The following is a 57,671-nucleotide window of genomic DNA, read 5'->3' as shown; positions in this document are numbered from 1 at the left end:
TACCAGGACGCGGTCGAGGAGCAGGCGGATGGGAAGGCCGGCGTCGGCCTGACTTGCTGAGCTCACAGCGCCAAACGCTACCCGCTGCGGCGGCGTACGCGCGTCGCACCTCGGTCTTCCCCGGCGCCCCGGTCGATCATGTCCGACCCACGTCGGCGTACCGTCGGTGCCTGGGCGGCCCGGGCGGCCGGGCCGAGTGCCCGGCGGGTACGGGCCGAACGAGCGAGCCGTATCGGAGCGCCTCTCGATTTACGTGGGCGTCGGGGGCGTGCCCCGGTTAACGTGATACGGCTGGCGGGTACCGGAGGTCGACGGCGGAGGTGCGCATTGGGACGGTTCGACCGGGCGAAGGCCAACATCCGGCGTGCGTACGAGGCCGGCCGCGCGTCGGTACGGGCGCGGCGCAACGAGGTGGAGCCGTTCGTCGAGGAGCCGCCGCCAGCGGATCCGGGCCCCGAGCCGGTGCATGTCGTCGAGCACGCGAGCACCTCGAGCCGCGATGATCTGGAGGTGCCCACCGGTCTGCGGATCGCCGCGGCGTGGGGCTGGCGCCTGCTCATCCTCGGCGCCATCGCGTTCTACGCCCTGAAGATCGTCAACATCCTGTCCAACGTGATCATCCCGCTGACGATCGCGCTGCTGCTCTCCGCGCTGCTGGGGCCGCTGGTCGGCGTACTCGTGCGGGCGCACTTCCCGCGGTCGCTGGCCACGGCGATCGTGGTCCTCTTCGGCATCGGCGCGGTCGTCGGCATCCTGACGATCGTGATCAACCAGTTCGTCGCCGGCCTGCCCCAGGTCAGCGACAACGCGGCGCAGGGTGTCCAGGACGTGCGCGACTGGCTGAAGAACGGCCCGTTCCACGTCACCAACGCCCAGCTGGAAGCCCTCGGCAACCAGGTGCAGACCTGGTTCACCTCGAACAAGGGCAAGCTGACCAGCAGCGCGCTGTCCACCGCGGCCGCGACCGCCGAGGCCTTGACCGGCTTCTTCCTGGTGCTCTTCTCGCTGTTCTTCTTCCTCCGCGACGGCCGGAAGATCTGGAACTTCTTCGTCGGGATCATGCCCCCCGCGACCCGCGAGGCGGTCGACTACTCGGCCAACGCCGCGTGGCATTCGCTCGGCTCCTACGTGCGGGCGACCGTCCTCGTCGCGTTCATCGACGCGTTCGGCATCGGCATCGCGCTGTGGATCCTCAAGGTCCCGTTCGTCTTCCCGCTGGCCGCGCTGGTCTTCCTGTTCGCCTTCATCCCCATCATCGGCGCGACGGTCTCCGGCGCGGTGGCGGTCCTCGTCGCGGGCGTGACCGTGAACTGGGTGACGGCACTGCTCGTCCTGGCTGCCGTGATCGCCGTGCAGCAGCTCGAAGGCCACGTCCTGCAGCCGCTCATCATGGGCAAGGCCGTCGCGATCCATCCGCTCGCGGTGATCGCGGCCATCGCGGGCGGCCTGGTGCTCGCCGGCATCATCGGCGCGCTGGTGGCGGTTCCGCTCGTCGCGATGTTCAACACGGGGATCCGCGCTCTGAACAGCCGCCGCCGCGAGATCGCCGCGCGCCTCCAAGCCGAGTCCAGCGCGTGATTCAGCTCGAAATCCTCAAATCAAGATCTTTTCAAAGATTTGTCCCGGGTTCGTCGATCTCACCTCCGCTCCTCGCGCGGGAGACCGTTCCGCCCCTATCGCTGCGCTCCGGGGACTCCACTGCCAGGTGAGTGGGGCGACGCATCGTCCACCGTCGCCCGGTCACTGTTTCGCCCCAACCCCCCGACCGACCTTTGTCGCGACTGTCCGAGATGACGGTTGGGCGGGTCGGCTTGTCGGTGATTGTTGACGGCTGAGGTGTGATTCCGGCCCCATCTGCATGATCGTTTACGTGTCAGGTGCAGCGGACGTCGGTCAACGCGTTCCGGAACCGTAAACGATCATGCATTGGGCGGCCTTTTCTACACCTCAGCCGTCATCGATCACCCCAGCGACCGTCGACTGGGCGCACAAGTCTTGATATTCATCTTGAGGTGGGCCAGTGGGGGGTGGGGGGCGGCGCGTAGGTCCAGACCGGACGGGGCGGGATCACCACGGGCATCGGAACCACCGGCTCGGGCGGTGCGCTCACGCGCCGCGTCTGTCCGTCGGGGAACAGCATCTCGTACGCGTCCCCCGTCCACTGGGCCGGCGGCGTCTGCGGATCGCGCCCGACGTAGACGGCCCGGGCCTCCGAGATCTCCCGCAGCAGCGAGGTCTCCTCGTCCCGGGCCCGTTCGACCTGGACGGGCGTGCGGTAGAGGCCGCGCTCGATGCCGTCGCGTACCAGGGCGAGCCGGGTGGCCGCGAACTGGAACGTGCTCATCGACTTCTTGCCCGCGTCCCCGGCGACCCGCTTCGCCCAGGTACGCGCCGCGTGGCGCCGGCTCAGGGAGGCCAGCGAAGCCACCTCGGGCGGGGTGAGCCAGCCCGCCCGGACATAGCCCGGCAGGGCCCGGACGGTGATCCGCCCCTCGTGCGCGCGCAGCCAGAGGGCGAAGGCCACCATGCCGAGGAAGATCGGCATCTCCAGCGCGAAGTAGCCGTACAGCACCAGGATCGTCTTGCCGGTGCTCGCGGCGAGGGTCGGGATCAGGTTCCACGTGCCGTGCATCATCATCGCGACGAGCAGGCCGCAGACCGGCGCGAGTACGCGTACCGCGCGGTTGCCCGACCGGGCCGCGATGCCGATGCCGATGCCGGTCATCGAGGTGAACAGCGGATGGGCGAAGGCCGAGAAGATGACGCGGACCAGGAACGTCGCGAACAGCAGCTGCAGGCCGGTGCTGACGCCGTACTCCTTGGCGCCCGCGGCGTACCCGTGGCCGCCGAGGTAGAGGATGTTCTCGGTCATCGCGAACCCGGTCGCCGACATTCCGCAGTAGACGATGCCGTCGACGATGCCCGAGATCTCCTTGCGCAGGAAGACCAGGATCAGGATCGGGCCGAGCGCCTTGGAGGATTCCTCGATGAACGGGGCGATGACCACCGCCACCAGGTCGTCGGAGAGTCCATTGTGCTCGAACAACGAGGCCGAGAAGGTGTTCACGAACAGGGCGATGCCGGTGGCGACGAACGCGCCCCAGCCGAAGCAGCAGACCAGCGCCCAGGTCGGCTCCGGTTCGTAGCGGTCGAGCCAGAGGAAGCAGGCGACCAGCACCGGCACCGGCAGGATCGCGGCGGCGAGGCCGACCAGCAGGGCGGTGACGCCCATGTTGACGCCGAGGTAGACGAGCATCGCGACGGCGGCGCCCGCGATGAGGAAGATGACGAGTCCCAGCACCAGTGGCCGGACCCATTTGGCGGGTTTCTTGGGCGGCGGCGGGTACGCCACGGGAACCGGCGGGAGGCCGGGTGTGACGGACGTCTCGGGTAGCCAACTCGGCGTCAGATCGGCCATGACACGGAGCTTACCTATCGCTAGAGTGTTCAACAGGTCACGAGTGACAGTGCGAAGCCCCGGCTGGCTGTCCGGCAACCCTCGTTCGCGGTGGGGTGCCCCGGGTGATGACCGGGCCTCGCCCGATGAGTGTGCGAGGCAAGCGCGGACCCCGTCCCAGGCTGCCACGGCTCCCGGGGTCCCTGGACCCGGGAGGGTTTCACCATGACCGCTGTCCTCGACACGCCCTGTAGCGCCTTCGAGAAGCCCGCCGACACCACCGCCGACCTCGCTTCGGTCGACTTCACCTCCGCCGACTTCGCTTCGGTCGAGTCCCCCGAGTTCGGGTTCGGCTGGCCGGACCAGATCGCTGTGCACGGCGTACCCGGGCAGGTGAACCTGGACTACGCGGCGACCGCGCCGTGCGCGCGGGCCGCGAGCGACGCGGTGAACGCGATCCTGCCCTGGTACGCGAGTGTCCACCGTGGCGCCGGCGCCTTGTCGCAGCGCTGCACGCTGGCCTATGAGCGGGCGCGGCAGACGGTGGGCGACTTCGTGGGGGCCCGGGCCGACGATCATGTGATCTTCACGCGCAACACCACCGACGCGCTGAACCTGCTCGCCCACGTGGTGCCGGCGGACGCGACGGTCGTGACCTTCGCCGGTGAGCACCACGCGAACCTGCTGCCCTGGCCCCGCTCGGTACGCCTGCCGGTGCCGGACTCCGCCGGCGCGGCGGTCCGGGCGCTGGCCGCGGCGCTGCGCGAGGTACGCCGGCTCGCGCCCGACAGCCCGATCCTGGTCAGCGTGACCGGGGCGACGAACGTGACCGGCGAGCTGTGGCCGGTGCGCAAGCTGGCGCAGGTGGCCCGGCGGCACGGGGCGCGGATCGCGCTGGACGCGGCGCAGCTGGCCCCGCACGTGCCGGTGGACCTCGACGACCTGGGCGTGGACTACCTGGCGCTCTCCGGGCACAAGCTGTACGCCCCGTTCGGCGCCGGTGTCCTCGTGGGACGGTCGGATTGGCTGGACGCGGCCGACCCGTACCTGGCCGGCGGGGGTGCGAGTGCCCGGGTGGGCGACGCCACGCATGACATCCAGTGGGCCTCCGGCCCGGCCCGCCACGAGGCCGGTACGCCGAACCTGCTCGGCGCGGTCGCCCTGGCGGCCGTCTGCGAGGCGATCGAGGCGGCCGACCGGACCGCGCTGGAGGCGACCGAGCAGGCGCTGCTCGCCCACCTGCGGTACGGCATCGCGGAGATCCCGGGCGTCGCCGAGCTGCGGATCTTCGACGAGGCCGCGCCCCGGGTGGGGATCGTGGCGTTCGCCGTGGCCGGGCGGGAGTCGGCGGAGATCGCGGCCGGGCTGGCCCGGCACGACATCGGCGTACGCGACGGGCTGTTCTGCGCGCATCCGCTGGCCCGGCGTCTGCTGAAGGAGACCGCGCAGCGGGAGGGCTGGGCGAGCGCGCCGGCCACCGCGGTACGCGCCTCGATCGGCCTCGGCACGACCGTCGCCGACGTGGACGCGTTCCTGACGGCCCTGCGCTCGGTGGTCCTCGCAGCTCCGTCGGCCGCCCCCGTCACCCCCGGCTGCGCCGTCTGACCGCCGCCCTCGCGCCGGGCGTCGGCTTGATCCGGTTTGGATCAGGGAAACGCACGTAATCTTGGACCAAGATTCGGGTGATTTCCCTGATCCAAACGTGATCATGGTTGGGCCGCACAGAATCATAGGGATGAACCAGATCGTGCGGACCGAGCTGACCGCGAGGTCGAGGCGCGTCCGCGCGAGTCTCGCCCTCGCCGCTCAGGCCGCGCTGGCCGCCGGCCTCGCCTGGTTCATCGCGTTCAACCTGCTCGGCCATCACCAGCCCTACTTCGCGCCGATCTCGGCCGTCTCGGTGCTGGCCGTGAGCGTCGGGCAGCGGCTGCGCCGGGCGGTCGAGATCGTGGCCGGCAACGCGGTCGGCATCGCGCTCGGCGAGGCGTTCATCGTGGTGGTCGGGCGCGGGTCGTGGCAGGTCTCGCTCGTCGTCTTCATCGCGATCCTGGTCGCCGTGTTCGCGGGCGGCTCCCCCGCGCTGCTGATGCAGTCGGCCTCGGCCGGCATCCTGGTCGCCACGATCATTCCGAGCAGCGGCGACTACCTGTTCAGCCGGTTCGTGGACGCGGTGGTCGGCGGGTCGGTCGGCCTCGGCGTGATGGCGCTGCTGCTGCCGCTCAACCCGCTGACCGTCGTCTCCAACGCGGCCGGGCCGCTGCTCGCCGAGATGTCGACCGGGCTGAGCAAGGTCGCCGAGGCGCTCGACCTGCGCGACGCGGACCTGGCCCAGGCCGGCCTCGACGACCTCAAGGACGCCGAGCAGCACCTGACCGCCATGAAGGACGCGATCGTCGCCGCCCGCGAGATCTCCACCCTCGCCCCGCTGCGCTGGGGCAAACGCGGCCCGCTCGCCGCGTACGTAGACGGCTACGACCACCTCGTCCCGAGCATCCGCAACGCCCGCGTCCTGGCTCGGCGTACGAAGTCGATGATCCTGGACGAGGAGGACGCCCCCGAGAGCCTGATCGCCGCCGTCCGCTCCCTCGCCGACGCCACCGGATGGCTGCCCCGGGAGTACGCCGACGAGCAGGATCCCGAGGCCACCCGAGCCGCTGCGGTACGCGCCGTCAGCAGCGCGTCGGAGGCGTACCGCACGGGGCTCGGGTTCTCGGGGAGCGTCGTGGTGGCCCAGGTCAGATCGATGGCCACCGACCTGCTCCGGGCGGCCGGAGTCGACCAGCGCGACGCCGAACGCCTGGTACGCCGCGCGGTCGCGAAGGCCGAACCCGCCCCGAACGCTCAGGGCCCATAGCGGACGATCCCCGCGCCGGCCGCCTGGCGTACGTTCGCGCAGTCGGTGCCGATCGCGTCGGTGGTGTCGGTGCCGGTCACGGGGACGGCCGTCGCGGCGAGCCGCCGCCGGGTGCCGTCGAGGTCGCCGATGAGCGCCGGGTCCTTCGACCACAGCAGCGCGATCAGCCCCGCCACGTGCGGCGTCGCCATCGAGGTGCCGTCCAGCTCGGCGTACGTGTCGCCGGGGAAGGCGGAGACGACGCCCTCCCCGGGCGCGGCGACGTCCGGTTTCCCGGAGCCGGCCGCGCCACGACTGGAGAAGCTCGCGACCTTCTTGTCCCGGTTGACCGCCGCCACCGTGATCGCCGACCGGTACGGAGCGGGCGGGTCGGTGATGCTGTCACAGCGCGGGCCGCTGTTCCCGGCCGCCACGACGACCGCGATCCCGGCCGCGGCCAGCGCGTCGATCGCCGGTTCCAGCGAGCGGGCGTCGCAGCCCTCCAGCTCGGGGCAGCCCCACGAGTTGGTCAGAATGTTCGGCGCCCGGTCGGGCCGGCCGTCGGTGAACGCGTCGCCGCCATGGGGGAAAGGCGCCAGCATGAACTGGAGGCAGTCGAGGTAGTAGCTGGGACTGCCCATGTTCCGGTCGAGGTTGACACAGCCGACCCACTGGGCGCCGGGAGCCACCCCGATCCCGCCGCGGCCGACCGCCGTGGCGATCGTGTGCGTACCGTGGCCGTTGTGGTCCTGGGGGAAGGTCGAGTCCTCCCACGGGTCGTACCAGGAGTCGTCGCCGCCGCGGAAACCGGACGCCAGGGCCTCGTGCCGGCCGTCCACACCGGAGTCCGAGGTGCCGACCGTGATGCCCTGCCCGGTCACCCCGTCCTGCCAGGCCTGCGGGGCGCCGACCATGGCGATGTTCCACTGCGTACCGGTGGGCCTGGGCAGGTCGCCGTGGTCCACCGGGAGCGGCGCCGGCAGCGGGCGCAGGACGGGATCCAGCAGTACGCGGTCCACGTCGTCGCGGCGGGACAGCCACGCGCGGATCTCCGGGCCGCCGTCCACGGCGATGCCGTTGACCAGGTAGTAGGGCGTGTAGGTCAGGTGGAACCGGTCCAGCTGCTTGCGCAGATCGGCCTGGGTGCTGTTCGCGAAGTCGACCAGCCGGTGGTAGACCGCCGACACCCGCTCGGTACGCCCGGGCCCGGACCCCGTCGTCAGCGGCAGCCCGCTCAGCGGCGCCTGCTGCTTCATCACCACGAACAGCCGCTCGCCGTGGAATCCGGGCTGGCCGGCCAGGGCGTACGCGGTGCCGCCGCCGGCCAGCGCGACGAGGGCGAGCGCCGCTGCCAGACCCCGTCGGGCGGGCCGGAACCCCACATCGGGTACGCCGATGCCGCCCGCAACGAGCTTCGCGGGGAGCGTGAACACGTACACGAGAGAAATGATCAAAGCCAGGACCAGCGCGGACACGGCGGCGATGGTCAGCCAGTAGGGAATGTCGCCGCCGAGCAGGAACAGCGAGATCTCGTCGGGATCGCTGAAGGCGAGCGGGCCGAGGACCGCGAGGCCGGTCAGCCAGCCGACGGCCGCGCGCGAACCCGGGGCCAGCGCGGCGGCCGCGAAGCCGAGCGGCGGCACGGCGGCGAACGCGAGCAGCTGCGTGCCCGAGGCGCCGGTCCCCGACGCGACCAGAGCGAGCGCGATCCCGGCCACCAGGCCGCCGAGCAGGACCAGCCGCGTGCGGCCGCCCACGGCGAAGGGCAGCCAGAAGCGGCCGTCCAGGATCGACGAGGCGAGCCAGCCGACGGCGGCGGCCGCGAGGACGGCGAGGACCGTCTCCAGGACGCCGCCCAGCGCGCCGAGCACCAGCCACGGCACGAGGACGACCGCACCGGCCAGCACGGCGAGCGGCACCGCGGCCGGCGACCGGCGTTGCGGGAAGTCCGGCTGCGTACGCCGCAGCAGCACGGCCAGCACGGCGGCCACGGCCGCGGTGCCGCCGAGATAGGCCTCGTTGAACTCGATCGGGATCGCGCGCAGCAGGCAGGCCAGGATCGCGAAGACCGACGCGAAGAACCAGGCCCGCCCGGCTTCGCGCACGGCGTACGCGCGGGGGATCAGCATCAGCAGCAGCGCGGGCAGGGCGCCGAAGAGGGCGACGCCGACCGCGTACAGCGGCCACACCCACGGCGGCTGGGGCAGATCGAGCTCCAGCAGGGTCTGCCCGGTCAGCCAGCCGGCCGCCTGCACGAAGGCCCCGCCGCAGACCAGGACCAGCAGACCGACGACGATCGCGCCGAAGATCGCCGGGCCGCCCGGGCGGAAGGTGCCGTCCCGGCCGCCGACGACGTGGCTCGGGGCGGCGGGAAGACCGGGCGGATGCCACAGGGGGGAGGAAGGAGGTGGCGCGGACCACGGCTCGGAAGGCGACTGATCGGCCATGATCGCACGTTACTCTTTCAAGGGTGCGCGACCGTGGTGTCTCCCGTAACGACGCCGGCGCCCTGACACCCGGGCGCCGCGCCGACGACCTGCGCCGGCTGGCCTCGGAAGAGTTCGACGTGCTGGTCATCGGCGGTGGTGTGACCGGTGCGGGGGCCGCGCTGGACGCCGCCGCGCGCGGCCTGTCCGTCGCCTTGATCGAGGCCCGTGATCTGGCCAGCGGCACCTCCTCCCGGTCCAGCAAGCTTGTCCACGGTGGCCTGCGCTACCTGGAGCAGCTGGAGTTCCACCTGGTCCACGAGGCCTTGCGGGAGCGCGGCCTGCTCGCGACCCGGCTGGCGCCCCATCTCGTCCGCCCGGTTCCGTTCCTGGTCCCCCTGCCGGGTGACTCCGGCTGGAAGCGCGCCTGGAACCGGGTCTACTACGGCGCCGGGGTGGCGCTCTACGACGCCTTCGCCTCGACCGTCCAAGGGGGACCGTCGGGCCGCGGCATGCCCGCCCATCGTCATCTGACGCAGCGCGGCGCCCACCAGCTGTTCCCGTCGCTGCGGCCGGACGCCGCGGTCGGTGCCATCCGGTACTACGACGGCCAGGTCGATGACGCCCGGCTCGTGGTGTCGCTCGTGCGTACGGCGGCGAGTCTGGGGGCGGCCGTCGGCACCGGCGTACGCGCGACGGGACTCACCCGCCAGGCGCGGCAGGTCACCGGCGTCACCGCGATCGCGGAGGACTTCGGCGAGCTGACGATCCGGGCGAAGACCGTCATCGCGGCCACCGGCGTGTGGAGCAACGACATCACCGGCCTGCTCCCGGACGCCCGGCCCGGTCTGCGCGTACGCGCGTCGAAGGGCATCCACCTCGTCGTGCCCCGGTCGGCGATGACGGGTGACGTCGGGTTGATCCTGCGTACGGCGTCCAGTGTGCTCTTCGTGATCCCGTGGGGCGGGCACTGGCTCATCGGCACCACCGACACGGACTGGATGCTCGACCGGGCGCATCCGGCCGCGAGCGCGCGCGACATCGACTACCTGCTGTCCGAGGTCAACAAGGTGCTGGACCGGCCGCTGACCAGGTCCGACATCGAAGGCGTGTACGCCGGCCTGCGCCCCCTGCTCTCCGGCGAGGAGGAGTCGACCTCCGCCCTGAGCCGGGAGCACGCCGTCGTCGAGCCGATGCTCGGCCTGTTCCTGGTGGCCGGGGGCAAGCTGACGACCTACCGGGTGATGGCCGCGGACGTGGTCGACCGGGCCGCCCGCCGGCTCGGTTCCGTCCGCCGGTCGAGCACGGACCGGCTGCCGCTCCTGGGCGCCGACGGGTACGCGGCCATGTGGCGCCGACGCGCTGAACTGGCCCGGCGTCCCGGCGGCCGGCTGTCGGTCGGTGCCGTCGAGCATCTCCTGGAGCGCTACGGCACCCTCACGACCGACGTCCTGCACCTCATCGACCAGGATCCGGCGCTGGGCCGCCAGCTGGACGGCGCCCCCGAGTACCTGGCGGCCGAAGTCGCGTACGCGGCCGCGGCCGAGGGCGTGCTGCACCTCGACGACGTGCTGACCCGGCGTACGCGGATCTCGATCGAGACGGCGCACCGGGGTGCGGAGTCCGCCCGGCACGCCGCGGAGATCATGGCAGCCGTCCTCGGCTGGGACCCGGTACGCGTCGCCCGCGAGATCGAGGGCTACGAGCATCGGGTCGCCGCGGAGCGGCTGTCGCAGACGATGCCCGACGACATCACGGCCGAGGCCGCCCGCCTCGCCTAGCCCCATGGCCCGTCGTTCCAAGATCTGGTTCGGATCACGGTTGTCACCCGAATCTTGGCCCATGATTCGGATGATTTCCCTGATCCAAACCAGATCTTGAAGGCGACGCCGGCGGCAAGCCGGCGCGGGCGGGCGGGAGCGGGGGCGAGGGCGGGTTAGAGGACCTTGCCCGGGTTGAGCAGGCCGGTCGGGTCGAGCGCGGCCTTGATCGCGCGCTGCACCCGCATCCCCACCGGCCCGGCCTCGGTCTCCAGCCAGCCGCGCTTGAGCAGGCCGACCCCGTGCTCGCCGGTGCAGGTGCCGCCGAGCGAGAGCCCCAACTCCATGATCTCGTCGAAGACCAGGTGTCCCTTGCGGACGCTCTCCGGGTCGGCGCGGTCCACGACGATGTTGGGGTGCAGGTTGCCGTCGCCGGCGTGGCCCACGACCCCGACGACCACGCCGTGCTTCGCCGCCGTCGCCGCGATGCCGTCCAGCAGTTCGGCCAGGGCCGACCTCGGTACCGCGATGTCGTCGAGGATCAGGCCGCCCTGCGCGTACAGGCCGTGGGCCAGGTGCTCCATCGCCGGGTGGGCCAGCCGCCGCGCCGCCAGCAGCGCCGCGGCCTCCTCCGCGTCGGTCGCCGTGTAGACCTCGGTCGCGCCGCTGGCCCGGGCCAGTTCCTCGATCGCCGCCAGGTCCGCGGCCGCGCGGGCACCGGTGTCGGCCGCGGCGAGCAGGATCGCGGCCGCGTTCGTGTCCAGACCCATCGGCCGGTACGCCTCGATCGCCCGCAGATGCACGTCGTCCAGCAGTTCGAGCAGGCTGGGCGCGGCGCCGCTCGCCATGATCTCGTTCACCGCCGCGCCGGCCGTCGCCGTCGTCGGGAACACGGCGACCAGGCTCAGCGCCGGTTCGGGTGCCGGCCGCAGGGCCACGGTGATCTCCGTGATGATCCCGAGGGTTCCCTCCGAGCCGACGAACAGGCTGGTCAGGTCGTATCCGGCGACCCCCTTGGGCGTACGCCGGCCGGTCCGCAGCACCTCGCCGTCGGCCAGCACGACCTCCAGGCCGATGACGTAACCGGTGGTCACGCCGTACTTGACGCAGCACATGCCGCCCGCGTTGGTGGCCGTGTTGCCGCCGATCGTCGAGGTCTCGAACGAGCCAGGGTCCGGCGGATAGAAGAGGCCGTGCTCGCGTACCGCCCGGCCGAGGTCGGCGTTGACGACACCGGGCTGCACGACGGCGATCCGGTTGACCGGGTCGATCTTCAGGATCCGGTCCATCCGCTGCAGGCTGAGCACCAGGCAGCCGTCGACCGCGTTGGCACCGCCCGCCAGCCCCGTACGCGCACCCTGCGGCACCACCGGTACGCCGTGTTCGGCCGCTACGCGTACGGCCGTGGCGACCTCGGCGGTGCTGCGCGGCCGCACGAGCACGAGCGGCAACCCGTCCGCCACCAGGTCCGCTTCGTCGCGGCGATGGTTCTCCAGCAGGTCGGGATCGGTGATGACCCGATCCGCGGGCAGCTGCGCCCGCAAATGATCTACGACGCCCACACCGCCGAATCTACTGTCCACGCGAAGTTGTGACATCTCACAGCGGGGCGTATGCCCGTAACGGCTTCACATCATCGAGCTAGTGTCTGGCTCATGGAGCGGTTCGCGATCGATCATCACCCCGCCGTCGTCGACCTGCTGCGGCGCAGCCTGCTGCCCGAGGACGCCGTCGAGGCCGACGCCATCGCCGAGATCCTGCGGCCGAACGAGGACGGCTCTCGGCGTACGGCCGGATTCGTGGAGTGGGACGGCGCGGCCGTGACGGGCGTGGTGTTCGTGGCCGTGGACAACGCGGACCCGCAGGTGGGGCACCTGGACCTGGTCGTGGTGGACCCGGAGTGCCGCGGGCGCGGCCTCGGCTCGCGCCTGATCGCGGCGGGTGAGCAGGCGTTGCGCGAGTTCGGCTGCACCCGCGTGCGGATCGCCGGCAACCCCCCGCAGTACGCGTTCCCCGGCATCGACGTCCGCTACACGCCCGCCGTCTGCGCCGTCACCAAGCTCGGGTACGCGCATGAGCAGACAGCCTGGAACATGTCGGTCGACCTGACGCCGGGCTCCCTGGCGCTCACCGACACCGCGGACGCCGAGGCGGCCCTGGCCGAGCAGGGTGTGCACATCAAGGCCGCCGACGCCGACGACATCGCCCGGCTGCGCCCGATCGTGGCGCAGGAGTGGGGCGGCCACTGGGCCGACGAGATCACCACCGCCGAGCAGGTGCACATCGCGCTGCGGGACGGGTCCCCCATCGCCTTCGCCGCCTGGGGCTGTACGCGTCCCAGCTGGTTCGGCCCGATGGGTACGAAGGCGGAGGGCAAGGGCCTCGGGCTCGGCACGGTTCTGCTCCGGCGCTGCCTGCGCGACCAGGCCAAGGCCGGGTTCACGAAGGGCCAGATAGGCTGGGTCGGACCGGTCCCGTTCTACGCGCGGGCGGCCGGGGCGTTCATCGAGCGGGTCTTCTTCCTGTACACGAAGGTGCTCTGAACACGTTAAAACCGCGAAAGCGGACATCTTGCCCATTCACCTCGGGCACGATGATGGAATGACACAACCCACCAGCGCGTCGACGCAGGTCGCCCACCGAGGCCAGGTGCTTCTCGTCGCTGCGGCCGCGGCGCTGGGCGGGTTCCTGTTCGGCTACGACACGGCCGTCATCAACGGCACGGTCGACGCCCTGAAGAGCGACTTCAACCTGAGTTCCGGCGTACTCGGGTTCGTCGTCTCCTCGGCCCTGCTCGGCTGCGCCGTCGGCGCCTGGTACGCCGGCCCGCTGGCCGATCGCTACGGCCGCCTCCGCGTCATGATCATCGCGGCGATCGTCTTCGCCATCGGGTCGATCGGCTCGGCGGTCGCGGTCGGGCCGATCGACCTCACCGCCTGGCGCGTCCTCGGCGGCCTGGCCGTCGGCGCGGCGAGCGTCATCGCGCCGGCGTACATCGCCGAGATCGCGCCCGCCGAGATCCGCGGCCGCCTCGGCTCGCTGCAGCAGCTCGCGATCGTGACCGGCATCTTCGCGTCCCAGATCATCAACTACGCCATCGCCCAGCACGCCGGCGGCGCGAGCAACCCGGTCGCCTGGGGCGGCGACGCCTGGCGCTGGATGTTCGCCGTCGAGACCATCCCGGCGCTCGTCTACCTGGTCTTCGCGCTCATGATCCCGGAGTCCCCCCGCTACCTGATCCGCCGCGGCCGGGTCGACGAGGCGCGCAAGGTGCTCGACCGGATCGTCGGCGGCGACACCGGCCGGCACATCCGCGAGATCCAGGACAGCCTGCGCGGCGTCAAGGAGAAGGTGGAACTGTCCGACCTCAAGGGGCCGCGCTTCGGGCTGCTCCCGATCGTCTGGGTCGGCATCCTGCTCTCGGTGTTCCAGCAGTTCGTCGGCATCAACGTGATCTTCTACTACTCCACGACGCTCTGGCAGGCCGTCGGCTTCACCGAGGACGACTCGTTCCTCATCTCCGTGATCACCAGCATCACGAACGTCGTCGTCACCCTGGTCGCGATCGCCCTCGTCGACAAGGTCGGCCGCAAGCCGCTGCTGCTCATCGGCGCGGCCGGCATGGCCCTGACCCTGGGCACGATGGCGCTCGCGTTCAGCACCGCCACCGGCAGCGGCGACGACGTGACCCTCGGCCCGGTCTGGAGCAAGGTCGCCCTGGTCGCGGCCAACCTCTACGTGGTCGCCTTCGGCGTCAGCTGGGGTCCGGTCGTCTGGGTCCTGCTCGGCGAGATGTTCAACAACAAGATCCGCGTCACGGCCCTGGCGGTCGCGGCGGCGGCGCAATGGCTCGCGAACTGGGTCATCTCGTCGACCTTCCCGGCGCTCTCGGACCTCGGCCTGGGCCTGGCGTACCTGGTGTACACGGTGTTCGCGGCGCTGGCGTTCGTCTTCGTCCTCAAGGCGGTCCGCGAGACCAAGGGCAGAACCCTGGAATCCATGTAATCCCTGGCTCTTGCTCGCGGCTCCCGTTCGCCGTAAACGATCAAGAACGCGGCGGCTGGGGTCCACCTGCCGGAAGATCCTTCTCACATCACGGACGACGGGCGGCGACGGAGCGGCTTGGGCGTGATCCACAGCGGCTGAGATGTAAAAATCCAGCCATCACCCAAGATCCAAAGCGCTCCAGATGTAGAAAATCGGCCCCTTCCTACATCCCAGCCGCAAATGATCGAGGGAACAGGCCCGAAACTACTCCCACCCGCCGGCGATCACCGACCCGGCCGGCCCCCATATCGGGCGATCATTGATCAGTACGCAGTGGTGATGAGGGATTTCCAGTGGGCGACGAGGGTCGGCGAGACCGGCTCGGTCCACGATCCACCCAGTCGCGCGGAGCGTCCGATGTGGACCGATGTCACGCCCGCCGCCCGCAGGACCGGGAGGTGCGACGGCTGGAGGCCCCCTCCGACCAGCATGCGGTCCGGCGACGGCCGGTTGACCAGGGCGGACAGCCCAGTGGACACCCCTGCCGGCGATCCGGCGGTGAGGATCGCGTCGACGCCGGGCAGGCGCGTCGCGATCGACCACGCCGCTTCCGGATCGGCCGCGTGATCCACCGCTCGGTGAAAGGTCCACCGGACTCCCGCCAGCCGTTCGGCCGCAACGAGATCCACTTCTCCCGCGTCGTCGAGGAACCCCGCCACCAGGCCGTCGACCCCGGTGGCCAGCAGATCGTCGGCCAGACCTGGCAGGTCGGGAGTCCACCGGAAGCTGGGTTCGGAGCGGAGCATGACGCGTACGGGCAGGTCGGTGGCGACGACGACGGCAGCCGCGACAGCGGCCGAGGGACTCAGCCCGTCCGCGGACATCCCGGCGCACAGCTCCACCCGGTCCGCGCCGCCCGCCTGCGCGGCTTCCGCATCCGCCGGGCTGAGCGCGATGACCTCGAGCAACACACCATGATCATCGCATGGGCCTACGCTGGGCCCGTGACCAGCTTCGCCGACGCCGTCGCGCGTACCGGGGGCAGGGCACCCGCCTGGGTCGAGGCCGAACTGCTCGCCCGCTGGTCGGAGCCCCAGCGCCACTATCACACCGTCGCCCACCTGCGCGCCGTTCTGGAGATCACCGATCACTTCTCCGCGTACGTGCAGAGCCCCGATCTCGTCCGCCTCGCCCTCTGGTTCCACGACGCGATCTACGACCCGACGGCGTACGCGGACGCGAACGAGCAGGCCAGCGCGATCCTGGCGGCCCGGCATCTGAGCCGATGCGGCGTACCGGTCGCGGGGATCGCCGAAGTCGCCCGGCTGGTACGCCTGACCGCCGGCCACGCGGTCGACCCCGACGACCGCAACGGCAGCCTGCTCGCCGACGCCGACCTGGCGGTGCTGGCCCGCCCCTGGCCGTCCTATGTGGAATACACAACCCAGATCCGCGCCGAGTACGCCCACGTGCCCGACGAGCTCTTCCGGGCCGGCCGGGCCCGGGTACTGCGGGGGCTGCTCGGCTTACCGTCGCTCTACCGCATCCCGGAGCTGCGCGAACGCTGGGAGGAGCCGGCGCGTACCAACCTCCACCGGGAACTCGAACAGCTCACCGAGTGAGGTGCTTGGGGCGCCGAAGTCCGGCCGCGCGCAGCCTTGCCGCGATCTCCCGCGAGCTGACCGGTCGCGCCCCCAACCAGATCGCCCACGGTACGCGTACCGAAGGAATGTCGTAGTGGTCGCGGTCGAAGCCGCGGCGGGGAGCGCCGATCAGCTCGGCGAAGGCGTGGAGTTCGGCGAAGGAGACGTCGCTGACCAGGTGTGCCCAGACGCGGCCGTGCGCGGGCCAACGGGGCTGGTCGACGTAGATCACGCCTTTCACCGTAGCGGGCGGGCGCACGAAGAAGCGGCCGGAGCCCGAAGGCTCCGGCCGCTCGTGAAGCGAACCCTAAGCGCGAGGCTTAGAAGTCCATGTCACCGCCGCCCGGAGCGGCCGGCGCGGCCGACTTCTCCGGCTTGTCGGCCACGACGGCCTCGGTGGTGAGGAACAGGGCCGCGATCGACGACGCGTTCTGCAGCGCCGAACGGGTCACCTTGGCCGGGTCGATGATGCCGGCCTTGAGCATGTCCACGTACTCGCCGGTCGCGGCGTTGAGGCCGTGGCCGATCTCGAGGTTGCGGACCTTCTCCGACACGACGCCGCCTTCGAGGCCGGCGTTCACGGCGATCTGACGCAGCGGGGCGTCCAGCGCGACCTTGACGATGTTCGCGCCGGTGGCCTCGTCGCCGACCAGGTCGAGCTTCTCGAACGCGGTCTTGCCGGCCTGCACGAGCGCGACGCCACCACCGGGGACGATGCCCTCCTCGACGGCCGCCTTCGCGTTGCGAACGGCGTCCTCGATGCGGTGCTTGCGCTCCTTGAGCTCGACCTCGGTGGCCGCGCCGACCTTGATCACCGCGACACCGCCGGCGAGCTTCGCCAGGCGCTCCTGCAGCTTCTCACGGTCGTAGTCGGAGTCCGACTTCTCGATCTCGGCACGGATCTGGTTCACCCGGCCGTTGATCTGGTCGACGTCGCCGGCGCCCTCGACGATCGTGGTCTCGTCCTTCGTCACCACGATCTTGCGAGCGCGGCCGAGCATGTCGAGCGCCACGGCGTCGAGCTTGAGGCCGACCTCTTCGGAGATGACCTGGCCGCCGGTCAGGATCGCGATGTCCTGCAGCATGGCCTTGCGGCGGTCACCGAAGCCCGGGGCCTTGACGGCGACGGACTTGAAGGTGCCACGGATCTTGTTCACGATGAGCGTGGCCAGGGCCTCGCCCTCGACGTCCTCAGCGATGATCGCCAGCGGCTTGCCCGACTGCATGACCTTCTCGAGGATCGGCAGCAGGTCCTTGACGTTGGAGATCTTGCTGTTCGCGATGAGGAGGTAGGCGTCCTCCAGGACGGCCTCCATGCGCTCCGCGTCGGTCGCGAAGTACGCCGAGTTGAAGCCCTTGTCGAAGCGCATACCCTCGGTGAGCTCGAGCTCCAGCCCGAAGGTGTTGCTCTCCTCGACGGTGATGACGCCTTCCTTGCCGACCTTGTCCATCGCCTCGGCGATGATCTCGCCCACGGTGGCGTCGCCGGCGGAGATGGACGCGGTGGAGGCGATCTGCTCCTTGGTCTCGACGTCCTTGGCGATCTTGGCCAGCTCGTCGGCCACGGACGCGACGGCCGCCTCGATGCCCCGCTTCAGGGCCATCGGGTTGGCGCCGGCCGCGACGTTGCGCAGGCCCTCGCGGACCAGTGCCTGGGCCAGGACGGTCGCCGTCGTCGTGCCGTCGCCGGCAACGTCGTCGGTCTTCTTCGCGACCTCCTTGACCAGCTCAGCGCCGATCTTCTCGTACGGGTCTTCGAGCTCGATCTCCTTGGCGATGCTCACACCATCGTTGGTGATGGTGGGAGCGCCCCACTTCTTCTCGAGCACGACGTTGCGGCCCTTCGGCCCCAGCGTCACCTTCACGGCGTCGGCGAGGGTGTTCATGCCCCGCTCAAGGCCGCGGCGCGCCTCTTCGTCGAACGCGATCATCTTGGCCATAACGGCGATGTCCTCCTGGACAATCCCGGCAATCCGCGCCTTTATGGGCGCGATGTACCGCCTGTCTGACACACCTTCGCCGGGCGGATAAGCCCGCGACGACTGGTCCTCCGACGGCCCGGTCGGGCCGGCGGTGGACCACACCGCTCCGACTGTCGGTCTCTTTCGTTGGCACTCAGCGACGCCGAGTGCCAACTCCTGTTTAGCACTCAGGGCAGTCGAGTGCAAGCGACAGTGGCCCTTTCCGGCTCGTTCGCCACGCCGAAGGTGATCCGGACCGCCTTCCGCCGGCTGGTCAGGCGTCCAGTTCGGCGGCCAGCTGGCCGACCCGGACCGGTGCCTCGTAGCCGCGCTGCTCGGCGTACGTGCTGAGGATGGCGGCGAACTGGAAGATCGTCGCCGGCAGCGTCAGCACCGCCCCGGCCCCGGCCACGATCAGCTGCGGGACGAGGATCGCCGGGTTGTCCGCGTTCAGGGTGTCCGCGGAGCCGAGCGCCGCGTTGGCGATGTTCTCCAGGATGTTCACGACGAACGAGAAGCCGATGCCGACCAGGGCGGTCATCGCCAGGCGGCCGAGGATGCGGCCGAGGAACGTGTTGAAGATCGAGAACGAGCGGCCGATCGGGCGCCGGCGCTCGAACAGGTAGATCGGGCCGACCAGGGCCGTGGCCGCGTACACGTAGATGCTGGGCAGGATGCAGGCGGCGAAGCCGAGCAGGATGAGCAGCGCGCTGACGAAGTTCCAGCCGAACAGGCCGAGCCCGTGCCGGAACCCGTAGCCGAGGGCGGTGCCGAGCGGGACCGGAGTGCCCGCCGCCGCCTTGGTCGCCGAGTAGGTGGCGGCCGCGTAACCGACCGACTGCAGGAACAACAGCACCAGGACGACCACGAGCGCTATGAGGATGAAGCCGAGGGCGAAGGCCGGCAGGGTGAAGTCGCCGGACTGCGCGTCGGTCTGCCCGGAGGAGGACGCGAGCGCGTCCCGCTCCATCGGAGCGACGATCAGGGCGGCCAGCAGGACTCCGCCGACCGCGAGAGCGGCGGTCGGCAGCAGGTTGGTGATGGCGAAGATCGCGGCCAGCGACTTCCAGCTGCGCCCGATGGTTCCCCATACCCGCGCGAACCACGCGCCGATGCCGGCGTTGGGCGGCGCGATCAGCGGATCGTTCGGGTCCGGGTAGCCGGCCGGCACGAGCGGCTGGTACGCCGACGCCGGCACCTCGTACCCCGTCGGTACGCCGTACCCGGCAGCCGGATACCCCGGCACTGGATACCCCGGCGCCGCATATCCCGGCGCTGGATGAGCGGGCGGCGACGGGTACGCGGGCAGCGGCGGCGGGGACCCCGGCACGGGGGCCGGTGTGGACGATCCGGATTCGGGCGCGGGTTCGGCCCCGGGCTGCTCGGTCACTGTGTACTCCCCGTGTTCTCCGTCGGCGACGGCCGCTCCGCGTACCGGGCGGCGCGCTCATTGTGCGGAGGGTCCGCAACCGCGGCAACGCCCGAAAGGAGGACCCGCTCTGGCCGGAACCGGTGCGACCCGGCCCGGCCGGACGGCCGAAAACCTATGGGAGACAACGGAAAGGCGCCGGCTTCCCTGGGTGACAGGGGCCGGCGCCGCGCATGGTGATGCCTCGCTCAGGCGATGATGCGAACCTTCTCCGCCTGAGGGCCCTTCTGGCCCTGCGCGATTTCGAACTCGACGCGCTGACCGTCATCGAGCGCCTTGTAGCCGTCCATCTCGATCGCCGAGAAGTGGACGAAGACGTCCTGTCCCCCGTCGACGGCGATGAAGCCGTAGCCCTTCTCGCTGTTGAACCACTTGACCGTGCCCTGTGCCACTGTGACACTTCCTCACTTCGATGGTGCTGGGCCGTTCAGGCCCCCGGCTGGCACTCGCCCGCCGGAGCAGTGACATCGACGATCCGGCGGGGGTCAAGCGATGTCATCAGCCAGATCCGCACGCTACACGAGGGTCGCCGCTCACGCACTACCCGAATTCGGACAGGTGACGGGCGTGAACGGACCACTAAAGTCGGGTTGCCGACCGCCGGGCGTCACCCCTCGCTCCCGGCGCAGGTTGTGCGGTGCGTGACCATCAGATGGCGCCGCGTCGAAGCGCAGGTCTCAGTTTTGTTATGCACTCTCGGTCTGCTGGGCGGGGCGGCGCTGCTCGCTCTGCACGACTCGGTGCGGCCCGCCGATCCTCCGTCGGCCGCGGCGATGGACTCCACCTCGCCGTCGCCGGCCGCCTCGTTCGCGCCGCTCGCGGATCCTTCCCGCGTACGCGTCTCCGTGCCGGGCTTCTTCTCGTGGGCGATGCTGGACCGGCGTACCGGCGCGATCGTCGGCTCGAGGAACCTGACCGCGACCAGCGACACGATGTCGATGGTGAAGGTGTGGCTGGCCTCGGACTACCTGACGCACACGAATCCGCGGCCGGACCAGGCGATGCTGGCCGACCTGCGCCGCATGATCGTCGACAGTGACAACGACGTGGCGACGCGGGTCTTCGGGCTCAACGGCGGGATCTCGACGATCGAGCGGATGGTCTCGGTCTGCCACCTCACCGAGAGCGCTCCCAACTACAAGGAGAACCGCTGGAGCCCGACGATCGTCTCCGCCCGCGACGTCGTGCGCCTCGGCCAGTGCATCGCGACGGGCGTCGCCGCCGGGCCGCAGTGGACGCCGTGGCTGCTGACCCAGATGCGCCAGGTACGCGGTGAGGGCGACTTCGGCCCCCGGCTGGCGTTCCCGGCCGCACAGCGTACGCAGATCGCGATCAAGAACGGCTGGTTCCTGCGGCCCGAGGATCGGCAGTGGCACATGGCCTGCCTGGCGGTCGCGCCGCGCTGGGTGATGAGCGTGCTGCTGCGCTACCCGCAGAACCTGGGCGTCGGCTATGGCGAGAAGGCGTGCCGCCAGGTGGCGACCCAGCTCTTCGGCACGACGGCGTCGGCGTCGCCGGCTCCGTAGAACCGGCGGCGCCGACGGTGACGATCAGGCCGGGCGGCGGGACTGGACGATCCGGAACCGCCCCGCCACGTACGCGCCGTCGGTGAGCGACGCGTTCGCGGCCGGGTTCGCGCCGCTGGCGTGGAAGTCGGAGAAGGCCGCCGACTGGTTCACGAAGACGTTGCCGAACAGGTTCTCCGACAGATGTACGCCGACCTCCAGCGCCGCTTCCTCGACGGCCGCCAGCACGTCCTCGGAGGTGGAGTAGACGGCCGCCGTGATGGCGCCGTGCTCGCCGACAACCTTCCGGAAGATCGCGATGGAGTCGTCCGTGGACTCGGTGGCGATGGCGAACGCCACCGGCCCGAAGCATTCTTGCTGGTACCCGTGCTTCGCTTCCACGATCATCGGCGTACGCACGACGGCACCGGGGTAGGTCGGGTGGGCCAGGGTGTTGCTGTCGAGGACGACCTCGCCGAGCGACCGCGCGCCGTCGATCCGGTCCAGCACGCCGGGGTTCACGATGGCGCCGGTCAGCTCGACCGCCTTGGCGGGGTCGGCCGTCAGCGCGGCGACCGCGCCCGCGATCCCGCCGACGACCTCCTCGAACGGCTTGTGCCCGGTGTCGGTCTCGATGCCGCCGGCCGGGATGAGCAGGTTCTGCGGAGTCGTGCACATCTGTCCGCTGTAGAGGGTCAGCGAGAAGCCCAGGTTCCGGCACATCCCGGCGAAGTCGGCCACCGAGTCGATGATGACCGTGTTCACGCCGGCCTTCTCCGTGTACACCTGCGCCTGTCGGGCGTTGTCCTCCAGCCACCGCCCGTACGCCGTCGAGCCGGTGAAGTCGATGATCTTCACCTCGGGGCGTACCGCGAGGTCGGAGGCGATCGGCGCGTCGGCGGTGTCGACCGCGAGCTGCACCACGTCCGGGTTCAGGCCGGCGTCGGCCAGCACCTCGCGGGCCACCTGCACGGTGATGGCCAGCGGCAGCACGGCGCGCGGGTGCGGCTTGACGATCACCGGGTTGCCGGTGACCAGCGACGCGAACAGGCCCGGCCACGAGTTCCAGGTCGGGAACGTGTTGCAGCCGATCACCAGGGCCACGCCGCGCGGCACGACCGTGAACTTCTTGCTGAAGACCTCGCCCTTCTTGTCCCACGTCGCCGCGGGCACCTGGCGGGTCATCTCGGCGTACGCGTACGCGATGGCCTCCAGAGCGCGGTCGAGCGCGTGCGGGCCGCCGGCCTGGAACGCCATGACGAAGGGCTGGCCGGTGGTCGCGTGCACGGCGTTGGCCAGCTCGAAGACGCGGGCCTTGAGCCGGTCGAGGATCTCCAGGCCCACCCCCGTACGCGTGTCGACCCCGGCGTCGCGCCAGCCGGGCAGGGCGGCGGCAGCGGTGGCGACCAGGGTGTCCGGGTCGGCCCGGGGGTAGCGGACGTTCAGCTCGATGCCGAACGGCGACTGCTCGGGCGCCACGGTCGCACCCGTTGCCGGAAGGGGGAAATCGTTCCCGAGGAGAGCCTCGAAGGCCGCCTTGCCGGCGGGCGCGGCTGCCTCACCCCAGACCTTGGGGCTGGGCGACTCCGGGTACGCCGACCAGTACGTCCGCTCGGCGATCGCCTTCAGCGCCTGGTGCAGCAGCTCTTCATGGGTCGTGAAGAAAGACATGCCCTCATCATGCCGCACCCTGCCCCCACGGACTCCGAGCAAGGACTACTAACGTTGTGCGAATGACCGAGCAGGGGCGCGGCGAGCAGACCCGCCGCCAGATCGTGGAGACCGCGATCCGCCTGTTCGGCGAACTCGGCTACGAGAAGACGACCATGCGCGCGATCGCCTCGGCGGCCGGCGTCTCGGTCGGCAACACGTACTACCACTTCGCGAGCAAGGAAGCCCTGCTCCGAGAGTTCTACCTCCAACTGGTACGCGAGCACGCCGCCGCGGCCGAAGCGGTCCTCGACGCCGGGGGCGGCTTCGCCGAGCAGCTGATCGGCGTACTGGACGCGGGGCTGACGGTGTGGGGGCCGTACCACGAGTTCGCCGGACGGTTCATCGGCCTCGCGGCGGTGCCCCGGTCGCCGGTGAGCCCGTTCGGCGAGGAGTCGGCGGAGTCCCGGGAGATCTCGCTCGACCTGTTCACCCGCCTGGTCGCGAACACGCCGACGAAAATGGACGACGGCCTGCGCTCCGAGCTGCCCGAACTGCTCTGGCTGCTGCAGCTGGGCGTCGTCGTCTACTGGGTGCACGACGAGACCCCCGGCCAGACGCGTACCCGGAAGATCATCGCGAAGGGCGCACCCTACCTGGAGAACATCGTCGGGCTGTCGCGGCTCAAGCTCTTCCGCCCGGTCATCACGCAGGGGTTGGGGATTCTCAAGCTCATCCGCTGACCAAGATCAAAATAAAGGTCTATGTCCCGGGTCCGTCGATCTCACCTCCGCTCCTCGCGCGGGAGACCGCTCCGGCCCCGCCAAACCCGGGCGGGTCCTCCACTGCCAGCACAGTGGGGCGAAGCATCCTTCACCGCGGCCCGGTCACGGTTTCACTCCAACCCTTTCCAGCCGCTCGCCGGCCCGGGTCTTTGTCGCGACTGTTCGATATGGCCGCCGCCGGACTGCCGAGGGAATGATCATTTACGGCTCACGTGTAAAAACGGGCGCCAACCGCATGATCATTTACGGTTTTTGAGCGCGAATCAGTGCCCTCTGCGCACAAGAGGCGTAAACGATCATGCGGGCGAGCGGTAAACCACACGTAAGCCGTAAACGATCAAGCGATCCGCGCCCGCGTCCGCGTCCGCGTCCGGAAGTGAGGTCGACGAACCCGGGACACAATGCGCATAAGGATCTTAAGGATCAAAGGCACTGGGGTGCCGAGAAGCTTGACGCGGTGGCGACGAAGGCATGCGAGACGTACATGCCTGGCGCAACGCGGCTCCAGAGGTTCGTCGATCGCGCGTTGCCGCTGACTTGTTCACCGGTCACCTGGCAGGAGATCGGGAGCTGGGCGGAGGCGGCGGCGAGGCCGACGATGCGGCCCCTGGTCGTGGGGGCGTCGCGGACGAGTAGCGGGCTGCCGTCGGTGGCGACCGTGCCGCGCGGTCCGGCGCCCGTCCACAGGAAGGTCACCGTGACCCAGCTGTTGGTGGTCAGTCCCAGCCCGTCCCAGAACGCGCGGTCGGCGAGGTCGATCCCGGCCGGGTTGGCCACCGTACGCCCGAACTCGTCCCTGCCCCGGTTGTACCCGTCGATGTACGCGGCTTCGGCGGCCGGCCGTCCGCGGGGCAGGTCGGCGAACATCTGCCGGGCGGCATTCCAGTAATCATCGTGAATGTTCCACGGCCCGACGTCCCAGACCGGCACGAAGACGCAGCGGGCCGCCGTGCACACCTGGACGGTGTGGCCGCCCTGGCTCGCCGCGGCCAGCCCGAGCCGCGAGGGCAGGGCGGCGAACAGGTCCTGGCCGTCGATGACGTGCCCGTTGGCGGTGGTCTCGCCGGTGAGCCCCTCCCGGGTGGCGAAGACGCGCGTGGAGAAGGGGCCCGGCGGGGGTGGCGCCGCCCTCGCCCCGTCCGGGGCGAGGGCGAAGCCGAGCAGGGCCGCGAGGGTCACCAGGCAACGAGTGATCATTCAGTTACTAATAGTCACTTTTGCCCGCTATGCCGCGTTTCGCGCTGATCATGGCGTGTCGGGCGAACCCGACGGGATCACTCCGCCGGATTCCCGAGCAGGTCCCGCCGCCAGTTCTGGAAGGAGTACTGCGGGCGGAAGCCCATCTGCTCGTTGATGCTGATCATGTAGCCGTTCTCGTGCGCGTTGAACGTGTCCACGGTCGTCACCTGGGGCTCGTGCTGACGCAGGTAGCGCAGGTTCTCGACCTTCACGAGCGCGCCGAGGCGGTGCCCGCGGTGGTCGGGGTCGACGATCGTGATCTGCTGCCACGAGTGCCACTGGTGGTCGGCTTCGAGGCTCAGCGTCGTCCACGCGACGACGCGGTCCGACTTCTCGTGCACCATGACGCTGTTGTAGAGCTGCCGGCCCCGCGCGGCCATGACAGCCTCGGTACGCCGGATCCGGTCGGCGTCCACCTCGAACGGCTCCCAGGCGGTGTCACCCATGGGGGCGTCCTGCAAGAGCCGGCCGTCCAGGTACGCGATGTCGTCGATCAGCTCTTCCGGGGTCTGCCCGATCCACTGCACGAGCTGGTAGCCGTCGGCCTTGGCCCGGGCGTGGTCGAGGATCTCCTGCAGCACGTCCTCGTCGACCTTGGCGAGGTCGAGGACCCGGTTGACCTCGGGCAGCGTGTCCCGGTAGCCCATCGCCCGGGCGAAGGCGGGCGCGGCCTCGTCCGGCGCGGTCAGCCCGAGTTCGGGCAGCGTCCACATGGAGCTGGCCATGACGGTCTCGCGGCCGTTGGCCCGGGCCTGTTCCTCGGCGAACGCGAGCAGTTCACGGCCGAAGCCCCGGCGCCGGTACGCCGGCAGCACGGCCAGGTCGACCGACATGTTCTTCAGGTTGTCCCTGGTCGGGAACTGCAGCACGAGCCGCCCCACGGGTACGCCGTCGGCGGTCGCGAGGTACGGCTGGGAGCGCTGCCACGGCCAGGGATGGGCACGGTAGCTGTCGAACTCGCGGCGGGTTGTCGGTGGAAACGCGGGCATCTCGTAGACGCGTAACGCTTCCATGACCTCGACGTACGCCTCGACGGTGGCGTTGTCGGAGTCGGGCAGGACGGGGGTGATCTGCAAACTCATGCCCACAGGGTGACCCACGCCCGGCCGCGGCGCACTCCGATTACGACAGCAGCCCCGCCTCGCGGGCCGACTTCAGCGACGGCTTGACCCGGTGGGTCGGCCCGACCAGGTCGGCCACGGCGTCCAGCGTCTTCAGGCCCTCGCCGGTGTTGTAGACGACCGTCTCCTTGGCCGGGTCGAGCTTGCCGCTCTTGACCAGCTTCACCAGGCAGGCCGTGGTCACGCCGCCGGCGGTCTCGGCGAAGACGCCGGTCGTGCGGGCCAGCAGCCGGATACCGTCGCGGATCTCGTCGTCGTCGGCGTACTCCATCCAGCCGCCCGTACGCTTCACGGACTCGATCGCGTACAGGCCGGCGGCGGGGTCGCCGATGTTCAGGGACTTGGCGATGCCGGTCGGCTTCTGCGGGGTGATCTCGTCGGCGTCGCCGTGCAGGGCCAGCGCGATCGGGTTGCACCCGGCCGACTGCGCGCCGAAGACCGTCCAGCCGCCCTCGGGCGCCTCGCACAGGCCGATCTCGACGAGCTCCTCGAACGCCTTGTCGATCTTCGTCAGCAGCTCGCCCGAGGCCATCGGGATCACGACCTGCGCCGGGATACGCCAGCCGAGCTGCTCGGCCACCTCGTACCCGAGGGTCTTCGAGCCCTCGGCGTAGAAGGGGCGGACGTTGACGTTGACGAACGCGGTGTCCTCGAACTCCTCCGTCTCGACCAGTTCGGAGCAGAGCCGGTTCACGTCGTCGTAGGAGCCGTCGATCGCGACCAGGTCGCCGTCGTACACGGCGGTCGTAATGATCTTGCCGGGCTCCAGGTCGCTCGGGACGAACACGACCGACCGCACGCCCGCCCGCGCCGCGTGCGCCGCGACCGAGTTGGCCAGGTTGCCGGTCGAGGCGCAGGCGTACCGGGTGAAACCGAGGGCCTTCGCGGCCGTCAGGGCCACCGACACGACCCGGTCCTTGAACGAGTGCGTCGGGTTGCCGGAGTCGTCCTTCACCCACAGGCCGCCGGTCAGGCCCAGCTCCGCGGCCAGGGCGTCCGCGCGTACCAGCGGGGTGAGACCGGGGTTCAGCGTCACCCGGTCGGCCTCCTGCTGGCCGGCGGGCAGCAGGCCCGCGTACCGCCAGATGTTCTGCGGGCCGGCCTCGATCTGCTCGCGGGTCACGGTCTTCAAAGCTTCGATGTCGTACGCGACTTCCAGCGGGCCGAAGCACTCGAAGCAGGCATGCTGGGCGGCGAGGGGGAAGGTGGCACCGCAGGCGCGACAGGCGAGGTTGCGGGCGGGCGACGACGAACCGAGCACGGTCATGAGGTTTCCTCTCATCTTTCCGGCGTGAAATCCGGACGGAGTTGGCACCTACCGCTCAGCGGCGACGCTGACGCAGGGGTTGCCGGAGCTTCATCGGGCCGTATCCCTCAGCTCCTCTGGATGAGGTATTCAGTTGTGCTCTCAGTAAAACAGAATCCGCACCGCCTCGGCGATACGGATTCTGAGGGGTGAGACGGGAGTCACTCCTTACTTCTTCAGCAGGTCCCTGATCGCCTTGGCGTCGGCCACTCCCGCCTTGAGATGCGTACGCGCGTCGCGCAGCTTCCCGCGGGCGGTGTCCTTGGCGCTCTTGATGGCCGCCGCGTCCGGTCCGGGCTGCACGGCCAGGAAGGCGTCGGCGGCTCCGGCATAGGAGGCGGCCGCCGCGTCGATCTGCGTACGCAGGTCGGCCAGCTTCGCCTCGGCCGCCGAGGTGTCGGTGCCCTTGGCCTTCGCCGCGTCGATCGCCTGCTGGAGCTTGTCCGCCACGGTCTTCAGGCGCGCGTCGGTGGCGGCCTCGACATCGGCGGCGGCGGTCAGGCGTACCTGGGGGCCGAACAGGATGTAGACGCGGTAGTCGTTCACCATGCTCTGGGCGTCGGCCTTGAGCGCGTCGGCGGCCGTCTCCCCGGCGACCTTCGCCTTCAGCGCGGTCAGCCCGGCGGTGTCCTTGTCGAGCTGCGCCTGCAACGTCGACTTGTGCGCGGCGGTGAGGTGCGCGGCGTCCCGGATGAGGGCACCGTCCGCCCTGAGTGTGGCGAGCCGGCCGTCGATCCGGGCCGTCACCAGCTTCTTCGCGGCGTCCAGCCCGGCCGGGGCGTCGGCGTACGCGGGTGCGGCGGCCGAACCGACGAGCGCGACGGCGGCGACGACGAGGGCAAGTTTCTTGATCATTGTCAGTCTCCGTCGGCCGGGGCCTGGTCGGCCTTGTTCAGCTGGTTGTCGAGGTCCTTGAGCAGCGCGTCGACGTCGGACACGTCGACGTCCGCGGTGGAGCCGCCCGGATTCGCGGCGGTGGATGCGGCGGGGGCGGCGGACTGGACTGCCGCGGGCGGCTGAGCGGGGGCCTGGCGGCCGGCGGCACCGCGGTCGGCCGCCCGGCAGCCCGCCAGGGCCAGCCCGGCCGCCAGCACGGCGGTGGCCACGAGAAGGGCTCTCTTCATACGGAGAAGGGTCCGGTACGCGCGTAAGGCGTACCGGACCCGGAATGTAAGCGGACCGTCAGGACGTGACGTCCTTGCGGAGGAATCGGAACCAGGCCAGCGACCAGAAGACGGCCGCGTACGCGAGCGCCGCGATCGCCCCCTTGACGACCCCGTCCCATTGGATCGGCGTGGTCAGCAGACCCAGGTACGCCTGCCCGTAGTGGGTCGGCAGGAAGTTGCGGATGTTGCCGAGAGCGGTGATCTGGTCGAGGATGCTGGACACGATGTACAGCAGGACGGCCCCGCCGACCGCGCCGAGCGGGGCGTCGGTCAGCGTCGACAGCAGGAACGCCAGGCCGGCCACCACCAGCAGGTTCATCGCCAGGTAGCCGGTGACGGCGAGCAGGCGTACCACGCCGGGGCCGGGGGCCAGGTCGGCCGACAGCCCGGACTGCAGCGGATGCCACCCGTAGCGCAGCGTGCCGACGGCCAGCGCGGTCGCGACGAGCACCACCATCGCCAGCGCGCTGTACGCCAGCGCCACCACCAGCTTCACGCCGAGCAGCCGGGCGCGGGGCACCGGCACGGCCAGCAGGTATCGCAGGCTGCCCCAGCTGGCCTCGCTGGCGACGGTGTCCCCGTTGAACAAGGCGACCACGACGACCAGCAGGAAGCCGGCGCTGACGAACAGCGTGAACAGCGCGAAGTTCAGCCCGCCGGCCGTCGCCACGTCCACGAGCTGGGAGAACTGGCCGCGGCCGTTGCGCCCGCCGTCGCTGCTGTCGTCGCCGCCGAGCTGGAAGGCGACGAGGATGACCAGCGGCAGCAGCACCATGAACCCCAGTGCCAGCTGCGTACGCCGGCGGCGCCACTGACGCATCCACTCCGCCCGCAGGCCGAGCGTCCGGCCGGGCCGGTAGCCGGCGACGCCGGTTTCAGTCACGGCAACCTCGCTCATCGGTCCCCACTCCCTGCGGTCGACTCGCCGACCAGGGCGAGGAAGGCATCTTCGAGTCGTCGGCGCGGTGCCACCCGGTCCACGCCGACGCCGGCCCGCACGAGCGCGGCGACGACGGCCGACCGGGGTGCCTCGCCCAGTTCGACGATGAGCGTGCGGGTGCCGTCGACGGCGTACCCGGCGAGGCCCTCGGTCCGGTCCAGGGTCTTCTGGGCCAGGTCGATGTCGCTCACCTCGAAGATGGTCGTCGGCGTGTCCCCGACGATCTCCTCGACTCGGCCGGCGGCCACCACCCGGCCCTTGTTGACCACGACGGCGTGCGTACAGGTCTGCTCGACCTCGGCCAGCAGGTGGCTGGAGACCAGTACCGCCCGGCCGTCGACGGCGTACTTCTGCAGCACCCGGCGCATCTCGGCGATCTGGGGCGGGTCGAGCCCGTCCGTCGGCTCGTCGAGCACGAGCAGCTCCGGCAGGCCGAGCATGGCCTGGGCGACCGCGAGCCGCTGCTTCATGCCGTGCGAGTAGTTCTTCACCCGGCGCTTGACGGCGTCACCGAGACCGGCGATCTCCAGCGCCTCGGCGAACCTCGCGTCCGCCCACGGCCGGCCCGTCGCCCGCCAGTACGCGTACAGGTTCTGCTCGCCGGTCAGGTGCGGCAGGAAGCCGGGACCCTCGACAAGAGCACCGATCCGGGAGAGCACCGGCGCGCCCGGGGCCAGCCGGTGGCCGAAGATCAGCACCTCGCCCGCGGTCGCCTGGGTGAGTCCCATGAGGACGCGCAGGCTCGTCGTCTTGCCCGCCCCGTTGGGACCGAGCAGGCCGACGACCTGCCCCCGCTCGACCGTGAAGTCGACGTTCTCGACGGCCACGAACGACCCGTAGGTCTTGCGCAGTCCGCGGACGTGCAGGGGCGTGTCGGCGTACGCGGAGATGACGGTGCGGACCTTGCGCCGGCCGCGGAGGCGGGCGATGACGACGGCCGCGACCACACCGATGATCAGGAGGGCGACCAGCCCGACCAGGACCCAGATCCAGAGGGCGGCGGAGGTGACGATCGGCGTGCCGTTCACCGCGGGGAGCGTGAGGCTGCCGTCGGTGAGCGCGATGGTGTAGGTGGCCGGTGCGATCGGCCCCAGGTACGCCTGGTCCGCGCTCGCGACGACGACGCTGAGCCGGTGCCCCGACTCGACCTGCCGCACGATCGCGGGCAGCCTGACCTCGACCGGCGCGGCCTCGTCGATCGTCTTCGCCAGGCCGGTCAGGTGCAGCGGTGCGACCAGGCCGTTGGCGAGGGTGGCCCCGCCCTTCGGATCGACGTCGTAGAGCTTGACGAAGAGGGTCGCCTCGCCGGTGGCCGAGGCCGCCTTGATGCTGATCGTCGGCGCTCCGACGATCGAGACCCCGTCGGCGAGCGGCTGCGACAGGAACCGCGCGTACTGGCCGGGCACATCGGTCGAGGCCCCGCTGACCAGCGACGACGCCAGGCCCGCGCCGGGGATCGAGGAGAGGGCGGCCGGGGTGCCGTTCGGCGGGCTCGCGATCTGCTGGGCCGGCCCGGCGACGGTCTGCGTACCCGTCGAGTCCCCGCCCAGCCCCGGGTACGCGTCCACGGAGTACCCCGTCGCCAGGGTGCCCCGCTCGATCGCGTCCAGCCCGGTGATCCGCGAGTACGTGAAGCTGTTCGCCGGAACGTCGCCCTTGCCGCGTACGTAGTGGTCGAGCCATTGCAGCGTCAGGAACTTGTTGCGGTCCTGGTCCGACTGCGGCCCCGCGCCCCCGTCGTGGCCGCCGGTGAACCAGGCGACGCGTACCGGGGCGTTGGTGATCGCCTTCGCGTTGGCGTCGGCTTCGCTCAGCGGGAAGAGCGTGTCCGCCTCACCCTGGATGAGCAGGGTCGGCGCGGTGATCTGCGACGCGTACGTGGCGGGGCTGCGGTCGGCCAGCATCTTCGCCGTCTCGTCGTCGAGCTTGCCGGTCGTCGCGATCCGCAGGTAGGCCGCGCACATGTCGGCGGCCCAGCGGCCGCACTCGGGGCTCCCGCTCGTGCCCGCGCCGCCGCCGGCCCCGGACCGCGATCCGCCCGACAGGCCGCTGGAGAAGAAGACACCCGCCCACGCCTGCTTGAACACCCCGCCCGGGAACAGCGCCGTCGCCAGGTTGTTCCAGGTGATCATCGGGACGATCGCGTCGACCCGCTTGTCCTTGGCCGCGAGCAGCAGCGCCAGGCCGCCGCCGTACGAGCCGCCGGCGACGCCCACCTTCGGGTCGCCCGGCCCGTTCAACGCGATGTCCGGCCGCGCGGCGAGCCAGTCGAGCAGCTTGCTCGCGTCGGCCACCTCGTACTCCGGGGCGTTGAGGTGGATGTGTCCCGTACTGCGGCCGAAGCCGCGCGCGGTCCACGTCAGCACGGCGTACCCGTGCTCGGAGAGCTGCTTCGCGTCGTCCGCGACGGACTCCTTCGTACCCCCGAAACCGTGCGGCATCAGCACCGCGGGATGCTGCGCGGCACCGTCACGCGGCAGGTAGAGCGTCGCGTCCAGGGTCGCGGGATCGTCGCCCTGCGCGCCCGGGATCATGGCGTCCACCGACGAGAACGCCGCCCGCGCCGGCCAGGCCGCGAAGATCACCACCCCGAGGAGTACGCAGAGAGCGAGCGCCCCGCCGATAAGACGCGGCCTGGTAAGACTCGGCATGAGGCCACCGTAGGACGGGCATGTTTCGGCGGCATCGGGGGGATCCCCGATGCCGCCGTTTCCTCAGCACCCTCTCAGCAAATCCCGCTCACACGAGGGCGGGTTCGCCGGCGCGGGCCACTTCGGGCTGGGGGGCGTGACCGGCCGAGCGGGCCCGCTTCGGGAGCAGGAAGCCGAGGCCGAACGCCACGACGGTGAGGCCGAGCGCGACCAGCGCGATGACGCCGGAGGCGTGGACGAACGAGGCGGGCGTGAACTGGACGCCGACGGTGGTGAAGAAGATCGTGCCGAGCACCGCCACGCCCAGCGAGGAACCGAGCTGCTGCAGTGATTCGAGCATCGCGGACGCCGATCCGACCTCGTGGTCGGCGACCCGGCCCATGATGATGTCGAACAGCGGCACGAAGATCATTCCCATCCCCAGCCCGTACGCGAGCAGCGGCCCGAACAGGCTGCCGGTGTGCACGGCCGCGCCCTGGGTGTGGAAGACGAGGTAGAGCCAGACGAGCCCGCCCGCCATCCCGGCCAGCCCGATGTGCAGCAGGTTGCGGCCGAGCTTCGCCATCGTGGTCGCGGCGAACGCGCTGCCGAGGAAGGCGCCGAGCGCCCAGCCGACCATCGTGAGGCTGGCGTGCATCGGGCTGAACCCGAGTCCGAGCTGCAGCACGAGGCCGACGGAGAGGCTGAAGCCGACGATCGCGCCGAAGAACACGAGGACGAACAGCACACCCGAGGTGTAGGACCGCTGCCGGAAGACGCTCAGCTCGACCAGCGGCGTACGCCCGGACCGCTTCCGGCGTACCTGGTAGGCGACGAAGACGGCGAGCACCGCGACCGCACCGGCGAGCATCGCGTACGCCCAGGCGGGCCAGCCCAGCTCACGGGCCTGGACCAGCGGGTAGACGATCATCACGAGACCGGTCCCGGCCAGCAGCGCGCCCGCGACGTCGAGGCTGAGGGTACGCGTACCGCGCCCCTCGGGGAGCGCCCGCAGGCCGCCGATCAGGGCGAACAGCCCGAGCGGCAGGTTGATGAGGAAGACCATCCGCCATCCCGTGCCGAACAGGTCGGCGTCGACCAGGGCGCCCGCGACGACCGGGCCGAGGATCGTCGACAGGCCGATCGTCGGGCCGAAGGCGCCGAACGCCTTGCCCATCTGGTGCGGCGGGAACAGGTCGCGGATCAGGCCGAAGGTCTGCGGGATCATCACCGCTCCGAACAGGCCCTGCAGCACCCGGAAGCCGATGAGCGCGGCCGGCGACCAGGCCAGCCCGCACAGCAGCGAGGCGGTGAGGAAGCCGGCGACACCGATGATCAGCATCCGCTTGCGGCCGAACAGGTCGCCGAGACGGCCGCCGGTGAGCAGCCCGACCGCCAGCGCCAGCGTGTACGCGGCCGCGATCCACTGCAGGCTCGCCAGGGAGCCGCCGAGGTTGGCGCGGATCGACGGGCCGGCCACGTTGACCACCGTCGCGTCGAGCAGGTTCATGATCGTCGCCGCGAGGATGGCGAAGAGCCCCAGCCAGGGGCGCGTCTTGGTGCTCGTCTCGTTCGTCATGCGGATCACTCTTCCAGGCCATTAGGAACACTCCATTCCTAATGCCGGGGCAGAATGAAAAACATGTTGGAGACCTCGGCACGCCTGCTGCGACTGCTGTCCCTGTTGCAGACCCCCCGCGAGTGGACCGGCAACGAACTGGCCGGCCGCCTCGACGTCAGTACGCGTACCGTCCGCAACGACGTCGAACGGCTGCGGGCGCTCGGCTATCCCGTGCACGCCACCCGGGGCGCGGTCGGCGGCTACCGGTTGGGCGCTGGAGCGGCCCTTCCGCCGCTGCTGCTCGACGACGAGGAAGCGGTCGCGGTGGCCGTCGGACTGCGTACGGCTGCGGCGGGCTCGGTCAGCGGGATCGAGGAGACGTCCCTGCGGGCGCTGGCCAAACTGGAGCAGGTCCTGCCGAACCGGCTGCGGCGGCGGGTCAACACCCTGCAGACCTATACGGTCGCGGTGCCGAACGAGTCGCCGATCCCCCGCATCGACGCCGACCTGCTCAGCCTGATCGCCGCCGCCTGCCGGGACCGGGAGCGGCTGCGTTTCGACTACGCGTCCCACGACCAGACCGCCAGCCGCCGCGACGTCGAGCCGTACCGGCTCGTGAACTGGGGTCGCCGCTGGTACCTGGTCGCCTGGGACGTCGAGCGGGCGGACTGGCGTACCTTCCGGGTCGACCGCGTCACCCCGCGTACGCCGACCGGCCCCCGGTTCGCGCCGCGGGATCTGCCGGCGGAGGATCTCGCGGACTACGTGGCCCGCCGGGTGTCCACCGCGACCTGGCGGTACCGGGCGAAGGTCGTCATCCACGCCCCGGCCGAGGTCGTCGCCGAACGGCTGCCGTCCATGCTCGGCCCGGTCGTCGCACTCGACGACCGGTCCTGCACGGTCACGTTCGGCTCGGACAACGTGGAGATGATGGCGGTCTGGCTGGGCATGCTCGGCGCGGACTTCACGGTCGACTCCGACGAACTGCGCGCCCACCTGCGTACGCTGGGCGAACGTTATCTGCGTGCGGCCGGGAGCGGGTCAGGCGCGTGAGCGGGAGCGGGTCATCCGCAGGCGGCGCAGCCGGTACACGAGGACGGCGTCGTACTCGACGGCGCGGGGATCGTCGAGCAGCCGGTTGAGCAGCTGGTAGTACCTTGTCGCGCCGAAGTCGAAGGTCTCGCGGATGGCCTGTTCCTTGGCACCGGCGTGCCGCCACCACTGCCGTTCGAACCCGAGGATCCCCTGCTGCACCTCCGACAGCCCGGTACGCCGCACCGGCGCGATCCGCTCGGGCAGGTCGGAGTCGAGGATGTCGTCGCTCTCGTCCCGATCTTCGTCGTCCATGACGGACGGAGGAGGCTCGCCGAGCCGGCGCTGACCGGGGATGAGGTCGAACAGGGCTGACTCGGACTCCCCCGTGGACTGGTCAGCCATCTGATCTATCCATGGACATGCCCCTTACCTACCCTCGCGTCCGCCCAGTTTATGCGGCGGGACCGACACCGGCCAGCATCCGGCCCGCGACGAGGGCCTAGGCGACGACGACGGTCAGGCCCGCGGCGCGGAAGCCTTCCACCAGAGCGGGATCCGCGCTGGAGTCGGTCACCAGCGTCTCGATCCGGTCGACCGAGCAGATCCGGGCGAACGCGTGCCCGCCCAGCTTCGAGGCGTCCGCGATGATGACGACCCGCTTCGCCCGCGCGACCATCAGGGAGTTCATGGCCGCCTCGCCTTCGTGGTGGGCGGCGGCGCCGAGGGTCACGTCGAGCGCGTCGACGCCGAGCAGCGCGACGTCCAGGGTCACCTCGCGCAGGATGCCGCCGCCGAGCGGCCCGACGAGCTCGAAGGACTGCGGCCGGACCACGCCGCCGGTCACGACGATCTTCATCCGCGAGCGTACGAGCAGCTCATTGGCGATGTTGAGGGCGTTGGTGACGACCGTCAACTGCGCGTCGTCCGCTGTGGAGGACAGGTCGGGGCGCACCGCGAGCGCCCGGGCGACCTCGGTCGTGGTGGTGCCGCCGTTGAGTCCGACGACCATCCCGGGCGACACCAGGGCGGCCGCCGCGGCCCCGATACGCTGCTTCTCCTCCGAGTGCTTCGCCGTCTTGTAGCGCAGCGGCAGGTCGTAGGAGACGCCGTTGGCGACCGCTCCGCCGCGCGTACGCGTGATCATCTGCTGCTGCGCGAGCTGGTCGAAGTCGCGCCGGATCGTCGCCTGGGACACGTCGAGCCGCTCGGCGGCCTCCTCCACGCTCACGCGGCCGGAGTCGGTCAGCAGTTCGAGCAGAGAGTTCCACCGGGCGTAACGATCCACGGGTCGCCTCCTGCGCGAATGATGAGTAGTTTCGTGCACAGTAATGCTCGATACTGGGCTTTGCAAAGCGCTTCCCTTGCTCAGACCTGCTCGGAGCTGCACGGACCCGTTCGAAGCCCGGGATCGGCTTGCGATGGGCCGGACGCTTCGAGCACAATGACGCTCGAAACACCGTCCTACCGAGCGGTAATGCGCATAAGTGGGGCCACCGCAGGGCGAAGGGGATCCTGGAGACCGTGAACCACAGCAGTACACAACCGGGCCAGGTCGTCATCGCCGTGGACGTGGGCGGGACCGGTATCAAATGCGGCCTCGTGACCCCGGACCACGAGGTCCTGCACAGCGAGCGGCACAAGACGCGTACCGAGCGCGGGGCCGCGGCGGTCATCGAGACGATCCTCGGGGTCGCCGAAGGGCTCGCCGCGAAGGCCGCCGTCGAGGGACTGACTCCGGTCGCGGCAGGCATCGCCATCCCGGGCGTGGTCGACGAGTCCGCCGGCGTCGTCCGGTACGCGTCCAACATGGGCGGCCTCAAGGACACCCCGCTGCGCCAGCTGGCCGCCGACCGCCTCGACCTGCCCGTACGTGTCGGCCACGACGTGCGTACAGGCGGCTTGGCGGAGGCGACGCTGGGCGCGGGCAAGGGCTTCGACGAGGTGCTCTTCATCCCGATCGGGACGGGCATCGCGGCAGCCCACATCATCGGCGGCAAGGTACTCGCGGGCGGGCACTGGGGCGCGGGTGAGATCGGCCACATCATCGTGCGGCCGGGCGGCCCGCTCTGCGGCTGCGGCCAGCGGGGCTGCCTGGAGTCGATCGCGTCGGCCTCCGCGGTCGGCCGCCGCTACTCCGAGCGTGTCGGCACCACCGCCACGGCCCGCGACGTCGCGGAACGCGCGGCGGCCGGGGACGTCATCGCCGCCGAGGTCTGGGCCGAGACGGTCGACGCGCTCGCCGCGGCCCTGCTCACGGCGCAGGCCCTGTACGACCCCGAACTCGTCGTCGTCGGCGGCGGGCTGGCCGAGGCCGGCGAGCAGCTGCTCGGACCGCTGCGGGTGGCACTGCGCGAGCGGATCGCGTTCTTCACCGAACCCGAGATCGTCCGCGCGAAGCTCGGCGACGAGGCCGGCTGCCTCGGCGCCGCCCTGCTCGCCCTGTCGGTCGCGGAACTCGACCACCCCACCGACCAGGCCGCTCCCGTGACCGTGGAGCACGTCACCGCCCCGTAAAGCCCAGACCAGGGAGATCGACATGAGGCTCAGCGGCCGTATCGTCACGCCGACCGGCATCGTGGACGGCGTACTGACCGCCGAAGAGGGCACGATCACCGCGATCGAGCGCGGCCCGATCGACGGGCCCGAGCAGTGGATCGTCCCCGGCTTCGTCGACATCCACACGCACGGCGGCGGCGGGCACACCTTCACCACCGGCGACGCCGACGCCGCCCGCGCCGTGGCCGCCTTCCACCGCGGACACGGCACGACCACGATCCTCGCCAGCCTCGTCAGCAGCCCTTTCGAACTGATGCGGGACGCGACGGAGGCGTACCGGCCGCTGGTCGAGGAGGGTGTGCTCGGCGGCGTCCACTTCGAGGGCCCGTACCTGGCCGAGCTGCGGTGCGGCGCGCAGAACCCGGCCTTCCTGCGCGACCCGTCGATCGACGAGATCGTCGAGCTGATCAAGATCGGCGGCGGCGCGGTCCGGATGATGACCATCGCACCCGAGCGTCCCGGCGCCATCGACGCGATCGCCGCGCTCGCGGCCGAGGGCGTCCTCGCCGCGATCGGCCACACCGACGCCTCCTACGAGGCGACCCTCGCCGGGGTCGCCGCCGGCGCCCGCGTCGCGACCCACCTCTTCAACGGCATGCGCCCGGTCCACCACCGCGAGCCCGGCCCGATCATCGGCCTGCTCAGCTCGCCGAGCGTCGCCGTCGAACTCGTAGCCGACGGCATCCACCTGCACGACGGCACGCTCGCCTTCGCGGCCAACACGGCCGGCGTCGGGCGTACCGTCCTGATCACCGACGCCATGGCGGCCGCGGGCATGCCCGACGGCGAGTACGAGCTGGGCGGCCAGGCCGTCATCGTCGCCGACCGCGTCGCCCGCCTCGCGCGCGACGGTTCGATCGCCGGCAGCACGCTCACCATGGACGCGGCCTTCCGCCAGGCCGTGGGCGCGGGTCTTCCGATCACCGATGTCGTACGCGCGGCCAGCACGACCCCGGCGGGGCTGCTCGGCCTGCCGACGGGTGCCCTGGAGGTCGGCCGGCGGGCGGACGTCCTGACACTCTCCCCCGACCTTTACGTCACCGCCGTCCACTGACCATCCCAAGATCCCGCACCGCGGTTCGGTCGCCGCTTCACCCTTCACCCCGAGCCTTTGTCGCGACTGTCCGACTTGTGTCCCGGGATGGTGGGCGATTGTCCGGCGTGCCCCCGAGATGCTCGACGATCTTGCGCGAATGCCCCGAATTTCTTCCGGTGTACCCGGAATGCCCGAACATTCGCGCAAGATCGTCGAGCGTCGGGAAGATCGGGGCCCGGCTGGTCCGGGCTTTGTCGCGACTGTCCGCTGTGGCCGGCTCGACGGATCGGCTGGGCAGCTGGGTGGTGATCGTTCGCTGTGGGGATGTAGTTTTCGATCCCGTCCCCTCGATCCAGTACGGCTGGGATGTAGGTAAGGCCGACTTCTTGCATCCCCATCGCTGTAGATCTTGGGCGAGAGGTGCGTTTCAACATCTCAGTCGCTGTGGATCACGTCCCCGCCATCCCGCCGATGACCAAAGCCCGGAATGCGGGAACGATCTTCCGTCAGGTGGGCGCCGGGTGCCGATTTCTTGATCGATGACGGCTGAGGTGTAAATCCGGCCCGATCTGCATGATCGATGACGCGTCAGGTGCAGCAGAAGCCGGTCAACGCGCTCCAGAACCGTAATCGATCATGCGTCGGGTGGCGGTTTCCGCGCCACGGCCGTCAACGATCACCCCACGGTCGACGATCTTGCGCGAATGTTCGGGCATTCCGGGTACACCGGACGTAATTCGGGGCACTCGCGCAAGATCGCCGAACATCTCAGGTACGAGTCGGACAGTCGCGACAAAGGCCGGGGTGAAGGGCGCAACGGTCTCCCGCGCGAGGAGCGGAGGCGAGATCGACGAACCCGGGACAAAAAGATCTTGAACTTGTCGGGGACCGACTAGATGGAGGCGCCGACCCAGGACTTCCAGGGGAGCCGCCAGAACAGCCGCGCCAGGAAGAGGCCGAGGAAGACGGCCGCCACGTCGTCGCTGACCCAGTGGTAGGACAGGTAGCAGGTCGTCGCGAACACGATGATCGGCGGCCCCACCAGCAGGAACCGCCGCAGCTTCGCGGGCACCGTACGCGGCGCCAGCACGAGCGCGAGCAGCAGCAGGATCGCCGGCCACCACACCATCGTGTTGACGATGTGCCCGGACGGATACGAGCGCGAATAGCCCGTCGCCTCGGGATTGAACAACTGCACCGACACGTCCGGCGGCAGGCCGCTGCTGGGCGCGTCCCGGTGGGTCCAGATCTTCAGCGGCCCGGCCCCGAGCCCCGTGATCAGGTACGCGGCCACGGCCGGCAGCAGCACCCGCCAGGTACGCCGCCGGACGAGCGCGATCAGCGTGAGCGCCCCGCCGAGGACCCACTGCAGGACCCAGCCCTGGCCGAAGTGGTTGGACACGATGGCGATGCCCCGCGCCCAGGCCGGGTCGTGGTCCATGCTCCACGAGCGGACGGCCAGGTCGAGCCGGTCCGTGCCGCCCGCGGCGACCAGCCACGTCCACAGCGCCAGGGCGGCCAGCAGCGCCGCGTCCCACCACCACGAACGCCACCGGCCAGAGATCATGCGCCCAACTTACAGAAGCGACCTGATCTCCGGGTACAGCTCGTCGACGCGTACGCCGGAGTTGGGGCAGCCGCCGAAGTGGTGCAGGGCGATGACCTTGTTGGTGACCCGCGAGATGACCGGGGAGCCGGACGAGCCGCCCGCGGTGTCGCAGTAGTAGGAGGCGTCGGTCTTCTTGTCATACCCGTCGTACGCGGGGTTGACGATCTCGCAGTTGCCGTTGCCGTCCTGGTCGCTGTCGGAGGCGATCATCGTCGGGTCGCCGGCGGGATTCTGCGGGATGTAGACCTTCTCGCCGGCCAGCGGGGCGCGGACGTCGAGGTCGAGGTAGCCGTACTGGCGTACCGCGGCGAAGTTGTCGAGGGTGAACAGCGTGTAGTCCAGGCGCTGGTCGGTCGCGAGCACCTGGGCGCCCCACACCTTCGTCGGGCGGAACACGTCGTAGCCGCCGCAGACCGCGCACTGGTAGTTGAACCAGACCTCGGTCTCGGCCGCCTCCTGCGAGGTCGTGAAGCAGTGGTGGTTGGTGAGCATGCGGTTGTCCGGGCCGACCCGCCAGGCGGTGCACAGCTCGGTGCCGTTGATCAGCAGGCGCGCGACGGCCTTGGAGCGGCGGTACATCACCGGGTCGGTGGTCTTGTAGCAGACGGCGTCGAACTTGTCGTCGTTGCCGCAGATGCTCTCCTCCCGGCCCGTCCGCGCGGCTTCCTTCTTGCGGCGCTCGTCGGCGGAGTGCTGGGCGTCGCGCTCGGTCTTGGTGAAGCCGCGGGCGACCCTGTCGACCGTGACGCCCGTCTCGGAGACCTTGCCGCGCAGGCCGAGCAGGTCGGTCGGGCCGAGATGCAGCGTGACCACGGCACTGTCGCCGGTGACGGACATCGCCCACTTCCCGGCGGCCTCCCCCAGCAGGCCGTTGACCGTGTCGCCGACACCGTCGAGCAGCGTGCCGTCGTAGCGGTGGCTCTCGGTGCCGTCCGGCCGGGCGACCGTGAGGTAGTCGCCGGGCAGCAGGGACAGGCGGGTGAAGTGCACCTTCACGTAGTCCACACCCGGGTACCGGAAGGTCGCGGCGTGCTTCCCGTCGAGGTAGCCCAAGGTCGTCCGGGCCGCCTCGACCTTCCCCGCCTCCTCGGCGCCCGTCTGCCAGACGGTCTCGTCCGGGTTGATCGGCCGGTCGGGCTCGGCCTTCGCCTGCGCCTTCTCCGCCGGCCGGGCGGCGGTCGAACTCCGGGCCGGCGCGGCCGCCGCGGGCAGCGCCGTCGTGGCACCGGTGCGTACGGGGGTGAAGTTCAGGGCCTCGACCGCAGTCGTGCCGCCCAGCGCCAGCGCACCGCACACGCCCAGCACCAACGCCATGGTTCGCCGCACCGGTTTACCTCCCAAGGGTCGAGGCAGGTATTTCCCGCAGGTTGTGCAACGAGCCACGATCTACTCGCGACGCGTACGGGAATCCGACAGGATGACACCCGTGCGCATCACTTCCGCCCTTGTCGACCCCGCCCTGCTCGACCTGCCGTGGAGCACTCCACTGGAGGACTGGCCGGCCGATCACCTCGTCGCGCTGCCGCAAGGCATCTCGCGGCACGTGGTGCGCTTCGTACGCATGGACGGCGTCGTCTACGCCGTCAAGGAGACCCGCGAGCGCATCGCCGAACGCGAGTACGACCTGCTCCGAGCGCTGGAACGGCTCGGCGCGCCGGCCGTGGAGGCGGTCGCGATCGTGGCCGACCGGGTGACCGAGGACGGTGAGCCGCTCGAACCCGTGCTGGTGACCCGCCACCTCCAGTTCTCGCTGCCCTACCGGGCCGTGTTCTCGCACACGCTGCGCCCCGAGACGATGAACCGCCTGCTGGACGCGCTCGCCGCCCTCCTCGTACGCATGCACCTGATGGGCTTCTTCTGGGGCGACTGCTCGCTGTCGAACACGCTGTTCCGCCGGGACGCCGGGGCGTTCGCCGCGTACCTGGTGGACGCCGAGACGGGGGCGCTGCACCTGCGGCTGTCCAACGGCCAGCGGGACGAGGACCTGGAGATCGCCCGGACCAACATCTTCGGCGAGTCGCTGGACCTGCAGGCCGCCGGCTACCTGCACGAGGCGATCGACCCCGAGCAGGTCTCCGACGAGGTCGTACGCCGTTACGAGAAGCTCTGGCACGAGGTCACCTACGAGGAGAAGGTCGACGCCGACACCCGCCGCCAGATCGACCGCCGGATCCGGCGCCTCAACGAGATGGGCTTCGACGTCGAGGAGGTGACGATGTCGGTGATCGACAACCAGGTCCGGGTCCGCCCGAAGGTCGTCGACGCCGGCCACCACAGCCGCCGCCTGCTGCGCCTGACCGGCCTGGACGCCGAGGAGAACCAGGCCCGGGCGCTGCTCAACGACCTGGACGCGTACCGGGTGGAGTCGGATCTGGCCGACGAGACCGAGGCCGCCCACCGCTGGCTCACCGAGGTCTTCGAGCCGGTCATCCGGGCGGTCCCCGCCCAGCTGCGCCGGAAACTGGAGCCGCCGGAGCTGTTCGTGCAGGTCATCGAGCACCGGTTCCGGCTGTCGGAGCAGGCCGGCCGGGACGTCGGCCTGGCACCGGCCGTCCAGTCGTTCCTCAACGACGTCCTCGTCCACCGCCCGGACGAGCAGGCGATCCTCGGCTACGACCCGGAGTGATTTTCCCAGGTGGCACAGGTCACATCACCCGGGAATGCACAATGGCGTTAGGTACTGTGACCAGCCAATCCGCTGTTCGGGGACGTCCCCGGGAACCGAGGGGACGGCCGCGTGGCTCGACGCAAGGTGTGGCTCGCCGCTGTGCTCGGCGCGGTCTTGAGCACGGTTCTGATCGTGGCCCCGGCCCCGGCGGCGACCACCGTGCCGGACGTCGCGGCGACCGACGCGATCCGGGCGCTCACCGCGTCCGGCCAGGCCGCGGTGCCGGCCGACTTCGCGCAGGTGATGGGGTACACCCCGGTCACCGCCCGGCTCGACGACGGCGAACTGCGTACGGTGAATCCGGACGGGTTCTGCTCGGTGCCCGGTGAGGGCCGCCCGTTCGCCTTCGACACCGCGTGCAAGGCCCACGACTACGGCTACGACCTGCTCCGGTACGCGATGCGCCGGGGCGAGCCGCTGAACACCGACGCGCGTACGGTGATCGACAACCGGCTGGTCGCCGACCTGCACTCGCAGTGCGACCGGACCACGTCCGGCAGCGAGTACGCGGCCTGCTCCGCGACCGTCGAGGTGTTCGCGGCCGGGGTCACGTTCAACTCGTGGCGGCAGATGTCCGGGCCGCCGATCGACAAGAGCGGCCTGGTGCGTACGGCCGGATTGGGATTGCTGGTCTGTGCGGGCCTGGTCGTGGCGGTCAGCGCGACGGTCCGGCGGGTATCGGCCCGGTGGCGTCGGTTGCGGCCAGCCGTAGCAGCCGGCTGAGGCCGGCGCGGGTCACGACCACGGTGACCCGGTCGTGCGCCACGAGAACCTGATCATCCGGCGGCGACCACCGCGGCCGCGGCTCGCCGAGCCCGCCGACGGCGATCACCCGGGCCAGCCCGTCGATGGTCGCGGCGGTGACCGGCTCCCCGTCGAGGCTCGATCCGGGCGCCACCACCACGTCGGCCACCAGCAGCACGCGCCGGCCGATCGGGATGGTCGCGAGGACCTCGCGTTCCATCAGCGCCGCCGCGAACGCCGGCGCGGCGATCGCCGACACGCTGCGCGTGGTCGCGATGCTGAAGGTCTGCTGGATCCGCTCGGCCAGGTCCGAGTCGAACAGCCGCATGACGATCTTGAGACCCGGCCGCAGCGCGCGGCCGTTCAGCGCCGTCTCCAGGTTCACCACGTCGTCGGTCGAGACGATCACCAGCGCCCGGCACGACTGCACCGACGCCCTCCGTAGCGTCTCCTCGCGGCTCGCGTCCCCGATGACCAGCGGTATCTCCAGCTCACGGGCGATGGCCACGCCCCGTGCGTCCTCGCTCTTGTCGATGGCGATCACGGGTACGCCGAGATCGCGCAGACTGCGGATGATCCGCGTACCGACGTTGCCGAGGCCGACCACGACCACGTGATCCTCGTAGTGGTCCAGGACTCGGCCGGAGGTGAACGCCAGCTTCGCGTTGACCAGGCCCTCCACGACCACGGCGGTGATCAGCGGGACGAGCGCCATGCCGGACACGGTGACGACGAGCTGGCTGACCTGCGTCCAGACGCTCTTGCTGGCATCGGCGCCGGAGAAGGCGGTCAGCAGCGTCTCGTAGACGCCGGCCCAGGCGGACTCGTGGTTCGCCAGGGTCAGGCTGATCCCACCCGCCACCAGCACCGCGAACGTGACCGCGAGGCCGATCCGCAGGCCCCGGCTCATCCCGCCGCGCAGGAAGCGCAGCAGCGCGCCGAACGTCCACGACCGGCGGCGCCGCCTGCGTACGCGGCCGTCGACGGACTTCTCGCCGTGCGCCACCGCGAGGACGACGTCGGCGGAACCATGGTCGAACGGGAGCACTTCCGGCGTACCGTCGGGGGCCGTCCGGGACAGTCCGCAGACGACGTCCCGCTCGGCGACCTCCGTGCGGTGCGTGGCGTAGAGCGTACGGCCGGCGAAGCGGAAATAGGCCGGTGCGCCGTCACCCAGGGCGGCCTGCACGAACGCCGGTACGGCGATGGCCGAATCGGAGATCACCGCACAGTCCCGGAACAGCTGGCGTACGCGCATGCCCAGGCTCAGGTTGAAGACGCGTACCACGATCCGCAGCCGGCCGTTGAGCTCCTCGGCCCGCATGGCGGCGTGGATGTTGCCGACATCGTCCTGCTCGGTCAGCGCCAGCCCGGCCGCGTGCGACAGCCCCGCCGCCAGGAACACCTTGTCGTCGAGGCGCTCGGCCGCGAGCACGCGTACGCCCGGCAGCTCCGTGAAATCCCGCCCGGTACGCCGCTGCCGCTCCGTCATGATCACGGTGACGGCGGCCGCGTACCGCTGACTGAGCTCCTCGACGAGCCGGTAGGTCAGCGCGTTGGCGCCGCAGACGACGTAGTGGTCACGGGCGCCGCGTTGGCCGGGCCGCAGCGCCTCCAGGATCTTCGGGACACCGCGGCTGAACGGGGGCAGTGACTGTGAGGGGGTCACGGCCGCATCGTATCGACCATCCGCCCGTTGGATCTTGCCCGGCCCGGTACGCCCGAGACGCGATACGTGCCCGTGCAGAACGATTTGCCCGAGTTAGTCGTTGGTTGACTGGACGACTGCAACCGGACCAGCTTCCGTGCACCGGTCTAAAGCGAATGGATGGACATGAACAAGTGGCTCTATCGCGCCGTCAGCACCGTCGGGGTCGCGAGCGGGATTCTGATGCTCGGCGGCGCCGCATACGCCCAGGACGCCGCGGCGGCGCCCCAGGCCGACCCCCAGGCCCTGCAGGGACTGCTGGCCGGCGTCTTCTCCCCCACGAGTGGGCTGAGCGACCTCGGGCTCTCCGCTGACCTGTCGGGCGCCGGCGCGGACACCACCGCGGCCGGCCCGCTCCAGCTGCGCGCCAACGACGGCCGGCCCGAGTTCCTGCCGGCGCTCGACGGCCTCACCGGCGGCCTGACCGGCGGCAGCGGCCTGACCGGCATGCTCGGCGGCCTCACCGGCTCGGGCAGCCCGCTGTCGCTCGTCGGCGGGGTCACCGGCAACCTGACCGGCGGCGCGGGTGCCGCCAGCGAGACGGACGCCACCGGCGGCCTGCTCGGCGGCCTCACCGGCGGCGACCTGCTCGGCGGCTCCGACAAGGGCGGCCTGCTCGGCGGGCTGACCGGCGGCGACAGCCCCGCGGGCGGCCTGCTCGGCGGCCTCACCGGCAAGCTGACCGGCGGCGACGCGGCCCAGGGCGCGACCGCCCCGGCGGCGACCACGCCCCAGTTCACGCAGACCGGCCTGACCAACGGCAGCCCCAACGTGCAGACGAACACCGGCCTGCCCGCCGACCTCGACCCGCAGACCGCCAAGCAGGTCAGCCAGGCGGCGCAGGACCTCGTGCCGTCGATGATCGCGCAGGCGATGGCCAAGGCCTCGACCGGCATGACCCCGGTGTCGGACCCGTCGCAGTTCGCGCCGGCCGGCGACCCGAACGCGTTCGACCCGTCGCAGCTCGGCCTGACCGCCGACGACCTCGCCGGGCTGTCCGCGGACGACCTGGCGGCCCTGTCCGACGACAGCGACCTCACGGACGACGGCACCGACCAGTCGCAGTTCTTCGCCGACAACCCGAACGTGGCCGTCAACTGGGTCGGCCCGGCCGGCGGCACCACCGCGACGCCCGTACAGGACCCGGCTCAGTTCGGCATGCCCGTCAGCACCGAGAGCGCGACCGAGGCCCTGCCGGTCGTCGACCAGCTGCCGCTCGTCGGCCCGATGCTCGGCGACTCCGGCCTCGGCAAGCTCATCGTCGTCGGCAACATCGCGCAGAAGCTGCCGCTGGTCGGTTCGGTCCTCGACAACCAGGGCCTGCCGAGCCTCGACAGCCTGCCGGTCGTCAACCAGGTCCTCAACCGGGGCCTGATCAGCAACGGCCAGGGCGGCGGCGGCCTGCCGGTCGTCGGCAACCTGCCGGTGGTCGGCGACCTGCTCGGCGGCGGCGACGGCGGCCTGCTCGGCGGCCTCACCGGCGGCGACTCCCCGCTGGGCGGTCTCACCAGCGGCCTGACCGGCGGCCTCACGGGCGGCTCCTCCCCCCTCGGCGGGCTGACCGGCGGCCTCACCGGCGGTTCCTCGCCCCTCGGCGGCATCACCGGTGGCCTGCTCGGTGGCGCGGCCGCCCAGCCCACCACCCTGCCGGCCCCCGGCATGAGCACCGCCATGCCGCTCGGCGCGCTGCCGACCTCCGTCACCCGGGTCGCCCCGCACGCCACCGCGCGTACGGCCGCCCGGCACGCGGAGACCGACCGGCCGATCGCCGGCGAGGACGCCGACTACCCGTCGGCCCGGCCCGAGGCGACCGGTGCCGAAGGCGGCCTGCCGCTCCTCGGCTCGCTCGGCTCGATGGGCTCGACGGGCGCGCTGCCCGTGTCGCACACCCTCGCGCAGCTGCCGCTCGTCGGCGACCTGCCCGTCGTCGGCTCGCTGCCCGTCCCGCTGGCCCTCCTGCGCGGCCTGCCGGTCGTCGGCAGCCTGGCCGGCCTGCTGCCGATCGAGTAGTACGCACACCGAAAAGGGCCCCGGCAACCGCCGGGGCCCTTTTCGCGTACAGGAAAAACTAGATGCGCTGCTCGGTGGCGGCGTTGAACGCGTGGTGCTGGCCGACGCGCGGCTTGATGTAGACCGTCTCGCCCATGTCGGGCATGTGGCGACGGTCGGTACGCACGACGAACCGCTCGTTGGAGCCGTTGACCGCCGCGTGGCCGTACACGTTGGCCTCGGCGCCCAGGTCCTCGACGAGCTCGACCTCGATGGGCAGGCCACCCTCGCTCGCGCTGACCAGGTCGCAGTCCTCGGGCCGGAACCCGACGATCACCTGGTTGTCGCCACCCTCGGCGCGGGCGGCGGCCAGCTGCTCACGGGTGAGCGGCAGGACCAGCGACGCGAAGACGGCGCCGTCCTGGTTCAGCTGAACCTTCTTGATGTTCATCGCCGGCGAGCCGATGAAGCCCGCGACGAAGACGTTCTGCGGCCGGTCGTAGAGCTCACGGGGGCTCGCCACCTGCTGCAGGACACCGTCGAGCATGACCGCGACGCGGTGACCCATGGTCATGGCCTCGATCTGGTCGTGCGTGACGTAGACCGTCGTGATGCCGAGCTCCTTCTGGAGGCCGGCGATCTGCGAACGGGTCTGGACACGCAGCTTGGCGTCGAGGTTCGACAGCGGCTCGTCCATGAGGAAGACCTGCGGCTCACGCACGATGGCGCGACCCATCGCGACACGCTGACGCTGACCGCCGGACAGCGCCTTCGGCTTACGGCCGAGGTAGTCCTCCAGCTGCAGCATCTGCGCGGCCTTCTTGACCCGGACGTCGATCTCGTGCTTCGGGGTCTTGCGCAGCTTGAGCGCGAACGCCATGTTCTCGTACACCGTCATGTGCGGGTAGAGAGCGTAGTTCTGGAAGACCATCGCGATGTCACGGGCCTTCGGGGGCAGGTTGGTGACGTCGCGGTCGTCGATGTAGATCCCGCCCTGGTCGACGTCCTCAAGACCGGCGAGCATCCGCAGGCTGGTGGACTTGCCACAACCCGACGGGCCGACGAGGACGAGGAACTCGCCGTCCTGGATCTCGAGGTCGAGCGCGTCGACCGCGGGCTTCTGCGTACCCGGGTAGATCCGGGTCGCCTTACGGTAGGAAACCGTAGCCATGGAGAAGAATCCTTTCACCGGCAGGAACGTGCCGGACGATCCGAGTAAAAGGTTCCGGGCATACGTCACCCGGCCTGGCAGCCAACATAATCTGCGTACGCCGCCCTGCCAAGTCAGGATCAAGATTTGGTACGGCTCCCACACTCGCCTGACGTGCTTCGCGTCCCGTTTGCCCGATACGGGGCGGGGGGAGGGGCGCACGGGGAGGGGCTCGCGTACCATGTGATCGCCGCGGGAACGCGGCTCGCCGCCTTGGCGCAATTGGTAGCGCACCCGACTTGTAATCGGAAGGTTGCGGGTTCGAGTCCCGCAGGCGGCTCAGGCTGAGAGGTTCGTCCCGCCGGTGCATCCTGATCTCGGACCAGCCCTCGACGGCACCCGCGCTCTCCTCTTCGACTTCGACGGTCCCGTCTGCTCGGTCTTCTCGGCGCTGCCTGACCAGGTCGCGGCGGATCGCGTACGTGCTGTCCTGACCGGTGCCGGTGTCGAGCTGTCCGTCGAGGTGGTCCGGACTAAAGATCCGCTGGCGGTCTTGCGGTTCGCAGCGACAGCGGGAGATGAAGGACTCGTACGGCGCGCTGACGAGGCACTCACACTCGCCGAGATCGAGGCCGTTCAGCTCGCCACGCCGACGCCCGGCGCGGCCGAGGCGGTCATCGCGGCCGCGCGAGCCGGGTTGCCGGTAGCGATTGTCAGCAACAACTCTGAGGCTGCCATCCTGCTGCACCTCATAGAAGCCGATCTTGACCAGTACGTCACCACCATCGCCGGCCGGCCGGCCGGTCGGCCGGATCTGCTGAAGCCGGACCCGTATTCGCTGCTGCGCGCGCTGGCCGAGCTGCATGTCCTGCCGTTCGACGCGGTCATGGTCGGCGACACGGCGACCGATGTCGAGGCCGCCCGGTCGGCGGGGGTGGCGTGCATCGGTCTCGCCCGCAACCTCGAAAGGCATGCCCGGCTGCGGGCCGCCGGCGCTGACTTGGTGCTCGGCGAGGACGGTCTCAGCCAGATCGCCGAGGTGCTGACGAGCCGGCCGCGATGATCTCCGAAGACGGGGCGGTCCCACGGCGGTACTGGATCGGGGGCGGGAGTGGCGGTGGCAAGTCCACGGTTGCCCGGGCCTTGGCCGACCGTCATGATCTTGTTCTTTATGACACAGATCGCGCCATGGCCGGCCACGCTGCGCGTACGACGCCGGACGACAGTCCGCTGCTGTACGCGTTCATGGCGATGGACATGGACGAACGCTGGGCGGCGCGCGATCCGGCGATCATGCTCGACACGTTCCACTGGTTCCGGGGCGAGGGGTTCGGGCTGATCGTGGAGGACCTCGCGGAGATCCGCCGGGGCACGATCGTCGAGGGGTTCCGGCTGCTCCCGCATCTCGTCCGGCCTCAGCTGGGTGAAGGAGATCGGGCGGTCTGGCTGCTGCCCACGCCCGAGTTCCGGCGCCACGCGTTCACCGTCCGGGGCGACCTGTACAAGATCGCTGGGCGTACGCGTGATCCCGAGCGGGCGCTCGCGAATCTCCTCGAACGGGATGCGCTCTTCACCGACCGGCTGGCCGCCGAGGCCGCGGCGCTCGATCTGCCGGTGATCGCAGTCGACGGATCACGGACACTCGGCGAGCTGATCGCCGCCGTCGAAGCAACCTTCGACCTCTGACCGCCGCCGCGCCCTACCCCAAGATCCCGCTTGGATCACGGTTTTCACCCGAATCTTGGGCCATGATTCGGGTGATTTCCCTGATCCAAACGGGATCTTGGAGCGGGTCAGAGTAGGTCGGCGGGGACGTTCTGGAGGGCTACCGGGCGCTGGAAGCGTTCCACCGCCGCCGTGCCGACCGACGTCGACCAGGCCGCCGACGTCGCGGGCCACGGGCCGCCGTGCAGCATCGCGTCTACCACCGCCACACCCGTCGGTACGCCGTTCCAGATGATCCGTCCGGCCTTCGTGGCCAGCACCGGCAGGAGTACGCGCGCCGCTTCGTGATCTTCGTCGGACGCGTGGACGGTGGCGGTGAGCTGGCCTTCGAGGTCCCCCGCCAAGGAGGGAAACGCCGAGGGGGAAGCGGTCGCGATGACGACGGCCGGACCGAAGTGCTCCTCCAGGAGAGGACCGGTCAGCGCCGAAGCGGGCGCGATCACCGCGACCGGAGCCGGCGAGGAGGTGCCGACCTGGACCGGGAGGCCGAGTTGCCCGGCCGACGAGACCCAGTCGGCGTGGCCGGCGGCCATCCGGTCGGTGAGCAGGCGGTGGACTTCCGTCCCGGCGACCGCTGCGGCCAGGTCTTCGGCGAACGCCTGGCCGTCCGCCGAATCGGGGACGATCACGAGACCGGGCTTGGTGCAGAGCTGTCCGGCCGAACCCGTGACGGCGGCGGCCAGGGCGGCGACTCGCGTACGGTCGGCCGCCGCGCCGGGGAGCACGAAGACGGGGTTGATCGCGCCCATTTCGGCGTACACGGGAATGGGTTGGGGGCGGGCCGCGGCGGTGTCCATGAGCGCGCGGCCGCCGGCGAGGGAGCCGGTGAAGCCGACCGCCTGGATGCCGGGGGCGGCGACCAGGGCGAGGGAGACGTCGGCGCCGCCTTCGATCATGGTGAAGAAGCCCGGCGGGAAGACCGGGGTGACGATCTCCGCGAGCAGGCGGCTCGTCAGCGGCTGGGCCGGGTGGGCCTTGACGACGACGGGGCAGCCCGCCGCGAGCGCGGAGCCGGTGTCGCCGCCGAGGATGCCGAAGGCGAGCGGGAAGTTGGAGGCGGCGAAGACCGCCACTGGGCCGATCGGGACGACGATCTGGCGCAGGCCGGCCTCGGGCGAGACGCGTGCGGAGAGGTGGCGGCCCGCCGCGACGTAGTCGCCGAGCAGGCGCAGCTGGTTGGTGGTGCGGTCGAGCTCGCCGGTGAGCCGGGCCGTGGTGAGGCCGGTCTCGTCGGCGGCGACCTTGATGATCTCCTCGCCGCGGGCGGCCAGGGCGTCGGCGGCGGCGTGCAGCAGATCGCGACGGGCGGCGGGAGGCATGGCGGCCAGCGCGGGAGCGGCGTCGAGCGCGCCCTCCACGGCCGTGTTCACGAAGTCCGATGCGCTCAAGAGATGCCTCCCGTGATCTGGGCGAAGAGTGGCTGACGCCAGGATGCCGCCAGCCCGAGGTGGTACAGGCTGAGGCGCTGGGCACCAGCGTCGACGAGCCTGCGGGCGTGCGGAAGCACGGCGTCGGCACCGGCCGGCGGGAGGACCGTCAGGTACGCGTCCACGGTAACCGATCGCGCTTCCTGCGAACCGGCCGCGTCCAGGCCCGGCCGGGCGGGAGCGGCCGGCTCGACCGCGGCTCTGGTGGCCCGGATCAGGGCCGCGGTGGCCTCTGTCGTCGGCCAGGCGGGGACCAGGATCGCATCCACGTCGCCCGCAGCCGTCGGGGTGAGGCCCGGCGAGGGGCCGGTCGCCCATGGGTCCGGGCTCCCGTGCAGGGTGATCTCGGCACCGGGTGCGGCGGTTCTGACGGCGTCGAGGACCTGGGCGCGCAGCAGGTCGGTGTGGGCGTGGCGGGCGGCCAGCACCTCTGGGGGCAGCGGCAGCGGTTCGCCCCGCACGATCGCCTGGAGCCGCTGTACAACGGACGATGCGAACGCGCTCGAACCCTGGGAGGCGCCGAACAGCTCCCAGGAGGATCGGCATCTCGGGCAGCAGCAGACGGACAGGGCCCGCAGGCCGTCGGCCGTCCAGGCGTCGTCCGTCTTCTCGTGGTGTCCCATGTGGACCACACCGAGCTGGCCGCAGGCCTCCAGGGACACCCCGTCGACCGCCACGTCCTGGAGGGCCGCCGTGGCGAGATTCGCGCAGTAGTCGCGTACTTCTTCGTGGGCGGGGCAGAGGGCGTAGGGGTAGCGCTCGCCGAAGCAGTTGACCACCGAGAGGTCCGGGTTCGCCGAGCCGAGCGCGCTGTTGTGGGTCAGCACGATCCAGGCGTTCACCCGCAGGCCCGCGGCCTTCAGCGCCGAAGCGGCGAGGGCGAACGCGTCCGGATCCGTCCAGGACGGGCTCAACGGCCGCAACCGTCCGAACGCGACGGACGAGCGCCGGTACAGCGCGGAATGCCGGGCGTCGACGAGCTGATGCGCGGGGTGGAGAGGGGTGGCCGCCCGCACGGTGTGATAGGCCGCCGCCAACGTCACGGTCGCGAGACCGGCGTCGGCGACCCGGGCGGGAAAGGCCGGATCGCCGAGAACGTCCCACGGGTAGGCATGCCCGGCGAAACTCACCATCGCGGGCGCACATCCTCGAAGTCCGGCACGAACGTACGCATGTAGCCCGCGTCGTTCCGCTCCGTCAGACCGCATTTCACATAGTCCTCGTGCATCCGCGCGAGCGCGTCGCGATCGAGGGTCACGCCGAGCCCCGGAGTCGTGGGTACGCGTACCGCGCCGTCCACAATGGGCAGTGGGGATTCGACGACGTCGGCGCCGAGTTGCCAAGGGGTGTGCGTATCGGCGGCGTACGTCAATTCGGGGAGGGCCGCACCAAGATGGGTCATCGCCGCGAGACTGATGCCGAGATGGCTGTTGGAATGCATCGACAGGCCGATTCCCCAGGTCTGGCAGATGCCCGCGAGCCGCGCCGACTGCCGCAGCCCGCCCCAGTAATGATGGTCGGAGAGCACGACCTGCACGCTGTCGCGCGCGATCGCCTCGGGCAGATGCTCGAACGCCACCACGCACATGTTCGTCGCCAGCGGCATGCCGAGTTCGCGCGCCACATCCGCCACCGCGGCCATGCCCGCGAGTCCCGGCGTCGGATCCTCCAGGTATTCCAGAATCCCCACCATCTCGCGCGCCACCCGCTGCGAGGTCTCCACCGTCCAGGCCGCATTCGGATCGATGCGCAAAGGCAATTCCGGGTACGCGTCCCGCAGTGCCCGCATCGCGTCCAGTTCCTGATCCGGCGGGAAGGCGCCGCCTTTGAGTTTGATGGATCCGAAACCGTAGCGGTCGATCAGCGTACGCGCCTGGGCGACGATCTGATCCGGGGTCAATGCCTCGCCGAACGGATCCGATCCAGCACCAGGGTGCGCCGCGTACTTGTAGAAGAGGTACGCGGAGAACGGGACGGCGTCGCGTACGGCTCCGCCGAGCAGGTCGTGCACGGGACGGCCGGTGAGCTGCCCCTGGAGGTCGAGGCAGGCCACCTCGATCGGGGAGAACACGCGCAGCGCCGTCTTCTCCGGTGTGGACACTCCGGTCAGGCCGTGCCGGTCGGGAGCGTCGGTCGCGCCCAGCTCGGCGCGGACGATCTCCAGGATGCGGCTGGTGGCGAACGGGTCCACGCCGACGACCAGCGGCGCCACCCGGCGCAGCAGCTCGATGTGCGGCAGGTCGCCGTAGGTCTCGCCCAGCCCGACCAGGCCGTCGCCGCAGTCCACCTCGACGATCGTGCGCAACGCCCAGGGCTCGTGGACGCCGGCCGCGTTCAGCAGCGGCGGATCGGCGAAGGCGACGGGGGTCAGGCGTACCTCGACGATGTTCATGCCAGCTCCTCCACCACGCGCAGGCCGTCCTCGATCAGGGTGGCCAGGGCGTCGACGTGTTCGGGGGCGGCGTCGACGAGCGGCGGGCGTACCGGGCCCATGTCGTGGCCCCGCAGGCGCGCACCGGCCTTGATCAGCGAGACCGCGTACCCCGGGACCTTGTCGCGCAGCGCCACGAGCGGCAGGTAGAACGCGGTCAGCAGCCGGCGCTGGGCGTACGCGTCGCCTGCGCGTACGGCGGAGTAGAAGCGGGTGGCGATCTCCGGGGCGAAGCACAGCACGGCGGACGAGTAGCTCTCGACCCCGATGGCCTCGTACGCAACCACGGAGAGTTCGGCGGTCGGCAGGCCGTTGAGGAAGCCGAACTCCTCGGCCCGCGGATGCCCGCTGGTACGCACGGCCGTGACCAGCCGGAGCATGGCGTCGACGTCGCCGCGGCCGTCCTTGATCCCGGCGACGTTGGGAATGTCGAGCAGCGCGACCGCGGCGGCGGGATCGAGCACGGCGTTGGCGCGCTGGTAGACGGCGATCGGCAGCGGTGTCGCCGCGGCCACGTACGCGATGTGCCGCACGAGCCCGACGGGCGGCGCGGCGACCAGGTACGGCGGCAGGAGGAGCAGGCCGTCGGCGCCCGCCTCGGTGGCGGTCTCGGCGAAGGCCCGGGCGAGCTGCGGTCCGCCACCCGCCCCCGCGAACACCGGTACGCGTCCCCCGGCCACCGCGGCCGCCGTCTCGACGAGCGTGCGGTACTCGGCCAGGCTGAGCGCGGTGAACTCGCCCGTCCCGCAGGCGACGAACAGCCCGCTCGGCCCGGCGGCGATCTGCGCCTCGACGTGGCGGGCGAAGGCGTCCAGGTCGACGGCGTCGTCGGCGGTGAACGGGGTCAGCGGGAAGGAGAGCAGGCCCTTGAGCCGCATGCGGCACTCCTGTCTGTTCATATGCTCGGCGGCGCCCCATGTGTCCATATATGTGAACTGTCCATATATGTGAATCGGGTCCGTCAGCATGTCACTGATGCAAGGCTAAGTTAGTCTCCGGTACAGTGGCGGTCAACTCCCCCACGACGGGCTGACGGCGATGAGTGGCTGGTGGCAATGAGCACGGAACTTTCCCCCGTCAAGTCGGCGGAGCGTACGGTCCACATCCTGGAGACGCTCGCCGCGTCGCCGACGAAGCTCACCCTGGCCCAGCTCCAGGAGCGCATGGGCTACCCCCGGTCCAGTCTGCACGCGCTCATCCGCACGCTGCGCGAACTCAAGTGGGTCGAGTCCGACGACACCGGCTCCGCCTTCGGCGTCGGCCCGCACGCCCTGCTGTCCGGCACCGCGTACCTCGACCGGGACCCGGCTCTGCCGTTCGCGCACGCCGCCATCGAAGATCTTCGCGACGAGGTCGGCTACACCGCCCACTACGCCCGCCGCGACGAGGGCAGCGTCCTCTACCTCGCGACCCGCGACGCCCGCGCCAGCAAGCACGTCGTCTCCCGCGTCGGCCGCAAGCTGCCCGCCCACCTCACCGCACTCGGCCAGGCCCTGCTCGCCCAGCTCACCACCGACGAGGTCGACAAGACTCTGCCCGCCGAGCTGGTCGGCTTCACCGCCCACACGATCACGTCGCGCCCCGCGCTCCACACAGAACTGGACGAGGTACGCGCCCGCGGCTGGGCTCTCGAACGCGAACAAGGCACGCCCGGAGTGGCCTGCATCGCCGCGACCGTCGACTACCGCATCCCGGCGACGGACGCGATCAGCGTCTCGATGCCCGCCAAGCTGGCAACCGACAAGGAGGTCGACCAGGTAGCGTCCGCAGTCGCGAAAACCGCCGCCACCCTGGCCACCACCTTGCGCCGCCACGGCATCCGCTGACCGCTGTACGCCCCACCCACATCTGGGCCCCGCACTCGGCCGCGACGTCCGGCAGTGCAAGATCCGCAAGCGCGAAGCGTTTGAGGATCTTGTGCTGACGGACGTTGCATAAGGGCCGATGTGCCCTCGTCTCGCCCGAAGGGCGAACGGGCAATAACCTTCCCAGCAACCACCGGGGGACTGGACCACCTCGGCGCGCAACCCAAGCGACCAGCCCCGCCCCCATGGCCTGGACCACCCATGGCCGCGACCACCGATGGTCTATCTGGTCATCTTGAGGACGTCCAGGGCTTCGTCCAGGGTGTCCGTGCTGATTTTGCCGCTCTCCACGTGGCCTCTGGCCACCACTACTTCTCGGATGGATCTGCCTGTGGCCAGGGCTTCCTTGGCGATCGACGCCGCTTCCTCGTATCCGAGGTGCCGGTTCAGCGGTGTCACGATCGAAGGGCTTCCTTCGGCGTACGCGCGGGCGATCTCCTCGTTGGCCGTCAGCCCTCGGATGCACCGGTCAGCGAACACCCGGCTGGCGTTGGCCAGGAGACTCGTGGACTCCAGCAGGTTCCGGGCGATCACCGGCAGCATGACGATCAGTTCGAAGTCGCCTTGCGTACCCGCGAACGCGATCGCCGCGTCGTTGCCGATCACCTGGGCGGCGACTTGGCGTACGGCCTCGCAGAGGACCGGGTTGACCTTGCCCGGCATGATCGACGAACCGGGCTGGAGGTCGGGGATGTTGAGCTCACGCAGGCCGGCCCGCGGACCTGAGCCCAGCCACCGGATGTCGTTCGCAATCTTGTAGAGGCTGACCGCCGTGCCCCGCAGCTGCGCGGAGATCTCGACGAGCGGGTCGGCGCTGCCCTGGGCCGCGAAATGGTTGCCTGTCTCCTCGATCGGCAGGCCGGTCAGCTGGGCCAGGATTCCGGTCACCTGCTCGGCGAACCCGCGCGGCACGTTCACTCCGGTACCGACCGCACTCCCGCCGAGGGGCAGCTCACCCAGGCGGGGAGCAGTGCTCTCCAGGCGTTCGATCGCCCGGCGGAGCTGGAAGGCGTACCCGGAGAACTCCTGGCCGAGCGTCACCGGCGTCGCGTCCATGAGGTGCGTACGCCCCGCCTTCACGACGGTCGCGAACTCGCTCGACTTCTCCTCCAGCGCCGACGCCAACTGGTCGAGCGCGGGGACGAGATCGGTCGCGACCGCCCGCAGCGAAGCCAGATGCACAGCGCTCGGGAAGACGTCGTTGCTCGACTGCGAGGCGTTCACGTGATCGTTCGGGTGCACCGGCCGGCCCAGATCGGCGGTCGCCAACCGGGCCACCACCTCGTTCACGTTCATGTTGGTCGACGTGCCCGAACCGGTCTGGAAGACGTCGATGGGAAAGTGCCGGTCGTGCGTACCGGCCGCGACGGCCGAGGCCGCGGCGCCGATCGCCTTGGCCATGTCGTCGTCCAGTACGCCGAGAGCACCGTTCGCGCTCGCGGCGGCGGCCTTGATCTCGGCCAGCGCGTGGATCAGGACCGGCGGCAGCGGCCGGCCCGAGATCGGGAAGTTCTCCACAGCCCGCTGCGTCTGCGCACCCCAGAGCGCGTCTTTCGGGACTTTGACCTCACCCATGGTGTCGTGCTCGACCCGATACTCCATGCCTCCATTCTTACCCCGTATCAAGATCAGGAAAGCCAAGATCAAGATCTAGATGCATTTGTCCCGGGATGTAGTTTCCGTGCCTATCCCCTCGATCCATTGCGGCCGAGATGTAGATAGAGGCCGTTTCCTACATCCCGACCGCTGTGGATCGAGGGGATAGGGCGCGTTGAGGCATCTCGGCCGCTGTGGATCACGTCCACGCCGTCCCGCCGAGAGCCATGGTCTGTGATGCGGGAACGACCTTCCGTTATGCGGAAGCGGCGTACAGATTTTTTGATCGTTTACGGCTGAGGTGTAAATCCGGCCCGGTCTGCATGATCAATGACGCGTCAGGTGCAGCGAAAGCCGGTCAGCGCGCTCCATAACCGTAAACGATCATGCATCGGGTGGCCGTTTCCACACCACAGCCGTAAACGATCACCCCACCGACCTCCGCCCCGGCGCCCATATCGGACAGTCGCGACAAAGTCAGAAGAGGCCCGGGTCGGACGGTGGCCCCGATCTTCACCATGGTCGACGATCTTGCGCGAATGCCCCGAATTTCGTCCGACGCACCCGAAATGCCCGGACACTCGCGCAAGATCGTCGAACGCCTCGGGCACGTGTCGGACAGTCGGGACAAAGGCCGGGCGGGGGTGGGGTGAAACGGTGACCGGGCGACGGTGGACGATGCGTCGCCCCACCAACCTGGCAGTGGAGGCCTCGGAGCGCAGCGGAGAGGCCGGAGCGGTCTCCCGCGCGAGGAGCGGAGGTGAGATCGACGAACCCGGGACAAAAAGATCTT

Annotated in this window: 47 protein-coding genes, 1 tRNA gene and 2 riboswitches (1 of these 50 running past the window's edge); of the genes, 19 read left to right on the top strand and 29 right to left on the bottom strand. The window is 70.6% G+C overall.

The features are described from left to right. Positions 1–66, bottom strand: the 5' end (the start) of a protein-coding gene (locus tag G401_RS0110235; protein ID WP_027342438.1) for a GroES family chaperonin. 273 nt of this gene lie to the left of the window's left edge; the window shows 66 of its 339 coding nt (coding positions 1–66); the start codon lies at positions 64–66; its stop codon lies off the left edge, out of view. Between the two features lie 261 nt (positions 67–327). Between G401_RS0110235 and G401_RS0110230 the strand changes: the two genes are divergently transcribed. Further along, positions 328–1,578 (top strand): AI-2E family transporter, encoded by a 1,251-nt coding sequence (locus G401_RS0110230; RefSeq protein ID WP_027342437.1) that lies wholly within the window; start codon positions 328–330, stop codon positions 1,576–1,578. Positions 1,579–2,002: 424 nt separating this feature from the next. Here G401_RS0110230 and G401_RS44725 read toward each other — a convergent pair whose 3' ends face one another. Beyond that, a complete protein-coding gene (locus G401_RS44725) occupies positions 2,003–3,418 on the bottom strand; it encodes a PrsW family intramembrane metalloprotease (RefSeq protein ID WP_051366456.1) in 1,416 nt (471 codons plus the stop codon). A gap of 35 nt (positions 3,419–3,453) precedes the next feature. After that, positions 3,454–3,569: riboswitch (SAM riboswitch) on the top strand. A gap of 53 nt (positions 3,570–3,622) precedes the next feature. On the opposite strand from G401_RS44725, the gene G401_RS44720 reads away from it, so the two are divergent. Continuing rightward, positions 3,623–5,002: an aminotransferase class V-fold PLP-dependent enzyme gene (locus tag G401_RS44720; RefSeq protein ID WP_084557035.1), complete on the top strand. Its 1,380-nt coding sequence runs from the start codon at positions 3,623–3,625 to the stop codon at positions 5,000–5,002. Positions 5,003–5,132: 130 nt separating this feature from the next. Then, a complete protein-coding gene (locus tag G401_RS44715; RefSeq protein WP_051366455.1) occupies positions 5,133–6,251 on the top strand; it encodes an FUSC family protein in 1,119 nt (372 codons plus the stop codon). Here the strand turns inward: G401_RS44715 and G401_RS0110210 are convergent. After that, positions 6,239–8,677, bottom strand: coding sequence for a S8 family serine peptidase (locus tag G401_RS0110210; RefSeq protein ID WP_084557033.1), 2,439 nt, complete (start codon positions 8,675–8,677; stop codon positions 6,239–6,241). The genes G401_RS44715 and G401_RS0110210 overlap by 13 nt on opposite strands. A gap of 23 nt (positions 8,678–8,700) precedes the next feature. Between G401_RS0110210 and G401_RS44710 the strand changes: the two genes are divergently transcribed. Then, positions 8,701–10,437, top strand: a complete 1,737-nt coding sequence (locus G401_RS44710) for a glycerol-3-phosphate dehydrogenase/oxidase (protein WP_051366454.1) — start codon at positions 8,701–8,703, stop codon at positions 10,435–10,437. A 155-nt stretch (positions 10,438–10,592) separates the two neighbouring features. On the opposite strand, the gene G401_RS0110200 is transcribed toward G401_RS44710, so the two are convergent. Continuing rightward, complete coding sequence (locus G401_RS0110200; RefSeq protein WP_027342435.1) at positions 10,593–11,978, bottom strand: FAD-binding oxidoreductase; 1,386 nt, start codon at positions 11,976–11,978, stop codon at positions 10,593–10,595. A 93-nt stretch (positions 11,979–12,071) separates the two neighbouring features. On the opposite strand from G401_RS0110200, the gene G401_RS0110195 reads away from it, so the two are divergent. Then, positions 12,072–12,959, top strand: a complete 888-nt coding sequence (locus G401_RS0110195; RefSeq protein WP_027342434.1) for a GNAT family N-acetyltransferase — start codon at positions 12,072–12,074, stop codon at positions 12,957–12,959. 58 nt (positions 12,960–13,017) lie between these two features. After that, entirely contained in the window at positions 13,018–14,421 is a 1,404-nt protein-coding gene (locus tag G401_RS0110190; RefSeq protein WP_027342433.1) for a sugar porter family MFS transporter, read from the top strand. Between the two features lie 305 nt (positions 14,422–14,726). Here G401_RS0110190 and G401_RS0110185 read toward each other — a convergent pair whose 3' ends face one another. Next, positions 14,727–15,374 carry a copper homeostasis protein CutC gene (locus G401_RS0110185; protein ID WP_027342432.1) on the bottom strand — a complete coding sequence of 216 codons (648 nt, stop codon included), beginning with the start codon at positions 15,372–15,374 and terminating at the stop codon, positions 14,727–14,729. Between the two features lie 33 nt (positions 15,375–15,407). Between G401_RS0110185 and G401_RS44705 the strand changes: the two genes are divergently transcribed. Further along, complete coding sequence (locus G401_RS44705) at positions 15,408–16,025, top strand: HD domain-containing protein (RefSeq protein ID WP_051366543.1); 618 nt, start codon at positions 15,408–15,410, stop codon at positions 16,023–16,025. On the opposite strand, the gene G401_RS0110175 is transcribed toward G401_RS44705, so the two are convergent. From G401_RS0110175 to G401_RS0110160, 4 genes are all read right to left on the bottom strand, one after another. Beyond that, entirely contained in the window at positions 16,015–16,278 is a 264-nt protein-coding gene (locus G401_RS0110175) for a DUF4031 domain-containing protein (RefSeq protein WP_027342431.1), read from the bottom strand. The two genes, G401_RS44705 and G401_RS0110175, sit on opposite strands and share 11 nt — an antisense overlap. An 88-nt stretch (positions 16,279–16,366) precedes the next feature. Beyond that, positions 16,367–17,986, bottom strand: a complete 1,620-nt coding sequence (groL, locus tag G401_RS0110170) for a chaperonin GroEL (RefSeq protein ID WP_027342430.1) — start codon at positions 17,984–17,986, stop codon at positions 16,367–16,369. Between the two features lie 295 nt (positions 17,987–18,281). After that, positions 18,282–19,397, bottom strand: coding sequence for a hypothetical protein (locus G401_RS0110165; RefSeq protein WP_157545568.1), 1,116 nt, complete (start codon positions 19,395–19,397; stop codon positions 18,282–18,284). A gap of 227 nt (positions 19,398–19,624) precedes the next feature. Beyond that, a complete protein-coding gene (locus G401_RS0110160) occupies positions 19,625–19,828 on the bottom strand; it encodes a cold-shock protein (RefSeq protein WP_027342428.1) in 204 nt (67 codons plus the stop codon). A gap of 291 nt (positions 19,829–20,119) precedes the next feature. On the opposite strand from G401_RS0110160, the gene G401_RS44700 reads away from it, so the two are divergent. Further along, on the top strand, positions 20,120–20,962 hold the full coding sequence (locus tag G401_RS44700) for a serine hydrolase (RefSeq protein ID WP_157545566.1): 843 nt from the start codon (positions 20,120–20,122) through the stop codon (positions 20,960–20,962). A 24-nt stretch (positions 20,963–20,986) separates the two neighbouring features. Here G401_RS44700 and paaN read toward each other — a convergent pair whose 3' ends face one another. After that, positions 20,987–22,612: a phenylacetic acid degradation protein PaaN gene (gene paaN / locus G401_RS0110150; protein WP_027342427.1), complete on the bottom strand. Its 1,626-nt coding sequence runs from the start codon at positions 22,610–22,612 to the stop codon at positions 20,987–20,989. Between the two features lie 62 nt (positions 22,613–22,674). On the opposite strand from paaN, the gene G401_RS0110145 reads away from it, so the two are divergent. Continuing rightward, positions 22,675–23,334 carry a TetR/AcrR family transcriptional regulator gene (locus G401_RS0110145; protein ID WP_034591220.1) on the top strand — a complete coding sequence of 220 codons (660 nt, stop codon included), beginning with the start codon at positions 22,675–22,677 and terminating at the stop codon, positions 23,332–23,334. A 465-nt stretch (positions 23,335–23,799) separates the two neighbouring features. Here G401_RS0110145 and G401_RS44695 read toward each other — a convergent pair whose 3' ends face one another. The 8 genes from G401_RS44695 to G401_RS44690 all read right to left on the bottom strand — a co-directional run bounded on the left by G401_RS44695 (position 23,800) and on the right by G401_RS44690 (position 33,357). Continuing rightward, entirely contained in the window at positions 23,800–24,573 is a 774-nt protein-coding gene (locus tag G401_RS44695) for a hypothetical protein (protein WP_157545564.1), read from the bottom strand. A 77-nt stretch (positions 24,574–24,650) separates the two neighbouring features. Beyond that, positions 24,651–25,697: a GNAT family N-acetyltransferase gene (locus tag G401_RS0110135; RefSeq protein ID WP_027342425.1), complete on the bottom strand. Its 1,047-nt coding sequence runs from the start codon at positions 25,695–25,697 to the stop codon at positions 24,651–24,653. 40 nt (positions 25,698–25,737) lie between these two features. Next, positions 25,738–27,003 carry a threonine synthase gene (thrC, locus tag G401_RS0110130; RefSeq protein ID WP_027342424.1) on the bottom strand — a complete coding sequence of 422 codons (1,266 nt, stop codon included), beginning with the start codon at positions 27,001–27,003 and terminating at the stop codon, positions 25,738–25,740. An 8-nt stretch (positions 27,004–27,011) separates the two neighbouring features. Beyond that, positions 27,012–27,130, bottom strand: a riboswitch (SAM riboswitch). 80 nt (positions 27,131–27,210) lie between these two features. Next, positions 27,211–27,897: a hypothetical protein gene (locus G401_RS0110125; protein WP_027342423.1), complete on the bottom strand. Its 687-nt coding sequence runs from the start codon at positions 27,895–27,897 to the stop codon at positions 27,211–27,213. Between the two features lie 2 nt (positions 27,898–27,899). Then, positions 27,900–28,166 carry a hypothetical protein gene (locus G401_RS0110120; RefSeq protein WP_157545562.1) on the bottom strand — a complete coding sequence of 89 codons (267 nt, stop codon included), beginning with the start codon at positions 28,164–28,166 and terminating at the stop codon, positions 27,900–27,902. 58 nt (positions 28,167–28,224) lie between these two features. Further along, positions 28,225–29,106, bottom strand: a complete 882-nt coding sequence (locus G401_RS0110115) for an ABC transporter permease (RefSeq protein ID WP_027342421.1) — start codon at positions 29,104–29,106, stop codon at positions 28,225–28,227. Then, complete coding sequence (locus tag G401_RS0110110; RefSeq protein ID WP_027342420.1) at positions 29,103–31,799, bottom strand: alpha/beta fold hydrolase; 2,697 nt, start codon at positions 31,797–31,799, stop codon at positions 29,103–29,105. Before G401_RS0110110 ends, G401_RS0110115 begins: the two co-directional genes overlap by 4 nt. An 88-nt stretch (positions 31,800–31,887) precedes the next feature. Then, a complete protein-coding gene (locus G401_RS44690) occupies positions 31,888–33,357 on the bottom strand; it encodes an MFS transporter (protein ID WP_051366450.1) in 1,470 nt (489 codons plus the stop codon). A gap of 63 nt (positions 33,358–33,420) precedes the next feature. Between G401_RS44690 and G401_RS0110100 the strand changes: the two genes are divergently transcribed. After that, a complete protein-coding gene (locus G401_RS0110100) occupies positions 33,421–34,392 on the top strand; it encodes a helix-turn-helix transcriptional regulator (protein WP_027342419.1) in 972 nt (323 codons plus the stop codon). Here the strand turns inward: G401_RS0110100 and G401_RS0110095 are convergent. Continuing rightward, positions 34,381–34,776 (bottom strand): DUF3263 domain-containing protein, encoded by a 396-nt coding sequence (locus G401_RS0110095; protein ID WP_084557030.1) that lies wholly within the window; start codon positions 34,774–34,776, stop codon positions 34,381–34,383. The genes G401_RS0110100 and G401_RS0110095 overlap by 12 nt on opposite strands. 97 nt (positions 34,777–34,873) lie before the next feature. Beyond that, positions 34,874–35,659 carry a DeoR/GlpR family DNA-binding transcription regulator gene (locus G401_RS0110090; protein ID WP_027342417.1) on the bottom strand — a complete coding sequence of 262 codons (786 nt, stop codon included), beginning with the start codon at positions 35,657–35,659 and terminating at the stop codon, positions 34,874–34,876. A gap of 236 nt (positions 35,660–35,895) precedes the next feature. Here G401_RS0110090 and G401_RS44685 point away from each other — a divergent pair, with 236 nt between their 5' ends. Together G401_RS44685 and nagA are read left to right on the top strand one after the other, a co-directional pair. Next, complete coding sequence (locus tag G401_RS44685) at positions 35,896–36,888, top strand: ROK family protein (protein WP_051366449.1); 993 nt, start codon at positions 35,896–35,898, stop codon at positions 36,886–36,888. Positions 36,889–36,904: 16 nt separating this feature from the next. Further along, positions 36,905–37,984 carry an N-acetylglucosamine-6-phosphate deacetylase gene (gene nagA / locus G401_RS0110080; protein ID WP_027342416.1) on the top strand — a complete coding sequence of 360 codons (1,080 nt, stop codon included), beginning with the start codon at positions 36,905–36,907 and terminating at the stop codon, positions 37,982–37,984. A gap of 874 nt (positions 37,985–38,858) precedes the next feature. Here the strand turns inward: nagA and G401_RS44680 are convergent. Together G401_RS44680 and G401_RS0110070 are read right to left on the bottom strand one after the other, a co-directional pair. Beyond that, a complete protein-coding gene (locus G401_RS44680) occupies positions 38,859–39,533 on the bottom strand; it encodes a phosphatase PAP2 family protein (protein WP_051366448.1) in 675 nt (224 codons plus the stop codon). 9 nt (positions 39,534–39,542) lie between these two features. Beyond that, the gene (locus G401_RS0110070; protein WP_027342415.1) at positions 39,543–40,901 is read right to left on the bottom strand and encodes a trypsin-like serine peptidase; all 1,359 of its coding nucleotides are present in this window, start codon (positions 40,899–40,901) and stop codon (positions 39,543–39,545) included. 91 nt (positions 40,902–40,992) lie between these two features. Here G401_RS0110070 and G401_RS0110065 point away from each other — a divergent pair, with 91 nt between their 5' ends. Together G401_RS0110065 and G401_RS44675 are read left to right on the top strand one after the other, a co-directional pair. Beyond that, positions 40,993–42,201, top strand: coding sequence for a DUF4032 domain-containing protein (locus G401_RS0110065; RefSeq protein WP_157545560.1), 1,209 nt, complete (start codon positions 40,993–40,995; stop codon positions 42,199–42,201). A gap of 111 nt (positions 42,202–42,312) precedes the next feature. After that, complete coding sequence (locus G401_RS44675; RefSeq protein ID WP_157545558.1) at positions 42,313–42,966, top strand: phospholipase A2; 654 nt, start codon at positions 42,313–42,315, stop codon at positions 42,964–42,966. Here the strand turns inward: G401_RS44675 and G401_RS0110055 are convergent. Then, positions 42,899–44,656: an NAD-binding protein gene (locus G401_RS0110055; RefSeq protein ID WP_157545556.1), complete on the bottom strand. Its 1,758-nt coding sequence runs from the start codon at positions 44,654–44,656 to the stop codon at positions 42,899–42,901. The two genes, G401_RS44675 and G401_RS0110055, sit on opposite strands and share 68 nt — an antisense overlap. A 165-nt stretch (positions 44,657–44,821) precedes the next feature. On the opposite strand from G401_RS0110055, the gene G401_RS0110050 reads away from it, so the two are divergent. After that, positions 44,822–46,705 carry a hypothetical protein gene (locus G401_RS0110050; protein ID WP_157545554.1) on the top strand — a complete coding sequence of 628 codons (1,884 nt, stop codon included), beginning with the start codon at positions 44,822–44,824 and terminating at the stop codon, positions 46,703–46,705. Between the two features lie 58 nt (positions 46,706–46,763). Here G401_RS0110050 and G401_RS0110045 read toward each other — a convergent pair whose 3' ends face one another. Further along, positions 46,764–47,855: an ABC transporter ATP-binding protein gene (locus tag G401_RS0110045; protein WP_027342411.1), complete on the bottom strand. Its 1,092-nt coding sequence runs from the start codon at positions 47,853–47,855 to the stop codon at positions 46,764–46,766. A gap of 246 nt (positions 47,856–48,101) precedes the next feature. Between G401_RS0110045 and G401_RS0110040 the strand changes: the two genes are divergently transcribed. From G401_RS0110040 to G401_RS44670, 3 genes are all read left to right on the top strand, one after another. Further along, positions 48,102–48,174, top strand: a tRNA-Thr gene (locus G401_RS0110040). Positions 48,175–48,198: 24 nt separating this feature from the next. After that, on the top strand, positions 48,199–48,897 hold the full coding sequence (locus G401_RS0110035; RefSeq protein WP_027342410.1) for an HAD family hydrolase: 699 nt from the start codon (positions 48,199–48,201) through the stop codon (positions 48,895–48,897). A gap of 125 nt (positions 48,898–49,022) precedes the next feature. After that, the gene (locus G401_RS44670; protein ID WP_245601680.1) at positions 49,023–49,520 is read left to right on the top strand and encodes a hypothetical protein; all 498 of its coding nucleotides are present in this window, start codon (positions 49,023–49,025) and stop codon (positions 49,518–49,520) included. A gap of 107 nt (positions 49,521–49,627) precedes the next feature. Here the strand turns inward: G401_RS44670 and G401_RS0110025 are convergent, their stop codons facing one another. The 4 genes from G401_RS0110025 to G401_RS0110010 are packed head-to-tail and all read right to left on the bottom strand — an operon-like array spanning position 49,628 to position 54,295. Then, positions 49,628–50,947 (bottom strand): aldehyde dehydrogenase family protein, encoded by a 1,320-nt coding sequence (locus tag G401_RS0110025; RefSeq protein ID WP_245601679.1) that lies wholly within the window; start codon positions 50,945–50,947, stop codon positions 49,628–49,630. Next, positions 50,944–52,119, bottom strand: a complete 1,176-nt coding sequence (locus tag G401_RS57610; RefSeq protein WP_034591213.1) for a hypothetical protein — start codon at positions 52,117–52,119, stop codon at positions 50,944–50,946. The genes G401_RS0110025 and G401_RS57610 overlap by 4 nt, the downstream gene beginning before the upstream one ends. Next, positions 52,113–53,378 (bottom strand): glucarate dehydratase family protein, encoded by a 1,266-nt coding sequence (locus G401_RS0110015; RefSeq protein WP_027342407.1) that lies wholly within the window; start codon positions 53,376–53,378, stop codon positions 52,113–52,115. The genes G401_RS57610 and G401_RS0110015 overlap by 7 nt, the downstream gene beginning before the upstream one ends. Then, entirely contained in the window at positions 53,375–54,295 is a 921-nt protein-coding gene (locus G401_RS0110010; RefSeq protein WP_027342406.1) for a 5-dehydro-4-deoxyglucarate dehydratase, read from the bottom strand. The genes G401_RS0110015 and G401_RS0110010 overlap by 4 nt, the downstream gene beginning before the upstream one ends. Positions 54,296–54,472: 177 nt before the next feature. On the opposite strand from G401_RS0110010, the gene G401_RS0110005 reads away from it, so the two are divergent. Continuing rightward, on the top strand, positions 54,473–55,243 hold the full coding sequence (locus G401_RS0110005; protein WP_051366445.1) for an IclR family transcriptional regulator: 771 nt from the start codon (positions 54,473–54,475) through the stop codon (positions 55,241–55,243). A gap of 261 nt (positions 55,244–55,504) precedes the next feature. Here the strand turns inward: G401_RS0110005 and G401_RS0110000 are convergent, their stop codons facing one another. After that, on the bottom strand, positions 55,505–56,884 hold the full coding sequence (locus G401_RS0110000; protein ID WP_034591211.1) for a class II fumarate hydratase: 1,380 nt from the start codon (positions 56,882–56,884) through the stop codon (positions 55,505–55,507). Positions 56,885–57,671 lie beyond the last annotated feature (787 nt).

The organism is Hamadaea tsunoensis DSM 44101 (assembly GCF_000428945.1).
Classification (GTDB): domain Bacteria; phylum Actinomycetota; class Actinomycetes; order Mycobacteriales; family Micromonosporaceae; genus Hamadaea; species Hamadaea tsunoensis.
Note: the sequence above shows the minus strand (reverse complement) of the source record. Positions and strands in the feature narration are given on the sequence as shown.

What these genes read in the sequence shown, in the direction of transcription:
- G401_RS0110195 (WP_027342434.1), top strand. Translation starts at nt 12,072, where the DNA reads ATGGAGCGGTTCGCGATCGATCATCACCCCGCCGTCGTCGACCTGCTG.
- G401_RS0110135 (WP_027342425.1), bottom strand. Translation starts at nt 25,697, where the DNA reads ATGAGTTTGCAGATCACCCCCGTCCTGCCCGACTCCGACAACGCCACC.
- G401_RS0110010 (WP_027342406.1), bottom strand. Translation starts at nt 54,295, where the DNA reads ATGCGGCTCAAGGGCCTGCTCTCCTTCCCGCTGACCCCGTTCACCGCC.
- G401_RS0110120 (WP_157545562.1), bottom strand. Translation starts at nt 28,166, where the DNA reads ATGAAGAGAGCCCTTCTCGTGGCCACCGCCGTGCTGGCGGCCGGGCTG.
- G401_RS0110050 (WP_157545554.1), top strand. Translation starts at nt 44,822, where the DNA reads ATGAACAAGTGGCTCTATCGCGCCGTCAGCACCGTCGGGGTCGCGAGC.
- G401_RS0110190 (WP_027342433.1), top strand. Translation starts at nt 13,018, where the DNA reads ATGACACAACCCACCAGCGCGTCGACGCAGGTCGCCCACCGAGGCCAG.
- G401_RS0110110 (WP_027342420.1), bottom strand. Translation starts at nt 31,799, where the DNA reads ATGCCGAGTCTTACCAGGCCGCGTCTTATCGGCGGGGCGCTCGCTCTC.
- G401_RS0110065 (WP_157545560.1), top strand. Translation starts at nt 40,993, where the DNA reads ATGACACCCGTGCGCATCACTTCCGCCCTTGTCGACCCCGCCCTGCTC.
- G401_RS0110000 (WP_034591211.1), bottom strand. Translation starts at nt 56,884, where the DNA reads ATGGAGTATCGGGTCGAGCACGACACCATGGGTGAGGTCAAAGTCCCG.
- thrC (WP_027342424.1), bottom strand. Translation starts at nt 27,003, where the DNA reads ATGACCGTGCTCGGTTCGTCGTCGCCCGCCCGCAACCTCGCCTGTCGC.
- G401_RS0110045 (WP_027342411.1), bottom strand. Translation starts at nt 47,855, where the DNA reads ATGGCTACGGTTTCCTACCGTAAGGCGACCCGGATCTACCCGGGTACG.
- paaN (WP_027342427.1), bottom strand. Translation starts at nt 22,612, where the DNA reads ATGTCTTTCTTCACGACCCATGAAGAGCTGCTGCACCAGGCGCTGAAG.
- G401_RS0110005 (WP_051366445.1), top strand. Translation starts at nt 54,473, where the DNA reads ATGAGCACGGAACTTTCCCCCGTCAAGTCGGCGGAGCGTACGGTCCAC.
- G401_RS0110100 (WP_027342419.1), top strand. Translation starts at nt 33,421, where the DNA reads ATGTTGGAGACCTCGGCACGCCTGCTGCGACTGCTGTCCCTGTTGCAG.
- G401_RS0110015 (WP_027342407.1), bottom strand. Translation starts at nt 53,378, where the DNA reads ATGAACATCGTCGAGGTACGCCTGACCCCCGTCGCCTTCGCCGATCCG.
- G401_RS0110125 (WP_027342423.1), bottom strand. Translation starts at nt 27,897, where the DNA reads ATGATCAAGAAACTTGCCCTCGTCGTCGCCGCCGTCGCGCTCGTCGGT.
- G401_RS44715 (WP_051366455.1), top strand. Translation starts at nt 5,133, where the DNA reads ATGAACCAGATCGTGCGGACCGAGCTGACCGCGAGGTCGAGGCGCGTC.
- groL (WP_027342430.1), bottom strand. Translation starts at nt 17,986, where the DNA reads ATGGCCAAGATGATCGCGTTCGACGAAGAGGCGCGCCGCGGCCTTGAG.
- G401_RS44680 (WP_051366448.1), bottom strand. Translation starts at nt 39,533, where the DNA reads ATGATCTCTGGCCGGTGGCGTTCGTGGTGGTGGGACGCGGCGCTGCTG.
- G401_RS0110095 (WP_084557030.1), bottom strand. Translation starts at nt 34,776, where the DNA reads ATGGCTGACCAGTCCACGGGGGAGTCCGAGTCAGCCCTGTTCGACCTC.
- G401_RS0110115 (WP_027342421.1), bottom strand. Translation starts at nt 29,106, where the DNA reads ATGAGCGAGGTTGCCGTGACTGAAACCGGCGTCGCCGGCTACCGGCCC.
- G401_RS44690 (WP_051366450.1), bottom strand. Translation starts at nt 33,357, where the DNA reads ATGACGAACGAGACGAGCACCAAGACGCGCCCCTGGCTGGGGCTCTTC.
- G401_RS44725 (WP_051366456.1), bottom strand. Translation starts at nt 3,418, where the DNA reads ATGGCCGATCTGACGCCGAGTTGGCTACCCGAGACGTCCGTCACACCC.
- G401_RS0110210 (WP_084557033.1), bottom strand. Translation starts at nt 8,677, where the DNA reads ATGGCCGATCAGTCGCCTTCCGAGCCGTGGTCCGCGCCACCTCCTTCC.
- G401_RS44695 (WP_157545564.1), bottom strand. Translation starts at nt 24,573, where the DNA reads ATGATCACTCGTTGCCTGGTGACCCTCGCGGCCCTGCTCGGCTTCGCC.
- G401_RS44670 (WP_245601680.1), top strand. Translation starts at nt 49,023, where the DNA reads ATGGCCGGCCACGCTGCGCGTACGACGCCGGACGACAGTCCGCTGCTG.
- G401_RS44720 (WP_084557035.1), top strand. Translation starts at nt 3,623, where the DNA reads ATGACCGCTGTCCTCGACACGCCCTGTAGCGCCTTCGAGAAGCCCGCC.
- G401_RS57610 (WP_034591213.1), bottom strand. Translation starts at nt 52,119, where the DNA reads ATGGTGAGTTTCGCCGGGCATGCCTACCCGTGGGACGTTCTCGGCGAT.
- G401_RS0110145 (WP_034591220.1), top strand. Translation starts at nt 22,675, where the DNA reads ATGACCGAGCAGGGGCGCGGCGAGCAGACCCGCCGCCAGATCGTGGAG.